Annotated in this window: 51 protein-coding genes and 1 tRNA gene (2 of these 52 cut by a window edge); 26 read left to right on the top strand and 26 right to left on the bottom strand. The window is 55.4% G+C overall.

The genetic code is table 11. The annotated features are described in order from the left end of the window. Window positions 1-1,060, bottom strand: partial view of an LptF/LptG family permease gene (locus HF931_RS13770; protein ID WP_273240531.1) — the 5' portion only. 83 nt of this gene lie to the left of the window's left edge; only the first 1,060 of its 1,143 coding nucleotides appear in the window; the start codon lies at window positions 1,058-1,060; the stop codon falls past the left edge of the window. A gap of 116 nt (window positions 1,061-1,176) precedes the next feature. On the opposite strand from HF931_RS13770, the gene HF931_RS13765 reads away from it, so the two are divergent. Then, window positions 1,177-2,643, top strand: a complete 1,467-nt coding sequence (locus HF931_RS13765) for a leucyl aminopeptidase (RefSeq protein ID WP_273240529.1) — start codon at window positions 1,177-1,179, stop codon at window positions 2,641-2,643. Window positions 2,644-2,646: 3 nt separating this feature from the next. After that, entirely contained in the window at window positions 2,647-3,120 is a 474-nt protein-coding gene (locus HF931_RS13760; protein ID WP_273240527.1) for a DNA polymerase III subunit chi, read from the top strand. Window positions 3,121-3,123: 3 nt separating this feature from the next. On the opposite strand, the gene HF931_RS13755 is transcribed toward HF931_RS13760, so the two are convergent. Beyond that, window positions 3,124-3,459: a zinc ribbon domain-containing protein YjdM gene (locus HF931_RS13755; RefSeq protein ID WP_273240525.1), complete on the bottom strand. Its 336-nt coding sequence runs from the start codon at window positions 3,457-3,459 to the stop codon at window positions 3,124-3,126. Window positions 3,460-3,604: 145 nt separating this feature from the next. Between HF931_RS13755 and ndk the strand changes: the two genes are divergently transcribed. Continuing rightward, complete coding sequence (gene ndk / locus HF931_RS13750; protein ID WP_027836247.1) at window positions 3,605-4,027, top strand: nucleoside-diphosphate kinase; 423 nt, start codon at window positions 3,605-3,607, stop codon at window positions 4,025-4,027. 131 nt (window positions 4,028-4,158) lie between these two features. Here ndk and HF931_RS13745 read toward each other — a convergent pair whose 3' ends face one another. The 3 genes from HF931_RS13745 to purM all read right to left on the bottom strand — a co-directional run bounded on the left by HF931_RS13745 (window position 4,159) and on the right by purM (window position 6,259). Further along, window positions 4,159-4,563, bottom strand: a complete 405-nt coding sequence (locus tag HF931_RS13745) for a hypothetical protein (RefSeq protein WP_273240523.1) — start codon at window positions 4,561-4,563, stop codon at window positions 4,159-4,161. A gap of 83 nt (window positions 4,564-4,646) precedes the next feature. After that, window positions 4,647-5,237: a phosphoribosylglycinamide formyltransferase gene (purN, locus tag HF931_RS13740; protein WP_273240521.1), complete on the bottom strand. Its 591-nt coding sequence runs from the start codon at window positions 5,235-5,237 to the stop codon at window positions 4,647-4,649. After that, entirely contained in the window at window positions 5,234-6,259 is a 1,026-nt protein-coding gene (gene purM, locus HF931_RS13735; RefSeq protein WP_273240519.1) for a phosphoribosylformylglycinamidine cyclo-ligase, read from the bottom strand. The genes purN and purM overlap by 4 nt, the downstream gene beginning before the upstream one ends. Window positions 6,260-6,364: 105 nt before the next feature. Between purM and HF931_RS13730 the strand changes: the two genes are divergently transcribed. From HF931_RS13730 to HF931_RS13715, 4 genes are read left to right on the top strand one after another with little or no spacing between them, the layout of a single operon-like run. Continuing rightward, window positions 6,365-7,384, top strand: a complete 1,020-nt coding sequence (locus tag HF931_RS13730; protein WP_273240518.1) for a hypothetical protein — start codon at window positions 6,365-6,367, stop codon at window positions 7,382-7,384. Next, the gene (locus tag HF931_RS13725) at window positions 7,381-8,112 is read left to right on the top strand and encodes a P-loop NTPase family protein (protein ID WP_035552238.1); all 732 of its coding nucleotides are present in this window, start codon (window positions 7,381-7,383) and stop codon (window positions 8,110-8,112) included. Before HF931_RS13730 ends, HF931_RS13725 begins: the two co-directional genes overlap by 4 nt. An 18-nt stretch (window positions 8,113-8,130) precedes the next feature. Further along, complete coding sequence (locus HF931_RS13720; protein ID WP_273240516.1) at window positions 8,131-10,305, top strand: RNA degradosome polyphosphate kinase; 2,175 nt, start codon at window positions 8,131-8,133, stop codon at window positions 10,303-10,305. Further along, a complete protein-coding gene (locus HF931_RS13715) occupies window positions 10,302-11,783 on the top strand; it encodes a Ppx/GppA family phosphatase (RefSeq protein ID WP_051602699.1) in 1,482 nt (493 codons plus the stop codon). The genes HF931_RS13720 and HF931_RS13715 overlap by 4 nt, the downstream gene beginning before the upstream one ends. Window positions 11,784-11,797: 14 nt before the next feature. On the opposite strand, the gene rnd is transcribed toward HF931_RS13715, so the two are convergent. Further along, a complete protein-coding gene (gene rnd, locus HF931_RS13710; RefSeq protein WP_035552232.1) occupies window positions 11,798-12,964 on the bottom strand; it encodes a ribonuclease D in 1,167 nt (388 codons plus the stop codon). Between the two features lie 97 nt (window positions 12,965-13,061). On the opposite strand from rnd, the gene aspS reads away from it, so the two are divergent. After that, window positions 13,062-14,894 (top strand): aspartate--tRNA ligase, encoded by a 1,833-nt coding sequence (gene aspS, locus HF931_RS13705; protein WP_035552229.1) that lies wholly within the window; start codon window positions 13,062-13,064, stop codon window positions 14,892-14,894. An 81-nt stretch (window positions 14,895-14,975) separates the two neighbouring features. Here aspS and HF931_RS13700 read toward each other — a convergent pair whose 3' ends face one another. Together HF931_RS13700 and HF931_RS13695 are read right to left on the bottom strand one after the other, a co-directional pair. Further along, window positions 14,976-15,707: a pentapeptide repeat-containing protein gene (locus tag HF931_RS13700; RefSeq protein WP_051602698.1), complete on the bottom strand. Its 732-nt coding sequence runs from the start codon at window positions 15,705-15,707 to the stop codon at window positions 14,976-14,978. Window positions 15,708-15,869: 162 nt separating this feature from the next. Beyond that, on the bottom strand, window positions 15,870-18,128 hold the full coding sequence (locus tag HF931_RS13695; RefSeq protein ID WP_273240512.1) for a TSCPD domain-containing protein: 2,259 nt from the start codon (window positions 18,126-18,128) through the stop codon (window positions 15,870-15,872). Window positions 18,129-18,325: 197 nt separating this feature from the next. On the opposite strand from HF931_RS13695, the gene HF931_RS13690 reads away from it, so the two are divergent. Genes HF931_RS13690 through HF931_RS13680 form a run of 3 tightly spaced genes read left to right on the top strand, consistent with a single transcriptional unit; the run spans window position 18,326 to window position 19,708 of the window. Then, window positions 18,326-18,718, top strand: a complete 393-nt coding sequence (locus tag HF931_RS13690) for an NADH:ubiquinone oxidoreductase subunit NDUFA12 (protein ID WP_035552224.1) — start codon at window positions 18,326-18,328, stop codon at window positions 18,716-18,718. Beyond that, window positions 18,711-19,232: an outer membrane lipid asymmetry maintenance protein MlaD gene (gene mlaD, locus HF931_RS13685; protein ID WP_273240510.1), complete on the top strand. Its 522-nt coding sequence runs from the start codon at window positions 18,711-18,713 to the stop codon at window positions 19,230-19,232. Before HF931_RS13690 ends, mlaD begins: the two co-directional genes overlap by 8 nt. Beyond that, window positions 19,229-19,708: a DUF2155 domain-containing protein gene (locus HF931_RS13680; protein ID WP_273240508.1), complete on the top strand. Its 480-nt coding sequence runs from the start codon at window positions 19,229-19,231 to the stop codon at window positions 19,706-19,708. The genes mlaD and HF931_RS13680 overlap by 4 nt, the downstream gene beginning before the upstream one ends. Here the strand turns inward: HF931_RS13680 and aat are convergent. The 4 genes from aat to HF931_RS13660 all read right to left on the bottom strand — a co-directional run bounded on the left by aat (window position 19,621) and on the right by HF931_RS13660 (window position 22,668). Further along, window positions 19,621-20,298: a leucyl/phenylalanyl-tRNA--protein transferase gene (gene aat / locus HF931_RS13675; protein WP_273240506.1), complete on the bottom strand. Its 678-nt coding sequence runs from the start codon at window positions 20,296-20,298 to the stop codon at window positions 19,621-19,623. The two genes, HF931_RS13680 and aat, sit on opposite strands and share 88 nt — an antisense overlap. Before the next feature lie 86 nt (window positions 20,299-20,384). Further along, window positions 20,385-21,746, bottom strand: a complete 1,362-nt coding sequence (gene accC, locus HF931_RS13670) for an acetyl-CoA carboxylase biotin carboxylase subunit (protein WP_272982070.1) — start codon at window positions 21,744-21,746, stop codon at window positions 20,385-20,387. Window position 21,747: 1 nt separating this feature from the next. Then, window positions 21,748-22,218, bottom strand: coding sequence for an acetyl-CoA carboxylase biotin carboxyl carrier protein (accB, locus tag HF931_RS13665; RefSeq protein WP_035552212.1), 471 nt, complete (start codon window positions 22,216-22,218; stop codon window positions 21,748-21,750). A 15-nt stretch (window positions 22,219-22,233) separates the two neighbouring features. Further along, the gene (locus tag HF931_RS13660) at window positions 22,234-22,668 is read right to left on the bottom strand and encodes a type II 3-dehydroquinate dehydratase (protein WP_035552210.1); all 435 of its coding nucleotides are present in this window, start codon (window positions 22,666-22,668) and stop codon (window positions 22,234-22,236) included. A 64-nt stretch (window positions 22,669-22,732) separates the two neighbouring features. Here HF931_RS13660 and thiS point away from each other — a divergent pair, with 64 nt between their 5' ends. Together thiS and HF931_RS13650 are read left to right on the top strand one after the other, a co-directional pair. After that, window positions 22,733-22,945, top strand: coding sequence for a sulfur carrier protein ThiS (gene thiS, locus HF931_RS13655; protein ID WP_273240505.1), 213 nt, complete (start codon window positions 22,733-22,735; stop codon window positions 22,943-22,945). A gap of 61 nt (window positions 22,946-23,006) precedes the next feature. Then, window positions 23,007-23,777 carry a thiazole synthase gene (locus HF931_RS13650; RefSeq protein ID WP_273240504.1) on the top strand — a complete coding sequence of 257 codons (771 nt, stop codon included), beginning with the start codon at window positions 23,007-23,009 and terminating at the stop codon, window positions 23,775-23,777. Here HF931_RS13650 and HF931_RS13645 read toward each other — a convergent pair whose 3' ends face one another. The 7 genes from HF931_RS13645 to HF931_RS13615 form a co-directional block, all read right to left on the bottom strand. Beyond that, the gene (locus HF931_RS13645; RefSeq protein ID WP_273240503.1) at window positions 23,778-25,148 is read right to left on the bottom strand and encodes a GntP family permease; all 1,371 of its coding nucleotides are present in this window, start codon (window positions 25,146-25,148) and stop codon (window positions 23,778-23,780) included. Next, window positions 25,139-26,161 (bottom strand): SMP-30/gluconolactonase/LRE family protein, encoded by a 1,023-nt coding sequence (locus HF931_RS13640; protein ID WP_273240502.1) that lies wholly within the window; start codon window positions 26,159-26,161, stop codon window positions 25,139-25,141. Before HF931_RS13640 ends, HF931_RS13645 begins: the two co-directional genes overlap by 10 nt. Further along, entirely contained in the window at window positions 26,158-28,524 is a 2,367-nt protein-coding gene (locus tag HF931_RS13635; protein ID WP_273240501.1) for a glycoside hydrolase family 3 N-terminal domain-containing protein, read from the bottom strand. The genes HF931_RS13640 and HF931_RS13635 overlap by 4 nt, the downstream gene beginning before the upstream one ends. Before the next feature lie 143 nt (window positions 28,525-28,667). Next, window positions 28,668-29,609: an isopenicillin N synthase family dioxygenase gene (locus HF931_RS13630; RefSeq protein ID WP_273240500.1), complete on the bottom strand. Its 942-nt coding sequence runs from the start codon at window positions 29,607-29,609 to the stop codon at window positions 28,668-28,670. 210 nt (window positions 29,610-29,819) lie between these two features. Further along, window positions 29,820-29,909, bottom strand: a tRNA-Ser gene (locus HF931_RS13625). A gap of 129 nt (window positions 29,910-30,038) precedes the next feature. Beyond that, window positions 30,039-32,348 (bottom strand): Tex family protein, encoded by a 2,310-nt coding sequence (locus HF931_RS13620; RefSeq protein ID WP_273240499.1) that lies wholly within the window; start codon window positions 32,346-32,348, stop codon window positions 30,039-30,041. Window positions 32,349-32,601: 253 nt separating this feature from the next. Continuing rightward, window positions 32,602-33,210 (bottom strand): TetR/AcrR family transcriptional regulator, encoded by a 609-nt coding sequence (locus HF931_RS13615; protein WP_273014065.1) that lies wholly within the window; start codon window positions 33,208-33,210, stop codon window positions 32,602-32,604. 188 nt (window positions 33,211-33,398) lie between these two features. Between HF931_RS13615 and HF931_RS13610 the strand changes: the two genes are divergently transcribed. Then, window positions 33,399-34,826: a D-arabinono-1,4-lactone oxidase gene (locus tag HF931_RS13610; RefSeq protein WP_273240498.1), complete on the top strand. Its 1,428-nt coding sequence runs from the start codon at window positions 33,399-33,401 to the stop codon at window positions 34,824-34,826. Next, a complete protein-coding gene (locus HF931_RS13605; RefSeq protein ID WP_035552191.1) occupies window positions 34,819-36,117 on the top strand; it encodes a DSD1 family PLP-dependent enzyme in 1,299 nt (432 codons plus the stop codon). Before HF931_RS13610 ends, HF931_RS13605 begins: the two co-directional genes overlap by 8 nt. On the opposite strand, the gene HF931_RS13600 is transcribed toward HF931_RS13605, so the two are convergent. From HF931_RS13600 to HF931_RS13585, 4 genes are read right to left on the bottom strand one after another with little or no spacing between them, the layout of a single operon-like run. Beyond that, the gene (locus tag HF931_RS13600; RefSeq protein WP_035552187.1) at window positions 36,118-37,053 is read right to left on the bottom strand and encodes an NAD(P)H-dependent flavin oxidoreductase; all 936 of its coding nucleotides are present in this window, start codon (window positions 37,051-37,053) and stop codon (window positions 36,118-36,120) included. A gap of 39 nt (window positions 37,054-37,092) precedes the next feature. Beyond that, window positions 37,093-38,328: an acetyl-CoA acetyltransferase gene (locus HF931_RS13595; RefSeq protein WP_035552184.1), complete on the bottom strand. Its 1,236-nt coding sequence runs from the start codon at window positions 38,326-38,328 to the stop codon at window positions 37,093-37,095. Between the two features lie 59 nt (window positions 38,329-38,387). Then, window positions 38,388-39,857 carry a carotenoid oxygenase family protein gene (locus HF931_RS13590; RefSeq protein WP_273240497.1) on the bottom strand — a complete coding sequence of 490 codons (1,470 nt, stop codon included), beginning with the start codon at window positions 39,855-39,857 and terminating at the stop codon, window positions 38,388-38,390. Between the two features lie 21 nt (window positions 39,858-39,878). After that, a complete protein-coding gene (locus tag HF931_RS13585; protein ID WP_035552178.1) occupies window positions 39,879-40,619 on the bottom strand; it encodes an SDR family oxidoreductase in 741 nt (246 codons plus the stop codon). Between the two features lie 174 nt (window positions 40,620-40,793). On the opposite strand from HF931_RS13585, the gene HF931_RS13580 reads away from it, so the two are divergent. Continuing rightward, on the top strand, window positions 40,794-42,593 hold the full coding sequence (locus tag HF931_RS13580; protein WP_273240496.1) for an AMP-binding protein: 1,800 nt from the start codon (window positions 40,794-40,796) through the stop codon (window positions 42,591-42,593). A 44-nt stretch (window positions 42,594-42,637) separates the two neighbouring features. On the opposite strand, the gene HF931_RS13575 is transcribed toward HF931_RS13580, so the two are convergent. Next, entirely contained in the window at window positions 42,638-43,438 is an 801-nt protein-coding gene (locus HF931_RS13575) for a DUF1295 domain-containing protein (RefSeq protein ID WP_035552557.1), read from the bottom strand. Between the two features lie 197 nt (window positions 43,439-43,635). Here HF931_RS13575 and HF931_RS13570 point away from each other — a divergent pair, with 197 nt between their 5' ends. The 9 genes from HF931_RS13570 to HF931_RS13530 all read left to right on the top strand — a co-directional run bounded on the left by HF931_RS13570 (window position 43,636) and on the right by HF931_RS13530 (window position 55,431). Beyond that, window positions 43,636-44,883: an acetyl-CoA C-acyltransferase gene (locus HF931_RS13570; protein ID WP_081806146.1), complete on the top strand. Its 1,248-nt coding sequence runs from the start codon at window positions 43,636-43,638 to the stop codon at window positions 44,881-44,883. A gap of 38 nt (window positions 44,884-44,921) precedes the next feature. Then, the gene (locus tag HF931_RS13565; protein ID WP_051602692.1) at window positions 44,922-45,818 is read left to right on the top strand and encodes an SDR family NAD(P)-dependent oxidoreductase; all 897 of its coding nucleotides are present in this window, start codon (window positions 44,922-44,924) and stop codon (window positions 45,816-45,818) included. Window positions 45,819-45,999: 181 nt separating this feature from the next. Then, the gene (locus HF931_RS13560; protein WP_035552553.1) at window positions 46,000-46,923 is read left to right on the top strand and encodes a winged helix-turn-helix transcriptional regulator; all 924 of its coding nucleotides are present in this window, start codon (window positions 46,000-46,002) and stop codon (window positions 46,921-46,923) included. Window positions 46,924-47,009: 86 nt separating this feature from the next. Next, a complete protein-coding gene (locus tag HF931_RS13555) occupies window positions 47,010-48,077 on the top strand; it encodes a hypothetical protein (protein WP_035552169.1) in 1,068 nt (355 codons plus the stop codon). A 91-nt stretch (window positions 48,078-48,168) separates the two neighbouring features. Beyond that, on the top strand, window positions 48,169-49,851 hold the full coding sequence (locus HF931_RS13550; protein WP_273240495.1) for a class I adenylate-forming enzyme family protein: 1,683 nt from the start codon (window positions 48,169-48,171) through the stop codon (window positions 49,849-49,851). Window positions 49,852-50,079: 228 nt separating this feature from the next. Then, complete coding sequence (locus HF931_RS13545; protein ID WP_273240494.1) at window positions 50,080-52,398, top strand: TonB-dependent receptor; 2,319 nt, start codon at window positions 50,080-50,082, stop codon at window positions 52,396-52,398. A gap of 134 nt (window positions 52,399-52,532) precedes the next feature. Next, a complete protein-coding gene (locus HF931_RS13540; RefSeq protein WP_273240493.1) occupies window positions 52,533-53,396 on the top strand; it encodes a nuclear transport factor 2 family protein in 864 nt (287 codons plus the stop codon). Between the two features lie 66 nt (window positions 53,397-53,462). Then, window positions 53,463-53,828, top strand: a complete 366-nt coding sequence (locus HF931_RS13535) for a nuclear transport factor 2 family protein (RefSeq protein WP_035552163.1) — start codon at window positions 53,463-53,465, stop codon at window positions 53,826-53,828. After that, complete coding sequence (locus HF931_RS13530; protein WP_081806144.1) at window positions 53,776-55,431, top strand: spinster family MFS transporter; 1,656 nt, start codon at window positions 53,776-53,778, stop codon at window positions 55,429-55,431. Before HF931_RS13535 ends, HF931_RS13530 begins: the two co-directional genes overlap by 53 nt. A gap of 97 nt (window positions 55,432-55,528) precedes the next feature. Here HF931_RS13530 and HF931_RS13525 read toward each other — a convergent pair whose 3' ends face one another. Continuing rightward, window positions 55,529-56,041: an EF-hand domain-containing protein gene (locus tag HF931_RS13525; protein ID WP_273240492.1), complete on the bottom strand. Its 513-nt coding sequence runs from the start codon at window positions 56,039-56,041 to the stop codon at window positions 55,529-55,531. 27 nt (window positions 56,042-56,068) lie between these two features. Further along, on the bottom strand, window positions 56,069-56,866 hold the full coding sequence (locus HF931_RS13520; RefSeq protein ID WP_273240491.1) for a DUF4198 domain-containing protein: 798 nt from the start codon (window positions 56,864-56,866) through the stop codon (window positions 56,069-56,071). Window positions 56,867-57,011: 145 nt separating this feature from the next. Here HF931_RS13520 and HF931_RS13515 point away from each other — a divergent pair, with 145 nt between their 5' ends. Further along, window positions 57,012-57,671, top strand: partial view of a DUF2271 domain-containing protein gene (locus HF931_RS13515; RefSeq protein ID WP_273240489.1) — the 5' portion only. It continues 828 nt past the right edge of the window; the window shows 660 of its 1,488 coding nt (coding positions 1-660); the start codon lies at window positions 57,012-57,014; the stop codon falls past the right edge of the window.

Raw genomic sequence — 57,671 nt, 5'->3', positions numbered from 1 at the left:
AGATGTAGCTGAGCAAGCCAATCACGCCGAGTGGGGCAAGCCATTGCAATGCATTCAGCGGCGGGTCATTGGCGGCGGCGGACTGCAGGACAAGCTGAACAATCAATACTCCGATCGCGCCTCCAGTCGCCCATCCAATACGCTTGCTGTATCCCTTGCGGCTGAAATCCCCGCCCAGCACAGCATATATGGCCAGCAGAGACATCACTATGTTCAAGAGTGGCGTTGTCAGACGACTATGGGCTTCAGCCAGGAGGGCGTCAGCTTCCTTGAGTTCAAAATAGTTCGTGCGGTCTACGAAAAACAGCTCGTGCAAATATTTGTCGGAGGCTTTCAGGACGAGGTCTGAATCCTCTTTCATGAATTCCGTCAAATCGAAGGGGTACTGTTCGAATTCAAGAATGGACAATTGATTGTTGGCGTCGAGTTGCTGGCTGATGGCATCCCTCAGCAGGAGGGTAGGGCTGCCTTCGTACTCGATCAGCGCGGCGCTTCGGGCGAGAATGTCTGTCGGGTTTTCCGGATCGGTCATGTCGGAAATCAGAACGCCGCGCAGTTCGCCGCCTGACTGCTCCCGCGCATAAAACGTGAGCCGTTCTCCATTGGAGGTGAATTGTCCGGGGCGGATCAGTGCAGCGGCCAGATCAGCACGCGCTTCAGCGACGGTTTCTCGCATGGCCCGCTGAGCCATCGGCTGGATCCAGAGGTTCACGGTGAGATGCGCGACAACGCAGAGTACAGCCAGTCGGAGTATGGGCGAGGCAACCTGCCAGCGCGTCATTCCTGTAGCCTGAGCGACGACAATCTCACTGTCCTTGTGGATCCGGTTCAGCGACCAGACGCTGGCCACGAACAGGGCCAGAGGCGTCAACAGGGCGATGATCTGTGGCGCGCCAAGCATGACAATATAGAAATATGTCAGAGCCGACTGCCGGTTTTCAAGGATCAGGTCAGTGCGGGAAAGCCCCTGAGCCAGCAAGGCGAGCATCGCCAGTCCGCCGATGATGATAACCACAGCTCGCAGCACTTCGAAAAAGAGGTATGTCTGGATCTTGGTCATAAGGCGAGCGGCGGGCTTTTCGCAGAATCCTTCAGAAAGGGGTGATATTTCCCTAGCTAACGAGTTGCGCAACGCGCGTCGACGTTTAGTTTCCGCTGCAAATGGAGAATCCTCACATGAAAATCACTTTTGCTGATAGCGCGAAGGCCAACATTGTTGCCTTTCTGGTAGATGAAGATGGCGACCTTTCCACCGCCGCCGCAGCTTTTGATGAAGCGGCAGACGGCCTATTGTCCGAAGCGGTGCAGGGTGGCCGTTTTACCGGTAAGAAAGACCAGCAGGCGCTTATCGTTTTGCCAAAAGGCAACGAATCCCGCCGGGCCGTACTGATCGGGGGTGGCAAGCCGGACAAGCGCGATGCCCGCGTTCTCGAGGGGCTCGGTGCAAACCTCTACAAAACCCACTCAGGCAGCGGTTTCAAATCTCTGGCCATTCATGCTGGTTCTGCCGAAGACGCCGCGCGAATGGCGCTGGGTGCCAAGCTCGCATCCTATCGGTTCGACACGTATTTCACGAAGCTGAAGGAAGAGCAGAAGCCGAGCGTCGACACCGTTACGTTTGTTGTTGACGATGTACCTGCGGCTGAAGCGGCGTTCCTGCCGCTTTCGGCAGGGGCAGATGGAACGTTCCTGGCCCGTGATCTGGTGAATATGCCACCGAATGACCTTTACCCAGCCAGCTTCGCAGAGAAATGCCGCGAACTCAGCCAGCATGGCGTTGAGGTCGAGGTTCTGGGCGAGGAGCAACTGGCCAAGCTTGGTATGAACTCCATGCTCGGCGTAGGTCAGGGCAGCGTGAAGGAAAGCCAGCTGGGCGTCATGAAGTGGATGGGCGGCGCAGAAGGGGATGATCCGGTCATCCTGATCGGCAAGGGTGTTTGCTTTGATACAGGCGGAATTTCGCTCAAGCCGGGCGCCGGAATGGAAGATATGCGCGGCGATATGGGCGGCGCGGCGGCAGTGACCGGAACGATCCGCGCGCTGGCCGAACGCAAGGCAAAGGTCAACGTCGTTGGGCTTGTCGGCCTCGTCGAGAACATGCCGGACGGCAATGCGATCCGTCCAGGTGACATCCTGAAATCTGCGTCTGGTCAGACGATTGAAGTTCAGAATACCGATGCTGAAGGCCGGCTCGTCCTGTGTGACGTGCTCTGGTACGCGCAAGAGCATTTCAAACCGAAAGCGATGGTCGACCTCGCTACGCTGACCGGGGCGATTGTCATCTCGCTCGGCCATCATCATGCGGGTCTGTTCACCGAGAGCGACGACATTGCTGGCGAACTGACACAAGCTGGCCTGACGGAAGGCGAGCGCGTGTGGCGCCTGCCGCTCGGCCCTGAATACGACTCGCTCCTCAAGTCGAAATTCGCCGACATGCGTAACATCGGTGGCCGTGCCGCTGGCTCGATTACCGCGGCGCAGTTCCTGAAGCGCTTCGTGAAGGATGGCGTGAAGTGGGCGCACATCGATATTGCCGGTGTGGCCTGGGTCGAAGGCGAAAAGGCTGCGCATGATGTCAGCTGGGCATCCGGCTTCGGTCCGCGCCTGCTGGACCGCTGGATCGCCGACAATTACGAGAACTAATTCATGTCAGAGGCGCCAAAGCCGGAATGGTGGTTCTACCATCTCTCCCGCACCACGCTGGAGCAGGCTGCGGCGCCGCTGATGCAGAAATGTCTGGATGTCGGCTGGCGTGTGCTGGCCGTCAGCCCGAGTGCGGATAGGTTGGCTGCGCTGGATTCCATCCTGTGGACCTTTGATGAGAAAACCTTTCTTCCGCATGGGCAGGCTGAAGCGCCGGGGCTGGATCCAGCACGCCAGCCAATCCTTCTGACCAGCAAGCCGAACAATCAGAACCGGGCCGAGGCCCTGTTCCTCATGGATGGGACCAAGGCACCGGTCGATGCGCCTTACACCCGTTGTATGGTCATGTTTGATGATGGCGACACCGATACGCGCAATCTGGCGCGCCAGCAGTTCAAGGCCGCCAAGGATGCGGGGCTGGTGACGCGCTATTTTCAGCAGACGCCGGGTGGCGGCTGGAAAGAGGCAGGGAAGTAGGCCTCACGCCTTCTTCACGAATTCCGATTTCAGGCCCATCTGGCCGATGCCGTCGATCCGGCAGTCAATGTCGTGATCGCCGTCGACGAGGCGGATGTTCTTGACCTTGGTGCCGCGTTTCACGACCGAGGAGGATCCCTTGATCTTCAGATCCTTGATTACAACGACGGTATCGCCATCGGCGAGCGGGTTGCCGTTCGAGTCGCGGATGATGCTTGCGTTGCCGTCGTCACTGGATGCGGCGCTCCATTCGTGGCCGCACTCCGGACAGATCAACAGCGCCCCGTCTTCATAGGTGTATTCGGAGTTGCAGTTCGGGCAGGGCGGCAGTGCACTCATGGGTGATTCCTGAATTTCGTTTCGGCGAGCCTGTTAGGCTCACGCAGGCGTCTGTACAAGAGCCGCCATCCAAGCTTGCCCCGCCGGGCCAGCGCCGCTATAGGCCGCGCGAGAACCCCTTTTCCCTTACAAGCAGGATGTCATCATGGCTGTTCAGCGTACTTTTTCCATCATCAAACCAGACGCGACCGAGCGTAACCTGACCGGCGCCGTCAATGCCGTTATCGAGCAGGCCGGCCTGCGCATCATCGGCCAACGCCGCATCCAGATGACCGAAGACCAGGCAAAGCGCTTCTACGCAGTTCACGCTGAGCGTCCTTTCTATGGCGAGCTGGTCGAGTTCATGACCTCCGGCCCGGTGGTTGTTCAAGTTCTTGAGGGCGAAAACGCTGTTGCAAAGTATCGCGAAGTGATGGGTGCAACGAACCCTGCTGAAGCCGCTGACGGCACGATCCGCAAGCTGTACGCAAAATCCATCGGCGAAAACTCCGTTCACGGTTCTGACTCTGAAGAGAATGCTGCGATCGAAATCGCGCAATTCTTCTCTGAAGCCGACATTGCTGGCTAAGGCCTCTGCCTTCGGGCAGCGAAGATTTAGAGAGGCCGTGCCGGAAGGTGCGGCCTTTTTCTTTGCCGCAGCACGAGCGGCCGGACTGGCGTTGCCATCCGGGTGAATTTGACTGCATTTTCCTGGGAAGGTCAGGTGTCCGGGAGGGGGAGCAGGGGAGAGTTACCGTATTCCCGGTGAAAGTCATTTTCTTGTGCGCCACGTTCGTGCGCGATGCCAAGAGATCCCAGCTTTCGCTGGCGAGTCGCATCGGGAATGAGGCCCCTGACTTCACCATAGGCCGCCTCACGAAAATGGCGCGAGGGTTCGAAATCGAACCCCGAACGAGGCGGCGTTCGGCCCGACAGATCATCCGACAGCAGATCGACCACGACGCGCCCATCCCGCGTCACGCCCCAGAGCATTTTTGAGCCTGGGCGGCCGTTCGCGCGAAACCAAGCCTTCAGGCGCAGTATGCGCCAGTAGATCAGAGGCCAGACTGGCCAAAGATAGAGAGGCAGGCCCGGCAGGGGCTGGAAGAGGGAGAAGGACGGCATCGTCCTTCCAGCCTATGGGAATGAGCTATCCGACGAATTCGGTTGGCATTGCCGCCGGGGCTGGGAGGGCGAATGGGGCTGGGCTAGTCCCGCGCCTTTATGGATTCGCAGGCCTTCGCGAGCGCTTCGGGATACAGTGCATGTTCAACCGGAAGGATGCGGTTTGCCAGTGCGTCAGCTGTGTCGCCCGGCAGGATGGGGACAGACGCTTGCTGGATGATCTCTCCATCATCGACGCCCGGGCTGACCCAATGGACGGTACAGCCAGCCTCGGCATCGCTCGCATCTATCGCGCGTTGATGCGTGTCGAGACCTTTATATTTCGGCAGGAGGGAGGGGTGGATATTGATCATCCGACCTTCCCACGTGTTTACGAACCAGGGTGTCAGGACGCGCATGAAGCCGGCCAGCGCGATGATTTCTACGCCGGCCGTTTCAAGGTGTTCATTCATAGCCCGCTCGAACGCTTCGCGGTCCTTGCCGAAGGTTTTGTGATCAATCGCGGCGGTTGGGATTCCCTCGTCGGCGGCTGTTTCCAGCCCCTTCGCATCCGGCCTGTTCGACAGGACCAGGACTGGTTTGGCCGGAAAAGACGGATCGCGCGCGGCTTCCAGCAGGGCTTTCATGTTAGAGCCCCGGCCGGAAATCAGGATCGCGAGCTTCAGGCGCGTCATGCGGGGACGAGATCCCCGAGGATAACCGGCTGTTCACCCACCACACGGAGCTGGTTCATGACGATCTCTGCCATGTCCGGGGCGACCGCGAAGATCATGCCGATGCCCATATTGAAGGTACGGTGCATCTCGTCCAGCTCTACGCCGCCAGCTTCCTGAAGCCATTGGAAGACCGGGCTCGGCGCCCAGGCCGACCGGTCAATGCGGGGGGCGAGATGGTCCGGGCACATGCGCGGGGTGTTCTCGGTAATGCCGCCACCGGTGATATGAGCGAGGCCTTTGATCAAGTCGCCTTTTATGAGGGGCAGGGCGGCTTGTGAGTAAAGCCGCGTCGGTGTGAGCAGGGCTTCGCCAAGCGTCCCGTCGGAGAACGGAGAGGGGGATTCGTAAGACAAGCTTTCCCGCTCGACGATGCGACGGATCAGGGAATAGCCATTGGAATGCGGGCCGGATGAGGCGATGCCGATCAGCACATCGCCCTCGGCCATGTCGCTCATGCGGGGAAGAACCTTTGCCCGGTCCACAGCGCCGACCACAAAGCCTGCAAGATCATAGTGACCGGGCGGGTACATGCCCGGCATTTCGGCGGTCTCCCCGCCCACCAGCGCGCAGCCAGACTGGCGGCAGCCTTCGGCAATGCCGGAAATGACGGCTTCGGCGATGCCGGCTTCGAGCTTTCCAGTTGCGAAATAGTCCAAGAAAAACAGGGGCTCCGCGCCCTGGGCGAGCACATCGTTGGCGCACATGGCGACGAGGTCTATGCCGACCGTGTTGTGAATGCCGGTCTCAAAAGCCAACATCAGCTTGGTGCCCACGCCATCGGTGCCGGAAACGAGGACCGGATCCTCATACCCAGACGCTTTCAGGTCAAACAGCGCGCCGAAGCCGCCGAGGCCGCCCATCACGCCCGCACGGGCTGTGGCTTTTGCCAGCGGGCCTATGGCCTCGACCAGCCTTTCTCCTGCCTCAATGTCGACACCGGCATCACGGTAGGAAAGGGGAGTTTTGGATGTATCGCTCATGATGACTCGCGCGTTAGCATGGGGAAAACGTCTCTGCCAGTGCCGCTTGCGGTTTCGGCTGTCGCATTGGCTTGCTACAACAGGTTCAAACGGAGGCCGTCGACCATGATTCGTATCCTTTTCGCGTCCCTTTTTGCTCTCGTCGCGATGGGAGCAAGCGCCTTTGCGGATACGCGGGACGTATACACCGTCTCGAATATCGAAGTGGATGAGACGGCGGGTTCGCTCATCGAAGCACGTGAACTGGCCATGGCGTCAGCGCGGGTTCAGGGCGCCCGCGTGCTGATTGACCGGATTACGCTGGCAGAGGATCGGCTGCAATCGGGCGGCCTTGTTGTGGATGCAGCGCTGGCAGATCGCCTGTCGGCTGCCGTGGATGTCCAGGAAGAGACTGCGGGTGCCGGGCGCTATAAAGGCACACTGGCCGTCGTCTACAATCCGCGCATGGTACGGGCTCATCTTGATGGCCTGTCAGTGCCATATGTCGACACACAGGCGCCGAAGGGATTGCTGGTGCCGCTTGCTGGATCTGCTGGGCTGGATGCAGCGTGGCGCGAAGCGCTCGGTACCGGGCGCGACGAAACACTCTCCCCCTTCGTGACGGCCAACAGCCCCGGTGACAGCGCATACAGCGACTGGCTTGAACTTTCTCCGGAAGCGGGCGCTCTTGGCGCGCGTCGGGGTATTCTGGCAGAATTATCGGGTGTGGATGGGGCCTGGCAGGTGACCGTGTCCACAGTCACTGCGGCGGGAACGGAACGTGTCGGCACGACGCCCTATGCGTCGTCGCTGGAGGTTGCGGTTGACCGCATGGTGGCGCTGCTGGACGAGAACTGGAAGGAAGTTTCGGTTATCCGCTCAGGAGAGCGCACCCCAGCAACCGCGAGCGTTCGCTACACGTCGCTGGCAGAATGGAACACGCTGCGTGGCGCTTTGGCGCGTTCGCCATTGATCTCGGAATTCCGGATTGAGGCCATCGCGCGCGATGGTGCACTGGTTGCGTTTTCCTATGCGGGGGATCCGCCACGATTGCAGAACGATCTGCTACAGCGTGGGGTGTCCCTGTCCGAGAATGAAATGGGCTGGATCGTCCGATCGGCTGTGTCTCCATCGGGGGAACCGTGAGCGCGGATAATACCAAGGGGCCGTCCCGGCCAAGCCAGCTCAGCCTAGGCTTTCCTGCAAAAGAACCCACGCTTGATGCGCTGCTCGTCACAGAGGCGAATGAAAGCGCAATGGCTGTCCTGCGCACGCCGCAAGCTTGGCCATTTCCGGTCATTTGCCTGTTGGGGCCGCCGCGCAGTGGCTTGTCCGTTCTGGCCAAAGCCTGGTGTCGTGAGTTCGATGGCAGCTTCTATGCAGCAAAAGAGTTCTCGCGTTTGAAAACACCCGGCCTGTCAGCGTTGGCAACGACAGCCGCGGTCGTCGATGACGCCGATCTCGTAAAGAAAAGCGAAAACCTGCTCACATTGATCGATTCAGCCGCAGCGGGGGGCGGGCGCGTGTTGCTCACCTCAAAGCGGCATCCAAGTCAGTGGCAGACATCTTCCGCTGATCTGAAATCGCGTTTCATGGCTCTGCCGGTCGTCGAAATTCGGGAGCCGGATGAGGAAATGCTGAAAGCGCGCCTTGAATCTACGGCGGCGCGTTTTTTCCTGAAGCTGGAACCTGATCTCATTAAATATGTAGTTCCGAGATTGGAGCTATCTTATACGGCTATCGAAATATTTATTGAGAAATTAAGTGATAAGGTGACCGAAACCGGCCGGGCACCCAGTGTGCCTCTGGCGCGGGATGTCGTGGAGGAACTCGGATGGGCCAATCCGGATTCCGCGGCATTTGAGGACGACTAAACACGCGGAGCAGGCACGATGGCCGATGGACAAACTGGAACAGTAGAACAGCTGATGGCCTCGCCAGACCGCTTCCTGAATCGGGAATTGTCGTGGCTCGAGTTCAATCAGCGTGTCCTCGAGGAATCTTCGAATATGGACCATCCGCTGTTGGAGCGGCTGCGTTTCCTGTCGATTTCCGCCAGCAATCTCGATGAGTTCGAAATGGTTCGCTATGCGGGCCTGCGCGAGCAGGTGCGAGCAGGCATCGTGAAATCCAGCCAGGACGGCCTGACCCCGGCGGAGCAAGTGGAGAAGATTGAGGCGGCGTCCCTGAACCTGATCGCCGAGCAGCAGGAACGCTGGCGCAGCCTGAAACAGGAGCTTCACGCCGAAGGCATAGACGTGTTGGGCGTGAAGGACCTCAACAAGCGTGATCGCGGTGAGCTGGACAAGTATTTTCGGTCAAACATTTTCCCGGTGCTTACGCCTCTGGCGGTGGACCCGGCGCACCCATTTCCATTCATTCCCAATTTGGGATTTTCGGTCGCGATCAATCTGATCTCAAAAGACAGTGGCGATGATCATGTCGGCATCATCCCATTGCCGGCATTCGTACGCCGCTTCATTCGTTTGCCAAACGGCACCAAGGGCAATCTCCGGTTCATTGCCCTTGAAGACGTCATAGGCATGTTCATCGATGATTTGTTTCCTGGCTTTGAGGAAAAGGATCGCTGTCTATTCCGGGTGATTCGCGATAGCGATATCGAGATTGAGGAAGAAGCAGAAGATCTGATCCGCGAGTTCGAAGTTCTGCTGAAGCAACGCCGCCGAGGCCGGATCGTCCGTATCCGGATGCAGTCAAGCGCGCCCGAAGATCTACGCAAATTGATCACGCATGAAATTGGCGCGGAAGAAGACGACATCGTTCTGTATGACGGCATATTGGGAATGGCCCAATTGTCGGAACTCATTGTAAAGGATCGTCCGGACCTACAATTCCCATCCTATGAAGCGCGCTATCCAGAGCGCATTCGCGAAATGGGTGGCGATTGCTTTGCGGCTATTCGGGCCAAGGATATCTTGGTGCACCACCCCTTCGAAACGTTCGATGTTGTCGTTGAGTTCGTGCGTCAGGCGGCAGCCGATCCGCAAGTCGTGGCGATCAAACAGACCTTGTACCGCACGACAGCGAACTCGCAGATCGTCGCGGCGCTGGTTGAAGCGGCAGAGGCCGGAAAGAATGTCACGGCGTTGGTTGAGATCAAGGCCCGCTTCGATGAAGAAGCCAATTTACGTCTGGCGCGCGATCTTGAGCGGGCCGGCGTTCAGGTCGTCTATGGGTTTATCGAATACAAGACCCACGCCAAAGTGTCTCTGGTCGTGCGCCGGGAAGGTGACGAGTTGCGCACCTATACGCATTTCGGTACCGGAAATTATCATCCGATCAATGCCCGTATCTATACGGACTTATCCTTGTTCACCGCGGATGCGTCACTTGGGCGAGATGCAAATCGTCTGTTCAATTTCGTCACAGCGTACCGTGAGCCACCCAAAGTCGGACCAGTGATGGAAAAGCTGTCCATGTCGCCATTGGACATGAAGCAACAATTAATTGACATGATCGAAGCCGAAGCCGATGCGGCGCGCAAGGGAGCCCCGTGTGGCATTTGGGCCAAGATGAACTCACTGGTCGATGGCGAGGTAATTGATGCGCTTTATGAGGCGAGCCAGGCAGGCGTGCCGATCATCCTGGTCGTGAGAGGGATTTGCTGTTTACGGCCAGGTGTGCCGGGACTGTCAGACAATATCTCGGTAAAGAGCATTGTCGGGCGTTTTCTTGAGCACTCGCGGATCGTCTGTTTCGCGAACGGCCAGACACTTCCGTCGCCGAAGGCAAAGGTGTTCATTTCATCTGCCGACTGGATGCCGCGGAACCTGAACCGTCGGGTCGAGGCACTCGTGCCGGTTGAAAATCCGACTGTGCATCGTCAGGTGTTGAATCAGATCATGGTGGCAAACCTGAACGATGAACAGCAGACATGGATCATGAGAGAAGATGGCTCGTATGAGCGGATGGACGTGGCTGAGACTGTAAAACCCTTCTCCGCACATACCTATTTCATGGATAATCCGAGCCTTTCAGGGCGTGGCAGTTCCTTGGAAGTCAGTCTTCCCCCACGGCTGAAACCGCGAGAGGGTGTCTCGGGGTGACGCTACCAAAAACAGAGCGCGCGGCCATCATCGACATCGGGTCCAACTCGGTTCGTCTGGTGATCTACAATGTGCTCGGTGCGTCGATCCTGCCGACCTTTAATGAAAAGGTCATGGCCGGATTGGGTGCGGGGCTTATGACGACCGGGCAGTTATCGCCTTCGGGCGTTGAGGCTGCGCTAAAGGCGCTCGGTCGGTATCGAGCGATCCTGAAGGCGTTGAATCTGAAGAGTTTTACGGCCGTTGCAACCGCGGCGGTCCGATCAGCGGACAATGGTGCCGAATTCATTAGCCAGGCATCAAATGCGCTGGGGCGGAAAATCCTGGTCCTCTCAGGCGAGGATGAGGCCCGGTTGTCGGCAGTGGGGGTCGAGGCAAGCTTTCATGAGCCACATGGGATGATCGGAGATCTTGGTGGCTCCAGTCTCGAGTTCAAGCAGATCGGACCGAAAGCAGGTGGCGGTGAAAGCCTGATGCTCGGACCGTTGTCGCTGGTGAATGGCGACATTGACCTCAAATCCCTACGCAAGACGATCCGGACAGAACTGAAGACATCTGCTGTCCTTGCCAAGGCTGAAGGGCGTTTTTATGCGGTGGGCGGAGCATGGCGGACGCTTGCCAAGTTGAACATGCATCTGGAGGGGTATTCGCTGCAGGTTTTGCAGGGTTATCAGATGACCAAGGCGCAGATTGACCGTGCAGCTAAGGTCTGTTTCGACAGCCTGACCAATTCAACAGCGCGCCTTACCCTCGAAGCCGTTGACAAGAAGCGAGCCCGCCATCTGCCAATTGCTGCCATTCTCGCGCAAGAAGTCCTGGAGATGAGCGAACTGGATGGTATGACAATATCATCCAGCGGTCTGCGCGAGGGTGTGCTGCGCAATGAGTTGGGGGCGTCAGACAATGATCCCTTGCTGGATGGTGCGATCGCCTTCGCACGACTCGATCGCAACCAGATTCTCTTCGGCGAAGCACTGCACGACTTCATTGCGCCGGCGCTTGCGCCTGAACCGGACCTGTTCGGTTCTCCGGCCGCCGACCAGCGGATTGAGCGGGCGGCCTGCATGATGTCTGACAGTGCAGGCAGGTTCCATCCGGACCACCGGGCCATAATGGCCTATGATCAGGCCTTGCGCGCGCCATACACGGCTGTGGCGCATCGCGAGCGGGCATTGATCGCATATGCCGTCGGGTGCCGCTACCAGAAAGACTTCAAGCGGCCGGACGAGTATACGACACTGACCACACCGGAGCAGGATGAGCGTGCCCGTCAAATCGGCAGTGCGATGCGGCTCGGTGCTGTATTCTCTGGCCGGTCAGGCCCGATCCTGAAGCGGGCACAGCTCGTTCGCACAGCAGAGACATTGCAATTGAGGGTGTCCAGATCGGATTCGGCTATGGTGTCGGATACGGTCGAGCGACGCCTCTCCCAGACTGCGAGCCAAGTGAGGCTGAAATCTGAAGTCGTGATCCGCTAATTGTCGCCGCTGTATCAGACGTCGAACAAGCGGACCTGACCTCCTTCGAATGACACGGCAAGTTTGCCGTTCAGCAATGCCTGAGCCTTGCGACCGAACATGTCGTAGCGCCACCCGGTCATGGCGGCGATCTCATCGCCGGTTTCGCCGCGTGCGATCCGGTCAATGTCGGCCGCATTCGCGATCAGGCGGGGGACCACGTCATTTTCTTCGCTGACATGCTTGAGTAGTACTTTCAGCAATTCCGGTGCGCCCGCTGGGATTTGCGCGTTTTGAACGCGCGGGCCGAGTTCCGGAGCATACTTCTCTGGATTATCAATCGCGTCCGCGACGGCTTCAGCGAGGCCCTGACCATACTTTGATCGGATAAAGCCGTTCGGCACGGCGCGCAGCTGACCGAAATCCTGCTCTGAGCGCGGTTTCTGGCTCGCAATCTCCTGGATTGCATCGTCTTTCAGAATGCGGCGACGTGGTTTGTCGAGCTCCTGGGCCAGCGTTTCGCGCCATGCGGCAACAGCAACCACAATGGCAGCATAGTCTTTCTTCGGCTTGCGCAGTTTAAGTCGCTGCCAGGCATTGGCGGGGTCCGTGTCATATTTCGCCGGGTCTTCCAAGTCGGCCATTTCCTCGCGGACCCAACAGAGACGGCCAAGGTTTTCCAACTCGTCCCGCATCTTGAGGTAGGCGTCTCTCAAATGCGTGACATCGCCGAGCGCGTAGACCAATTGTTTCTGGCTGAGCGGGCGGCGGGTCCAGTCGGTGAACTGGCTCGATTTGTCGATCTGGCGCTTCAGCACGCGCTGCACCAGATTGTCATAAGAGATCGAATCACCGAGGCCGAGAGCCATCGCTGCGACCTGCGTATCGAAGATCGGGCCGGGCGGATGTCCAATCAGGCGATTGAAGATTTCGAGGTCCTGACGGGCCGCGTGGAATACTTTCACGCGATTGTCTGCGGCGATCAGGTCGAGGAACGGGCCGATGTCCAGATCCTCTGCCAGCGGGTCGATCAGGCCTTCCACGCCGGGCGCAGAGGCCTGGACGAGGCAGAGCTCCGGCCAATAGGTCGTTTCCCGATGAAACTCGGTATCGACGCAGATAAAGTCGGATTCAGCGAGCTTTCCGCACAGGTCTTCCAGTGCCGACTGCTCAGTAATGGGAGTCAGGGTGTTGTCAGTCATCGCGCGCTTGCGTATCGCATCGCCTTGACAATTGCGAGAGGTTCCGTGCCTTTCGCGCTTTATTTCTGTTGGACCGTATTTCCGGAGAGAGTTTCCGATGCACGCCTATCGCACCCACACCTGCGGGGAACTTCGCAAATCCCATGTCGGTGAAACCGTAAAACTGTCAGGCTGGCTGCACCGCCGCCGCGATCATGGCGGGGTGATGTTCATCGACCTGCGGGATCATTACGGCCTGACCCAAGTCGTGTTCAATCCCGGCTCCCCCGGATTTGGCACGGTCGAGCGCCTTCGCGCAGAAAGCGTAATCACGCTGGAAGGCAAGGTCGTCGCGCGCGATGAGAGCCTCGTGAACCCGAACCTGGCCACAGGCGAGATCGAAGTCGTGGCTGGCGAAGTCAGCGTTCAGTCAGAGGCGGCTGAGCTGCCGCTGCCAGTGTTTGGCGAGCCGGAATATCCGGAAGATATTCGCCTGAAGCACCGTTATCTGGATCTTCGCCGGGAAACACTCCACAAGAATATGGTGCTGCGTAGCCAGGTGATCGCCAGCTTGCGCCGCCGTATGATCGAACAGGGCTTCACCGAGTACCAGACCCCGATTTTGACCGCCTCCAGCCCGGAAGGCGCTCGTGACTTCCTGGTGCCGAGCCGCCTGCATCCAGGTGAGTTCTACGCGCTGCCGCAAGCGCCACAGCAGTTCAAGCAGTTGCTGATGGTGTCCGGCTTTGACCGCTACTTCCAGATTGCGCCATGTTTCCGTGACGAGGATGCCCGCGCAGACCGGTCGCCGGGTGAGTTCTACCAGCTTGATATTGAAATGAGCTTCGTGACCCAGGAAGACGTGTTCAGCGCCATTGAACCTGTCATGGCGGGCGTGTTCAGCGAGTTTGCGGATTGGGAAGGCAAGGGCCGCACCGTGCCGGAAGGCGCGTTTCCGCGCATTCCATATGCCGAAGCAATGGCGAAGTATGGCTCCGACAAGCCGGATCTGCGCAACCCGATCGAACTGGCTGATGTATCCGAATTTTTCGAAGACGACAGCAAGACCGGATTTGGCATCTTCGCCAAGATCATCGCTGGCGGTGGCCGCGTTATTGCCATTCCGGCTCCGAAAGCAGCAGCCGAAAAGTCGCGTAAATTCTTCGATGAGCTCGACAAATGGGCGAAGAAGGAAATGCAGGCACCAGGCCTCGGTTATGCGCGCCTCAAGGAAGCTGATGGCGGCGGGGTCGATAGCCAGGATCCGGTCCTGAAGAATTTCGAACCTGCGCTTCTGGCAACTCTGCTTGAGAAGCTTGGTCTCTCTGCAGGCGACGGCATCTTCTTCTCAGCTGGGAAGAAGGGCGAGGCTTACAAGCTCGCCGGCGCCGCGCGCACGAAGGTTGGTGAGGAACTTGGCTTGATCGAAGAGGGGGTATTCCGCCTCTGCTGGATCGTTGACTTCCCGATGTACGAATATGACGAAGACAACAAGAAAGTCGATTTCAGCCACAACCCGTTCTCAATGCCTCAAGGTGGGATGGACGCCTTGTTGGAAGCCGATACGGAAGAAAAGCAGCTCGACCTGAAGGCTTATCAGTACGACATCGTGTGTAACGGCGTGGAGCTATCATCCGGTGCGATCCGGAACCATAGTCCGGAACTGATGCTGAAGGCATTTGAGCTGGCTGGGTATGGTCCGGATGTCGTCGAGGCAGAGTTTGGCGGCATGCTCAACGCGTTCCGTTATGGCGCGCCTCCACACGGTGGAATCGCACCGGGCGTGGACAGAATCGTGATGCTGCTCGCCGATGCCGAGAATATCCGCGACGTTACGCTGTTCCCGATGAACCAGCAGGCGCGCGACCTGATGATGCAGGCACCGAGCCCAGTTGACGACAAACAGCTCAAAGAACTGAACATCCGGCTGGCGCCGCAGGTCAAATCCTGACGCACTAAAGGATATTAGCGAAAGAAAAGGCGGAGGGCCCAGCTCTCCGCCTTTTTCGTTTTGGGCTATTCGAAAATTGGCTCAGTTGCTGGCAACTGTAGTCGTTACGTCGCAAAGCGGGAGGTTCAGGCTGTCCGGCAAGATCGTGCTCAAAGACGCGCAAGCCCCATCAAAATCTGCGAGTTCGCTACCCTCAAGTTCAGAAAGGTCAGCATCGATGAAGCGGACATCCCGGAAGGATGCGTTTGCGACCTGCGCCCTCCTTAAATTCGCGCCGGTCATGTTCGCGCCATTGAACACCGCTCCTGAAAGGATGGCTTCGTTCAGCCATCCGCCTGTCAGGTTCGCGCCAGAAAGGTCGGCCGCCTCCATGAACGAACCTGTCAGATCGGCCGAGGCAAAATTGGCGCCCACGAGCAGGGCGCCCTGCAAATTGCTGCCCTGTGCTTTTGTGCTGCGAAAATCTGCGCCGCTTGCCTGTATGCCCTGAAGGCGGGCGCCAGATAGCGTAGCGCCGGAAAAGCGGGCAGATGTCAGGATGGCGCCGCGCATATCGGCGCTATTGGCTTCTGCATTCTCAAAATTGGCTCCGCCAGCTTGGACACCCCGCATGAAGGCATAGTCCAGGCGGGCCTTGGAATAGTTGCCACCGGTCAGCGTCCAGCCAGTCAGATTCTTGCCAGACAGGTCACATTCACCGCATGCCCCCACATAGCCGGGAGACCAGGCCACGGGCTGGCTTTGTGCCATCGCGGGTAACGCGGCAAGAGAAAAGGCCGAAGCGCCAAGAATTGCGTAAGCCAAACGTGTCATAACTTATGGATAACGCCTGATTTTGTTGCTCCAAACTGAACAAACAGTAAGGACTCACCAAAACGTCACAAGTGTTGCAAATTCGCCATGCCTCGGAACGCTCCGATTGCATCGTCAAGCAACCTCTTTGGAGCTGGGCTTCGGCCTACTGGCAAGGCCTGATCAGGAGGGGACTTCAGTGAAGTCCTGCAATTCCTGTCCGCAAGTATCGCACTCTGCCTCACCATCTTCGCTGATCTGAAACAGCGTGAAGCTGCCGCAATTTGGGCAGGCTTCGCTGAGATAATCTGGGGCGTTGAGTGCTTCGGTTTCCGTGTCTTCTTCAGCTTGTTTTTCTTCGCGTTTCTTGTCGAAGATGACGATGTTGTCTGGCAACTGGCCTCTGGAAAATCCGCGGGAGATCAACTGAGCGGCTTCTTCCGTGAATTCTGCCGGTTCACGTGTGGCATCGCCAGCGCCGCGGCCAAGGCCGTCATGAGTCACATCCACTTCTGCGAGGTCGTCGCGGCCCAGATAGGACACGGCAAGCTCCCGGAATATGTAGTCGAGGATGGACGTCGCCTTTGTGATTCGGTCGTTGCCGGTCACGGCGCCAGCCGGCTCGAAGCGTGTGAAGACAAAGGCATCAACGAACTCTTCCAGCGGCACGCCATATTGGAGGCCAATGGACGTGGCGATGGCAAAATTGTTCATGAGACTGCGAAACGCTGCGCCTTCCTTGTGCATGTCGATGAAGATCTCACCCAGCGCGCCATCTTCGAATTCTCCTGTGTGGAGATAGACCTTGTGGCCGCCGACAGATGCTTTCTGGATATAACCTTTGCGACGATCTGGCAGGCGCGTTCGAGCGCTCTGCCCGTGGCCGTCTGAAACGCTGGTGTTTTCGTCAGCCGCAAAAGATGCGCCAGATTCTATGGCGAGCTCGTCTGCGAGTGCAAGAATCTGTTCCATGCGATCTGCGACATCGTCGTTGGCGGGGGCTCGTATTCCAACCAGCAAGGTGGATAGGCCAGCTGCGATGGCCGCGTCAGCCATGTCTAGTCCGTTGCGACCGGTGACGCGAATAGCCGTGTTGCCGCCAAGCGCTTCTGCACAGGCGGATGCGAAGGCCAGCTCTGCTTCTGCGCTGACATGTAGCTCAAGACCACATTGGCGAAACTCTGCCGCTGCGATGTCTTCTGCCGTTCCATCCACAGCCGCTTCGGCTTTCGCGATGTCCTTGCGCGAGAACCCCATCGCAGAAAGCAGGGCCAGACCATCGGAATCGAATTTCTCGGGAGCCAGTTTCAGATCATCGCTGATAATCTCATCTCCCAGCACCCAGCGAGAGAAAGCTGCGTTAAGGGGAAGACCATCGCTCATAGCGCGGGACACTCGGTCTAGCGCCGCATCGGAAAAGCCACGATCCTTAAGCCGATCGGCTCCCAACGCTGCTTCAAGATCTTCACCGCCACAATTGGCGACACGTTCAAGAATTGTCGGTAGGCTTTCCGGTGCGGTACGGGAAATAGCGAGACGGGCGCAGCGGGCAAGTGTTGGCCCTTCATCTGAATAGGTCAGCACGGTGCAAACAGGCGCAGCCCCTTCGCTTTCGCAGTCTGGCATCAGATCGGCGAAGTCAGATATGGGCAGTATGGCGACGTTGCATGATTTGCGCGATGATGCGCGACGCGCTTCCAGGCCCAGCACACCGGCATGCGCTGCTGAAAGTGATGCGCCCGTCGCAAAAGATTTCACTACGGCGCACAGGGCCGCCGCCACTGCTCGTCCTTCGTCGCTATCATATGGTAGCCCGAGCGAAAGTACCGCCGCGCCTAGGCCGTTAATCAGCAGAACACCGTCCCCCAGAGATCTGCCTGCAGCTTCCGCAACGGTGCAAAGCAGATCAGATTCGAGGCCGTCTGGGCTAATCGCCAGCGAGACATCGAGCAAACGAGAGGCTTGTCTGGCGGGGGCGACATCCTCTTGAGCCAGGAATATCTCCGCGCCTTCCTTCAGTGCGGCAAGAAGGAGAGGATCAAACTCGGAATTGGCGGAATTAGCACTGAAAACAGCGGTGGGGGGTGGCTGAACGTTGGCGGCTGCAATTCTCAGGGCGTCGGCTGTGCGCGAAAACCCGTCAGGCTGGCGTAGCGCTTCCTCGAGAATGTCTTGTGGGAGACCGGAGGCTATGGCTTCCGCAAGCTCTGCATTGCGTGGCGCATCGCCAAGCCGTTCCAGCATTTCGGCGGTTGCGATCTGCGATGCGCCCAGCAGTCCTGCCGAGGCGTAGGCCGAGGCGACATTTCGGAGAGATTCCTCTGTCATGGGACGACGATGGCGCCCGGCGGCCCGGAATGCGGCACCGAATTCGATCTCGGGTGAAAGCAGGCCATCAGCTTCGGCGGCTTCCAGAACGGACTCTATCTCGGCAGCTTTCATAATACCCTCCCGCGAATCATCAGCGAATCACTCAGGAAAGCGTGACGGTTCCGGAATGTGGTATCAAGCTTTCAAGCCGCAAAAGTGGTTGCGCTGATCATATTATTGTGCGGCGCATTGCCTGCGGCTGCCGTATGGATTACTTGCCCGGATAGCGCCATATTGCGGCCAACAAGACAGGTCAGGACATCCTCACGATGCTGAAACAGATTTTCACTTGGTGGAGCGGCAACACGCTCGGAGCGGCTTTCGATATCAAGCGGCGGTCGGGTTATGTTGGTACCGACGAGTATGGCAATCGCTATTTCGAGGAGCGCAAACCGTCTCTCGAAGGGCGCAAGCGCCGGTATGTTATGTACAAGGGACTGGCGGAGCCATCGAAAGTTCCCGCCGATTGGCATGGCTGGTTGCACCACACGATCGATGAGCCGCCAACCAAGTCTCCTTTGACCCGGCGTGACTGGGAGACCGATCACAAGCCGAACATGACTGGCACGCCATACGCGACCAAGCCAAAAGGAAGCCTTTCCACCGGCATGGCGCGACAGAAGGCGACAGGCGATTACGAGGCATGGACACCGGATGCGTGAATCACTCTTTGAAACCCTGATCGGCGCTGCAGTTGTTGGTGTAGCCGGTACGTTTCTCTGGTTTGCCCTTGATCGCGGCGGCGACGCTCAAGCGCAGGGCGATCAATATGAGGTGGCCGCGCGCTTCAACAATGTTTCGGGCATTTCGCGCGGCACCGACGTTCGCATTGCCGGCGTAAAAGCCGGTATCGTCAAAAGCGTCGAGGGCGACCCGGAACGTTTTGAGGCGGTTGTTCGCATGAGCCTTGACGAGAAATGGGCGTTGCCAGAGGACACGGACGCTCGTGTTTCCACGGACGGCTTGCTGGGCGGCGCCTATGTTGCGCTCGAGCCGGGCGGCAGTTTTGACAACATTCCGCAAGATGGCTCAGGCGAGATCAAATACACGCGTGGCAGCGTCGACTTGCTGACCTTGTTTGCATCTTTCGCTTCAGGAAGCGGTGATGGAGGCTCAGAAGAGTCTGAGCCATCAGCAGATGCTGACGATCCCTATCCTGCGGGAGATTTCGAATGATGCGGCACGTGCTGGCGGCCTCGGCGATCGCCGGATTGATACTTGGTGCGGCGCACGCGGCTACATTTGTCCAGAAGGATACGGCCACCCTGAGGGCGCTCGACAAGATTACCGGACGTTCGACAGACATTGACGTGAAAGTTGGCGAACCGGTCGTATTCGGATCTCTCAAGGTCGAGCTGCAGGTTTGCTATCAGACGCCGCCAGAAGAGGCGCCGGAGAGTGCTGCATTCCTGAAGATTGCGTCTACACAGCCTGTTGCGGTCGAAACCATGGAAGCTGCGGTTGACGCTGAAGATGTGGAGACAGTCAGCGAAGAGAACCCAGAGCTGTTCTCGGGCTGGATGTACGCGTCTTCTCCCGGCCTCAGCGCGTTGGAGCACCCGGTTTACGATGTTTGGGTGATCCGCTGTGCTGCACCTGAGCCGGTAAAGCTCGAGCCGCGCTCCGCTGAGGATGATGCAGACTTCGAATAGAATGTCGCGTCAATTGTCAGGGCTTCTCTCAGCAGTTTCTTGAAGTCCTGTCTCGGGATTTCGACCAATCCGAATTGTTCCAGGTGGGGATTGTGAAACTGCGCGTCGAGCAGCACAAAACCATCTTCAAGGAGGTGGGCGACGAGATGCACGAGTGCGATTTTCGACGCGTCAGTCGCGCGCGAGAACATGCTCTCACCGAAGAAAGCGCCGCCGAGCGCCACGCCGTAAAGCCCGCCTACTAGGTCCTCTCCATCCCAGCACTCAATGGAATGAGCGTGCCCTTCGTGATGGAGGGAGCTGTAGAGGTTCAGGATAGGAGAGTTGATCCAGGTGCTTTCCCGGCCCTTGGCGCTTTCCGCGCACATTTCTATAACGCGTGTAAAAGCTTGGTCGACTGTGACTTTGAAAGGCTGCTTCTTTACCGTTCTCAGCAACCGCTTTGGGATGTGGAATTCATCCAGGGGAATGATCCCACGCATGTCCGGATCAACAAGGAACAGATTCGGATCGTTGCGTGCATCGCCCATTGGGAAAATTCCCCGGCGATAGCAGGCTAGCAGGTCCGTGGTACTGAATCGTTGAGACATGTTCGCAATATGAGCCCGCACGAACAGCGATGTCTACCCACTGACGAGACTTCCGAAACGTCAAAAGAGAAAAATGCTAGTGTTCGTTACGTTTTCTGATTTTCCAGAAACTTCTCAAGCCAGTGGATGTTGTACTCACCTGCCAGAACATCGTCATTTTCGACCAGTTTCCGATGCAGATCCAACGTCGTGAACACGCCTCCGACAACCATTTCCTGAAGGGCGCGACGAAGACGCATGATGCACTCGCGGCGGGTCCGACCGTGGACGATTAGCTTGCCGATAAGCGAGTCGTAATGCGGCGGAATCCGGTAGCCGGAATAAGCTGCACTATCCAAACGAACATCTGGACCACCTGGGGCATGAAAGTCTGTGATCAGTCCGGGTGACGGGATGAAGGTTTCCGGATGTTCAGCATTGATGCGGCACTCGATGGCGTGCCCGACGAGCATCACGTCTTCCTGGCTGAAAGAAAGTTTCTTGCCTTCAGCAATTCGGATCTGTTCGCGCACCAAGTCGATTCCCGTGATCATCTCGGTGACCGGATGTTCGACCTGAAGCCGCGTATTCATTTCGATGAAATAGAATTTGCCATCTTCGTACAAGAACTCGATCGTCCCCGCGCCACGATAGCCCAGCTTTTCCATCGCCCGAGCGCAGATACCGCCAATTTCTTCACGCTGAGCCTGGTTCAGTTCCGGAGAAGGGGCTTCTTCAAAGACTTTCTGGTTGCGACGCTGCAGGGAGCAGTCGCGTTCCCATAGATGTGCGACATTCCCGTGTGTGTCAGCAATGATCTGCACTTCGATGTGGCGCGGCCCTTGAAGATACTTTTCCAGATACACTGCGTCGTCGCCAAAGGCCGCCTTCGCCTCTGTTTTCGCCGTACGGACAGCGTTTTCCAGATCTGCTTCGGTCTTCGCGAGCTTCATGCCGCGTCCGCCGCCACCAGCAGAAGCTTTGACGAGAACCGGGAAGCCGATCTTCTTGGCCGCCTTTTTGGCTTCGGCAATCGAAGAAACCGCGCCATCCGAGCCGGGCACGCATGGAACGCCAGCGTCAATCATCGCCTGTTTGGCGGCAATCTTGTCGCCCATGATACGAATGTGTTCGGCAGTCGGGCCGATGAAGGCGAGCCCATGTGCTTCGACCATTTCCGCGAATTGCGCGTTCTCAGACAGGAAGCCATAGCCCGGGTGAATCGCATCAGCGCCGGTAATCTCCGCCGCCGCCAAAATCTGAGATTTCTTCAAATAGCTTTCGGATGATGGGGCGGGACCGATACAAACACTTTCATCAGCGAGGCGAACAGCCATCGCGTCACTGTCTGCTTCGGAATGGACCACCACTGTGGACAGTCCCATTTCCTTGCAAGCGCGGTGAATCCGCAGCGCAATCTCACCGCGATTGGCGATGAGAACCTTATTGATAGCAGGTTGGTCGGCCATATTACTCAATCAGAATAAGAGCTTCGCCATATTCGACAGGCTGGGCATCGCTAACGTAAATTTCCTTCACAGTGCCAGCCTTGTCGGCTTCGACCGGGTTGAAGGTCTTCATCGCTTCGACGAGCAGCAGCGTGTCGCCCTTTTTGACTTTGTCGCCAACGGCGACGAACTGTTTCGCGCCAGGTTCTGGCGACAGGTATACCGTGCCGACCATTGGTGATTTGATTGCGTTGTCCGAAGCGGCAGGTGCAGCAGCTGGTGCATCGGCGGCTGCGGGAGCCGCCGCCGGTGCAGGTGCAGCAACCGGTGCAGGTGCGGCAACGGCGGCCTGAACTACCGGGGCTGCTGGCTTGCTGACACGAATGCGAAGGCCTTCGTGTTCGACTTCAACTTCGCCAAGGTCTGCTTCCCGCAAAATGGCCGCGAGTTCCCGGACGAGGCCGGTATCCAGCTTGTTCTTCGTAGTGCTCATGGGATGTCAGGTCTCTTATTGGCCCGTAAGGGTCTTTGCCGCCTTAAGCGCCAGCTCATAACCATAGGCACCGAGGCCTGCAATCGTGGCCTTCACGGCGGGGGAAACATAATTCACCTGCCGAAATGCTTCTCGCGCGGCAGGATTTGACAAATGGACTTCAATTACAGGGACTTTGCATGCCTTGAGCGCGTCGTGAAGCGCAATAGAGGTATGCGTATATGCCGCTGCATTCAGAATAATAGCCGATCCTTTTTCGGAACCTTCCTGAATCCAGTCCACCAGTTCGCCCTCGTGATTCGTCTGGCGTAGAATCAATGCCGTACCTTCAGCTTGCGCTTCCAGCCGCGCATGGATGTCCGCGAGCGTATCACGCCCGTAGATTTCCGGCTCTCGTGAACCGAGCAGGTTGAGGTTGGGACCTCCGAGGACATATACGGGCTTCGACATAGTCTTCCGTCTTGCGCTGGAATGCCTAGCAAGGCAAGGGGGGCGATGAACGGAGAAAACGCGAATGCTCATTACAGTCAATGGCGAGTCACGAGAAGTCGAGGCTGGGACGACTCTAGCGATGTTGGTACTTCAACTGTCAGGCGAGTCAGGGCGCGACCCGCGCGGGATTGCGATTGAACGTAATCTTGAAATCGTTCCTAAATCGGAGCACGCCACAACTGTCATCGAAGCTGATGACCGTATAGAAGTCGTACAATTCGTTGGCGGCGGCTGAGGCATCAACTCGCATCGGCTATGCTCACCGTTTCAGTAACTTCTCAAACAAGGCCAGACCTTTGACAGATTCACTCACGATTGCCGGCAAAACCTACAATTCCCGCCTGATTGTCGGCACGGGCAAGTATGCGTCCTATCAGCAGAATGCCGATGCCGCGCGAGCTGCTGGCGCAGAGATCGTTACCGTTGCTCTGCGGCGGGTGAATTTGTCGAACCCGAATGAAGAGCGCTTAACGGACTTCGTGAAGCCGGATGAGTTCACGTATCTGCCGAACACGGCTGGCTGCTATACAGCGGATGAAGCAGTGCGCACGCTGCGCCTGGCGCGCGAGGCGGGCGGATGGAATCTCGTGAAGCTGGAAGTGCTGGCGGATCAGAAAACACTCTATCCCAACATGCCGGAGACGCTTGAGGCCGCAAAGGCGCTCATTGCCGATGGCTTTGAAGTAATGGTCTACTGCTCGGACGATCCTGTTTATGCCAAGATGCTGGAACATGCAGGATGCTGCGCGATCATGCCGCTTGGCAGTCTGATTGGGTCCGGACTGGGAATCATGAACCCAGTCAATATCCGACTGATCGTTGAACAAACACGTGTGCCGGTGATCGTTGATGCAGGAGTAGGTACTGCATCTGACGCAGCATTTGCGATGGAACTGGGCTGCGATGGCGTTTTGATGAACACTGCTATCGCGGCTGCCAAGGACCCTATCCGCATGGCAAGCGCGATGAAGCATGCGGTGATCGCAGGCCGTGATGCGTATCTAGCCGGCCGCATGCCGAAGAAAATGTACGCTGATCCCAGTTCGCCACTTGCTGGGTTGATCTGATCAAAAGAGCGATAGGCTCGCGTATAGTATAATGCACATGAGAAAACCCACCACGCTTATCAATGTGGTGGAGACCGTCCATGTGCGGAGCGTTTCGCCAGGCGTTATTCCAAAAACACGACCCACGAGCCAAAAGCCGCTATCGTTGACATGGCTTCCAGTCGTAGCGCCTGCGGCGATCGCGATGGCTACGAGCCCCAATTGCGGGGCCGTGAGGTCTGCCATTGCAACAATCGGCGCAGTAAGGCCAGCGGATGTGATCATCGCAACGGTTGAGCTGCCTTGAGCGAGCCTCAGGATGACAGCCAGAACGTAACCCGCAAGTAGCGGTCCAAATCCAACACCGAGGGCTGCATTTGCGATTTGTTCACCAGCGCCAGTGTCAACAAGAACTTGTTTGAAAGCTCCGCCAGCACCCGTCACCAGAATGACGGCTCCAGTTGGCTCAAAAGAGCGCGCCAAAGCGTCGGACAATAGTTTTCGGCCTTGCGGAGTTTTTGGGTGAAGCAACCACCAGGAAGCTCCGCAGGCGATCAAGAGTGCGCTGAATGGATGCCCGATAATTTCGAGTAGATATTTCAATAGACCATCTTGGAGTACATCCGCGAGTGTGCCCAGCAGGATCAGGACCAAGGGAAGAGTTATCAGTATGATAGCTCTGCCAGGCTTCGGCTTTTCTTCTTCAGAATGATCTGTACTTGTCTCGAAATCAAATGCTGGGGCACCTATCGGCATCCGGCTGCGCCGGTCGAGATAAGCAGTAAAGAGCGGGCCTGATACCGCCAGCGCTATTCCGCCGACAATCGCACCGAAAAGGATCACCCAACCCAATTCAGCGCCGATGAGTTCCGCGATTGCGATTGGACCTGGTGTCGGGGGTAGGAAGGCGTGTCCGACGGCAAGTCCTGCCATTAGGGGTAAGCCCAATGACATGGCCGGCTTAAGTCGGTCGTGCGCCATGGTTAGAATGAGTGGTGCAAGGATGATCAGGGCAACATCAAAGAAGACAGGCGTAGATGCAAGCAAGCCGATGCCCGCGATCTTCCATTGATTGGACTTGAAACTGGATTGGCTTGAGAGTTTTGACGCCAGCGCGTCAAGTGCGCCAGAGGCTTGGAGAATTGCGCCGAACAGAGCCCCGAGCCCGATTACGGTTGCAATGAAGCCAAGCGTGCCTCCCATACCCTTGGACAAAGTCTCAAACGCATCATTCGGGGCCATGCCAGCCGCAAGCGCGCTGAAAATGCTGACGAGCAGGAGGGCTGCGAAAGCGTTCATTCTGGCCCGCAAAATCAGCGCGAGCAGGGCGGCGATTCCGAACCCGGTGGCAAGTACTGGCCGGTAGGCGAAAAGGGCTTCTGTCAGCTCCATGGAAGGCCGACTGATTTTGTTCTGATCCGCATCAAAGTGTCGTGCGCTGTCATATACAGTGTCTGCCCGTCGCGGCCACCGAAGCAGCAGTTCGCTGTTGCCTTACCGGTCTTTATCCGTGCGAGCGGCTTTCCCTCTGGGGATAGCACAAACACTCCACCGGGGCCGGTGGTAAAAATGTGGCCGGTCTTCGTCACGGCCATACCATCGGGCAAGCCAGGAGCCGTGTCTGACATGTAGGGACTGGCGTCAAATAATACGGCAGCATTTGATCCGTCGGGCGACATGCGCATCAAGATTGGAGCGTCTGGGTCAGACTGGCTCACGTAAAGCGTACTACCATCTGGAGACAGCGCGATTCCGTTTGGAAAGGTCATTGTTTCGATTAAGCGCGTAACACGTCCATCCGGTTGCAGATGGTATACCCCATTGAAATTTTGCTCCTTTAGGGGGGAGGCGTCGAGGCCTTCAAGGCCATAGGGCGGATCTGTAAAGTACAAGCTTCCATCATCCGCTTCTACAATATCATTGGGGCTGTTAAAGGCTTTGTTGTTGTACGTTCGGGCGAGGATTGTGCGGTGACCTGTTTCCAGACTCATTTTCTCGATGGCGCGCTTGCCATGATTGCAGATCAGCAGGCTGCCATCTTTTGATATTGCCAATCCATTTGCACCTGGTTCCCGGAATCCAGTGGCCGCATCGCGAGCAACACCAGACGGATCTAGGAGTTTGGTTGCACCGTCCGCTTCGGACCATCGCCATGCAATATTGCCGGGGACGTCCGTAAAATAAAGACAGTCGCGTTGGCGGTCCCAGACGGGGCCTTCGCCCCAGCCATATCCTGTTGTAAGCGACTCCAAAGGCGCGTTTGCATCAATGAGGTCCAGTGCGGCCGGGTCAAAAACTTCGATATGTTCAAATGTACGCACCACTCGGTTTGACATTGTTCCGCAGGCAGAGAGAAGAGCGGTGGCTGCTGCAGTTCCTAGAAAGGTGCGACGTGACTGGATCATTTGATGCGGATTCCTGTTTCGATGGCGCTTGCTGGAATTCCAGTCGAGCGATCATGTGTGAGCGTGACGCTGGTCTTGCTACGGATATCTTCGGCGGATGCGCCAATCATGAAATCAATCTGGCCGGGTTCGACCACCCAGCCTGAGCCAACACGATAGAGCGCGGTTTGATCTGGTGAGATTGTGAAGGAGACCTGACGGTTCTCGCCAGCAGGAATGGAGACGCGCGTGAATCCTCGCAGTTCGCGTTTGGGTCTCGCGATGGTTGCTAATGGGTCACGCATGTAGAGTTGTACAACTTCGTCTGCGTCGACATCGCCGATGTTCGTGATCGTAGTGCTTAACTCGATCTGTCCATCCTCGAAAACGGAACTCTGGAGATCGCTATAGTCGAAACTGGAATAGCTGAGACCGTGACCAAACGGGAATAGTGGTGTGATTGGAATATCCATGAATCGGTTGGTGTCTTTCGACAGATCAGGGTCCGCTGGCCGTCCACCTGGATACTCCGAATATGTGTGAGGCACTGCACCGGTTCTGCGTGGGAACTCGATCGGCAGCCTTCCAGCGGGTGAAGTGCTGCCCCAAACAACATCAGCCAACGCATTGCCAGCTTCGACTCCCAGCATCCAAGTGTTCAGAACGGCGTCTGCAGCTGCCACTTCATCTTCAATCGCCAATGGACGCCCCGTCACCAGGATGACTGTCACGGGCTTTCCTGTTGCGAATATGGCCTGAGCCAATTCCGACTGACTGGGTGGAAGCGCAATATCGGACCGACTGCGCGCTTCGCCAGAAAGATCAAAGTCTTCCCCAATGACCAAGAGTACCTGATCAGCATCCATCGCCGTATCGACTGCTTGTTGGATCGCTCCAGGGCTTTCGGACGAAGGATGCGTGCCGGCCGCATAGGTGACAGTCGTGCCGCTCGGCGCATTTCGTTGCAGGCCTTCCAGCAATGAAACCACGTCATCCGTCTTGCCTTGCGCACGCCATGAACCGAGCTGAGTCAATTTGTCTTCGGCCAACCCGCCAATCACAGCGATAGTTTGAGGTGAGCTGGAGAGGGGCAGGGTCTGCTTCTCATTCTTCAGGAGCACCATGGATTTGACGGCAGCATGGCGGGCGGCACGCCGGAATTCGTCTTTCAACAGAGTCGTCTTTTCACGTTCCGGGTTGTGATAGGCCATCGGCGTATCAAAAAGGCCAAGCCGCTCTTTTGTGGTAAGGATGCGCGCCACGGCGGCATCAAGATCATGCGCCAGACACGCATCAGACTGAACCGCAGCTTTGATTTTCGTTGGCAGGACCATGCTGGTCATGTCCATGTCTACGCCTGCCTGAAGTGCAAGCGTGCCAGCCTGCTCCTCTGTTTCGGCAACTCCATGATTGATCAATTCTGCTACAGCATTCCAGTCGGACACGATCATCCCATCGAAACCCCACTCTGCGCGCAACACGTCATCAATCAGGTATTCATTCGCCGTGGATGGGACGCCGGCGATGTCGTTGAATGCGGTCATCATTGAGCCAGTGCCAGCCTTCGTCGCGGCATAGAAAGGGGGAAGATAGACTTCCATCAGGCTCTGTTCGCTTATGTCGGCCGATCCGTAGTCCCGCCCACCAGTTGGGGCACCGTAGGCGCCGAAATGTTTCGTTGCGGCAAGAATGGTCGTTGAATCGGAAAGGTCCTCACCCTGATATCCTTGGACCTGAGCAACTGCCATTCGGGATCCCAGATATGGGTCGGCGCCTGCACCTTCCACGATGCGCCCCCAACGCGGGTCTCTGGAGATGTCGACCATCGGTGCAAACGTCCAATGAAGACCAGAGGCTGATGCTTCATCCGCTGAAATTCGGGCGGCTTCTTCCCAAAGCTCAGGATCCCAACTAGCCGCCATCGCAAGCGGCACGGGAAACACGGTCCGATAACCGTGCACAACGTCCATTGCAAACAAGAGGGGGATGCCGAGCCGGCTCTCTTCGACAGCGACTTTTTGAAGCTCTCCAAGAGGCTCTGCGCCGGCGACATGGAGATAGGACCCAATTTCACCCCGGCGCACCTTTTCGAGTTCGTCCGACGTAAGTTTTGAATTGAGAGATTTGCTGCGCCCACCGGCAGCTTGGTTCAGCTGACCCAGTTTCTCGTCCAATGTCATCTGCGACACGAGCGATTGCACCCTCTGAGACGCATTCGTCAGACTTGGGTTTGGCGCGCACTTGGACTGAGATTCCTCCTCGATTGACGTTGACGCGGCCTGCGACGGCGCAATCGAAGATGAAGCGCAAGCTGACGCAACAAGGGTGCCTGAGAGTAGAGCAATCAATAGCTTTGGGCGCGAGCCCGCTGACGCCTCGGTCATATATTCCTCCCCAGAATCTTCGCGTTTGCCGCGATTAAGTTAGCGCAATCATTGGGGGAGGCGCGAACGATGTCAACGTTAACATTTGCGTGGTGAGCTGGTTGAGCGCGAGTAACGCCAAAGAGCTCAGGAGCAGTCGATCACTATGCTTTGACCAGTCCGATCTCGCGAAGACGTTCCAAAAGGTAATCCTGCGCTGTGATCGCGGGCTGAGCCTTGCCACCTTCTGCGACGCACCCAGGCAGAGCCTCAATCAAATAGTCCTGATTGAAATGAAGGAAGAAGGGGGTGGAGTATCGCGGGAATTTCGCGCGCTCGGGTGAGGGATTCAGCACGCGATGGGTCGTGGATGGCAAGACGCCGCCCGTTAGTCTCTGCAGCATGTCTCCGCAATTGATAACCAGAGCTCCAGCGGGTGGGTTCACGTCGAGCCATTCGCCAGACCGGTGTAGTGCCTGAAGTCCGGCCTCCTCAGCACCCAGTAACAATGTGATGACGTTGATGTCTTCGTGAGCCCCTGCGCGGACCGTGCCTTCTGGTGGTGGGGTCTGCTGTGGTGGATAGTGGAGCAGGCGCAGGATTGAGTTACCAAAATTGACCTTGTCGTCGAACCAGTTCTCCGCGAGGCCAAGGTGCAGCGCAACACCCTCCAGAATCTCCCGCCCCATCTCGTCCAGTGCTGCGAAGAGTGCGCGGGTCGCGTCGTCGAATTCTGGAATTTCAGATACGCTCGGCGTGTCGGCCATCGTGTCGCGATAGGGGCTGTCATCCGGCAGGTCGCGCCCTGTATGCCAGAATTCCTTCAGGTCCGCGTGAGCATTGCCCTTGGCGTTCTCAGTTCCGAAAGCGGTGTATCCACGCTGGCCACCGCCTGCGCGGCCGTCATAGGCCAGTTTGGTGGCGTCTGGCAGGGCAAAGAACGCCTTGGTGGCGTCCAGATTACGGTCGATAATGCCTTGGTCGACAGTGTGGCCGGACACGACGGCAAACCCTGTCTCGCGGAAAGACTGGCAAAGCGCATCGCCGAAGGCCTTTTTGTCGGTCTTGAATAGCTCGAACGGAATGGGTTTGAAATATTCGGTCATTGGATCAGGCACTTGCTGGAACTTGGCAGCGCAGACTACCACACCTCAAGATGCTCGCCATAGGTATCGACACCTGGAGCCGACCGAAGTGCACTCGCGCTAAGGCTCGGAACTCAGAAACAGTGCCAACAATCCTCCACGAAATCAGAAGGTTTCAGCCGAGAGATGGGTTCAATTCGACGGTCTGCTTTATGGGTTGAGCAAGACGGGTGGCGGAGAGGAAGGGATTCGAACCCTCGATACGCGTTAACGTATACGCCCTTAGCAGGGGCGCGCCTTCAGCCACTCGGCCACCTCTCCAGCGCGGAATACGGGGTCTAGAGAAACCCCAACATGATCGCAAGCCCCTGAGTTCGGTTGAGCGGTCAAATTCTTCGAGACTACGGTCGAATGAGGCATCGAACAGGCCCGTCTCAAGCGTTTCGAGCCTCAGCGCTTCAGCGATTTCAGTACATCGAATGGACTGCTGGCCTCACGCGACTTGTTGGCATGTGGTTCGTCTTTATTGCGTGCGAGTTCCTTTGGACGGCTGGACGTTTTTTGAGCCGCCTCTGTCGATGACTTCATGCTCAGGCTAATGCGCTTCTGGTCGATATCGATGTCCAGAACTCGCACGCGAACAATGTCGCCAGCTTTCACCACGTCTCGAGGGTTTTCGACGAAGGAATCCGAAAGCTGGGATATGTGGACGAGACCGTCCTGGTGGACGCCGATATCCACGAAGGCGCCAAAGGCTGTCACATTGGTAACCACACCTTCGAGCTGCATTCCCTGGGACAGATCTTTGATTTCATTGACGCCGTCTTTGAAAGTTGCCGTTTGAAAATCCGGACGTGGGTCGCGTCCTGGCTTTTCGAGTTCGGCGATGACGTCTCGGACTGTGGGAACTCCGAAAGTTTCGTCTGCAAAATCTGCCGGGTTTATTTGCGAGAGGACGGATGCGTTGCCGATCAGTGACTTGATCGAGTTGCCAGTTGCTTTCGCGATACGCTCCACAAGCGGATAGGATTCGGGGTGGACCGCAGAGCCATCAAGCGGGTCCGTGCCGCCGACAATCCGAAGAAAGCCAGCCGATTGCTCAAAGCTCTTTGCGCCCATCCGCGGAACCTTTTTCAATTGTTTCCGCGTCTTGAACGGACCGTTCTCGTTGCGAAATGCCACAATGTTTCCAGCAAGCGTTGCATTGAGCCCTGATACATGGGTGAGCAGGGGTGCAGAGGCGGTGTTCACGTCAACGCCGACCGCATTCACGCAGTCCTCCACGACAGCCCCCAGTGAGCGGGTGAGCGCGCTCTGATCGACATCATGCTGGTATTGACCCACACCAATGGCCTTTGGCTCGATCTTGACCAATTCTGCGAGTGGGTCCTGTAGGCGGCGGGCGATGGAGACTGCTCCGCGCAAGCTGACATCAAGCTGCGGGAACTCGTCTGCCGCGAGCTGGGACGCGGAGTAGACTGATGCGCCGGCTTCCGAAACCATCAGGCTCGCAAGTTTTAGGTCTGGTGTAGACTTTGCGAGATCACTGACCAGTGCGTCGGTCTCGCGCCCCGCCGTGCCATTTCCAACTCCAACCAGGTCTACGCGGTGGCGAGCTGCCAACTCCCTGAGAGTCTTGAGCGCGCCTTCGCTATCATTTCGTGGGGCATGAGGGTAGATCGTGGCCGTTTCGAGCAGTTTGCCCGTCGCATCGATAACGGCGATTTTGCATCCTGTTCGAATGCCGGGGTCAATGCCCATAACGGTTTTCTCGCCAGCGGGTGCCGCGAGAAGCAGATCTCTGAGATTGCTGGAAAAAACTTGAATGGCTTCGGCTTCAGCTCTGGATTTCAAACGGGCGAGGGAGTCTGACGCGCCCGATTTTGCGAGTTTGGTTGACCAGGCTTTTTCAGCTGTCTCCTGCAACCATTTGGCGCCAGCACTGCCGGACGCATTAATCCCGAACTCCTTGCAGATTCGGGTGATAACTTCGCGAGGCGTTTCTGCTTTTCGCGACTGGATACCGACACCAACTTTGAGAATACCTTCCTTTTCGCCGCGCAGCATGGCGAGCGCGCGATGGGATGGCATTTTTTCAAGCGGCTCAGCAAAGTCGGCATAGTCTCGAAACTTGTCCGCTTCTTTGCCTTTCACCAATCGGGAGCTCAGTTCGCCTGCTTTCCAAACCGATTCTCGAGCGTGTCGCGCGAGGTTCGGTGTTTCCGCCATGCGTTCAATCAGAATGTCACGCGCGCCTTCCAGTGCTGCAGCGCTTGAGATGACCTCTTTTGCTGGATCTACAAACGACGCAGCGAGGCGCTCTGGATTTCCCGCGCCGGCCAGGAGTTTTTCAGCGAGTGGCTCGAGCCCTTGTTCACGGGCGATTGTTGCTTTGGTTCGCCGTTTCGGTTTGTAGGGACGGTAGAGGTCTTCCAACTCCACTTTGGTTTCCGCGGACAAAAGCGCTCGCTCAAGCGCGGGCGTCAGTTTACCTTGATCCGAGATTGACGTGAGGATCGTTTCCCGGCGCGCTTGTAGCTCTGTGAGGTACTCATAGCGTTCAGCGAGTTTCCGCAATTGCGTATCGTCGAGACCACCGGTGCGCTCCTTGCGATATCTCGCAATGAACGGGATAGTCGCGCCTTCTTCGATCAGGGTAATTGTTGACTCAACCTGCGCCTCTCGCACGCCGAGATCACGCGCAATGATTTGGGCCAGCGGGAACGTGACGAAGGAGACTGATTGCTTGGCAGCTGGCATAAATGTTCGGCCTTTGCAGAGTTCGAAATTCGGGGAAGCGCATGATGTCTGAACACCAATTCGAAGTGTGCATCTTGAAGATCAAGGTTAATCAAATGTTGCCGAGAGTCGTCATGCCTCACATTCTCCGAGTGGGTGATCTCAACAACCCTAGACTTGCTGACCGATCGTGAGATGTGGCCAGGGCGGTCAGTTTTTGCGGATATCTCCAACCGGCGATGGCTTTATGATTCAAGCCAATCAGCGACTGTAATTACAGTCCAAGCGCGGCAGTGCATGCAGCGGTTGTGCGCTCCACGACTTCCTTGCGATTTTCCAGACTGGTTTCGAAAACCAGCTCAATTGCTGCATAGCCGAGTTCCACAACAAGCCGGCACCTGGTTTCGACCGCCTCTTTGGATGGAGCGAGACCGACTTCGACCATACGTGTGGCCAGGGCATTCGTGATCGCTTCGTGGGACTTTAGCCGAATATCGCTAAGCGAAGGGATGGCGCGCATACACACCATTATCGCATGACTGCCCACAAATGACGCGCTCACCTCGACAGATTCGTCTAGTGAGCGCCGAATAGTTTCGGCAATGGTTGTATTGCCCATGTCAAACGCTTTCAGATGTTGTTGCGTAACCACATTCTGCGCGTGCATGAAACGAGACGCCAATTCCTCCAGAATTGCGTACTTGTTTGGAAACCATCGATAAAAGGCGGGCGGTGTCATGCCAGCTCGTTCGACAATGGCGTTTGAATTGAATCCCTCAATTCCGGATTCAGTCAGCAATTCCTGGGAGGCCGCCAGAATCTTCTCGTAAGTTTCTTTTGAGCGCGCTTGCTTTGGAACAGGCTTGTCGGAATTTGTTGGCACGGAACAATCTACTCTTGGTGATAACTTCGGAGTTACTTAGACTCTTCTGGGGGTTCGGCGAATTTTCAAGAGGATATCGCATTCTAGCGCCTCGATGCGCCTTTGAAGCAAGGATTTAAGCAGGTCGGTACAAGCAGCCAAATTGACTCAGAATAAGAGTAGCATAGGCTACCGTTTGGAGGAGCGTCATGAGATTATCAAGAAGATCCCTGCTGGTCGGCGGCGGCGTGGCAGCGGCAGCTGTTGGCGTACCGGCAGCGCAAAAACTGCATTGGAATGGGAAGAACTTCGTACAAGAGGGGTATGATCCGTCGCTACCTGTCGCGCCGGATGGGCGCGTTGGCTGGATGAATTGGTCGGGCGCACAAAAAGCGACACCGCGCGACCTGGTGCTGCCTGTAAACGAAAACGAGCTTGCCGCGTTTGTCCGCGACAGCCCGCACCGCGTCAGACCCGCAGGCAGCGGGCATTCTTTCACGGCTTTGGCTCCAACGGATGGCTACATCCTGCAGACCAATTATCTGAGTGGCCTCAAGGCATTCGACGATCAGACAGGGGAGGCGACGTTCGGTTCTGGCACGCTTATCTTTGAGGCTTGCCAAGCTTTGGCCGAGAGAGGCCGGGCTTTCGACAATCTGCCAGATGTGGATGTGCAGACGCTTGCAGGCGCATTTTCAACGGCGACGCACGGAACCGGCGAAAACTTGTCGGCGCTCCATGACAACATCACCGCATTTCGCATTGTGTCGCCGAATGGCGACGTTCTGAATGTTTCAAGAGAAACGAACCCTGAGCTTTTTGAGGCGGGGAAGGTGTCCCTCGGCGCACTCGGCGTGATCACCGAGTACAAGCTGCGAACTGTCCCGGCTTTCAAGTTGCGTCGCCAGGCATTTGTCGAAAAAATTGATGATCTGCTCGACACTATTGAAGAACGCGCAGCACGCCATCGGAATTTCGAGTTCTTCTATCTGCCTGGTACCGGTTTGGCGCTGTCGATCACGCACGACGAAACCGACAAGCCGGTGACGGAAGCTGCGGAGAGCGATGATGACGAGACGATGGACGCGTTGAAACAATTGAGGGACCAACTGGGTTGGGCGCCTTGGCTCAGGAAGCGGATTGCCCAAGCAAACCTGCCCACAGGACTCATTGAGGATTATGTTGGATGGTCACACGAATTGTTGGCGACCACTCGGCCGATCCGGTTCAACGAAATGGAGTTCCATCTTCCGCGTCAGGAAGGCCCCCGTACTGTAAAGGACGTCGTTCGAATGCTGGATCGAAAAGGCGAGGCTTATTGGCCGGTTGAGTATCGTCACATCGCCTCCGACAGCGCATGGCTCAGCCCTTTTCAAGGAGGTCCCCGGGCGTCGATTGCCATTCATGCTGCTGCGGACGAACGCTACGGCTATTTTTTCAAAGACTTTCAACCCTTGTATCTGGCCCGTGGCGGGCGGCCGCATTGGGGCAAGCATCATTCCCTGGGATATGAAGATTTTGCGAGCCTGTATCCGGCCTTTGAACAGTTCAGAGCCTTGAGAAGAGAGCTCGATCCCAATGGAAAGTTCTTGAACCCGCATCTAGCGAATATCTTTGGGGAACAGTTTGATGCCTGAAGGTGAAAGACGTTTCTCTGTCAGCAGACGTCAGCTGATAATTGCAGGTGTGGGTGTAGTAGGGGTGGCAGGTATGACACAGCGACCAAGGGACAAGAGTGGGCGCCGAGAAAAATACTTCCTCGATATGCAGGATGCTTTGGCAAGGGAAGGCATTGGCACGCCCACACTGGTCATAGATCTGGAGCGGCTTGATGCGAATATCGATACGTTGCTGACTCATCTCCCCAATGGGATGGGATACCGAATAGTCGCAAAGTCACTGCCATCACTTGATCTGTTATCGCACATTTGCAATCGAACTGGGACTGACCGGCTGATGACATTTAATCAGCCAATGCTGAACGCTTTGAGTGCACATATGCCGGATGCGGATCAGCTGCTCGGTAAGCCGCTGCCCATAGCGGCGGTTAGGACATATTTCTCCGAACTCCCGCCGGAGAATGGGGCTGCAGCTGATCAGGTGCAATGGCTTATAGATACTCCAGTTCGTCTGGAGCAGTATCGCGAGCTTGCAAGCGGACTAGATCGTACCTTTCGGATCAATCTTGAAATAGATGTCGGGTTGCACAGAGGCGGCTTTACGCCAGGCGAGGAGTTACGCCGAACTTTGGAGGTGCTAAAGGCCGATCCAAGTTTGAGTTTCTCAGGATTCATGGGCTACGAACCGCATCTACCGTCTTTGCCCACTACTTTGGGCTGGCGAGATCGTGCTAAGCGAGCCGCATGGGAGACATATAGCAACTGTCTCAGCTTGGCGGCTGAAGTATTTTCGGGTGATGAGTTGGCAGCGATTACTCGAAACGCCGCTGGCAGCCCTACCTACCGCTATTATCAGGACACGTCCCTGGCGAATGAAGTGTCTGCAGGGTCGTGTTTGGTGAAGCCAACGCACTTTGACACGGATTTGCTTGAGCCGCATTTGCCGGCAAGTTTTATTGCGACACCCGTTGTGAAATCACTCGATCGGACTGTGCTGCCGGGTCTGGAGTTTGCTGAAGGTATCCAGCGTTCGTGGAACCCGAATAGTGCCAAAACAGTGTTCATTTATGGCGGCCACTGGTTGGCTGATCCGGTCGACCCGCCGGGACTGGAATATAATTCGACTTTCGGCCGATCCTCTAATCAGGAAATGTTGAATGGTGGATCAGATTTGGAAATTTCACCGGACGAATTTGTGTTTTTCAGGCCTCATCAGAGCGAGGCGGTATTTTTGCAGTTTGGAGATATCGCGGTCTATTCGAATGGTAAAATTGTCGAGCGATGGCCGGTTTTCGAAGCATCTGCCTGATCAGACAGAACCGGCCGCTTCGTATTCTGATTTCAATCGGGCAATGATCTTTGCAGCAGGTTCAATTTGACGGACGCTGCCAACACCATGGCCCGCTGACCAAACATCGCGCCAAGCCTTGATCTTGCTGTCTGAGTTCGACAAATCCATTGATGCCGCTTTGGCGGGACCACCGTAGTTCACGCCCATCTTATCCAGGCTTTGCTTTAAATAGTTCGCATACGCGCCGGTCAGTGAATTGCTCAATACCAGATCATTGTAGGTCGCAGCGACGAGCATTTCCCGGTATTCTGGTGTAGCTAGACTTTCCTCGGCCGCAATGAAGCTCGTGCCAATGTAGCAAAGGTCAACTCCCAGAACTTCTGCTGCTCGGATTGCGCGCCCGGTCCCGATTGAACCGGCCAGTATGACGATGCCGTCGAAGAACTCACGGACGGCTGGCACAAAGGCAAAACCGGCCATTGCCCCGGTGTGCCCGCCAGCACCCGCGGAAACCAATGCCATGCCATCCACGCCTTTCTCGGCGGCTTTGCGGGCATGGTCGAGGCTGTTGACGTCGGCGATGACAAGTCCGCCATATTCATGGACCACATCCAAAACAGGGTCTGGTCCCCCCAAGGCGGTGATGACGATCTTGGGTTTATGGTTTCGGATCAGGTCAATTTCGTCGGCGAGACGATCATATGACCGGTGGGTTGTCAGGTTGACGGCATATGGCGCCGCTTCCTCTCCCAGTGTGCGTCCAAGATTATCCAGCCACTCGTCAAGTGTTGCGATCGTGCGCGCATTGGGAAACGGAAACGCCCCGATAACGCCATTGTTGCAGGTTTCCTTGACTAGGTCAGGACCGGACACCAAAAACATGGGTGCCGAAATCGCGGGAATAGTCAGCTTGCTGGTTATGCCCGCAAGGGTCTCCGATGCTGGTCGCACCATCACTTTCACCTCTTTTGTGCTGCCGAAAGTAGAGCGGAGTTATTCGGCGGTACCGATGACAAAGGAGCAGTTCGTGGTTCCTGAACCACCCACGTTGAAGGTTGCCATTGTCCGTGCTCCCTCAACCTGATTGTCGCCCGCTTGATCTGTTACCTGGCGGTATGAATCCAGCATCATCCGTACACCTGTCGCTCCCACGGGGTGGCCGAGCCCGATGAGGCCGCCGGATGGATTGACGGGGATCGACCCGTCCATGGCAATTCGGCCATCTTCAATGGCTTTCCAGGCTTCGCCGGGCGCTGTAATTCCAAAATGTTCGATAGCCATGTACTCGGTGATCGAGAAGCAATCATGCGTTTCAATTGCGTCGACTTCTTCAACCCCGGAAATGCCAGCTCGTGCGTAAGCGTCGGTAATTGCTTTTCGTGTCCAAGGTAGAACGTAGTCCTGATCGCGGCTTTCTTCGAGTTTCGTTTCCATCATGAGCGGCGCGGTCGTATGACCCCATCCTCGTATTACGGCAAGCTCCTCAATATCAATATCGCGTTCTTTTGCGTACTGTTGAGCGCGTTCTTCCGAAGCGAGGAAAACGACTGCGGCGCCGTCTGTGACCTGACCGCAGTCCTGCCGGCGCATCCAGCCGTCAATAACTGGATTGGCCTCATCGTCAGCTGTGAAGCTTTTGTCCGTGAACTTCCAGTTCCGTGCTTGCGAGTTTGGATTGCGACGGCCGTTCTCGAAATTGATTTTCGAAATGCCCATCAAGTGGTCATAGTTCAGTCCGTAGCGACGCTCATATTCGTCGCAAAGGTCAGAAAACATCGCTGGCCACACATATTTGCGGCCTTGTGCCTCACGGCCGACCCAGGCAGCCGCGCCCAAATTCTTCGCAGCTTGATCACCATGAACGTTTCGCATCATCTCAATACCGGCAACACAAGCGAGACCGTAGCGGCCGCTTTGAATGTCTGACATGGCCGCAAGAATTGCGAGCGATCCCGATGCGCAAGCCCCTTCATGACGTGAGGCAGGCATGCCCGAGAAATCGGGATGTACGTGGCCGAAATACCCGCCCAGCATGCCTTGGCCGGTAAACAGTTCGGCTACGAAGTTCCCGACATGTCCAACATCCACGTCTTTTGGGTCCAGTCCTGTTTTCTCGAGAGCTTTCAGTACTGTATCAGAAAACAGATCGAACAGGCTCTTGTTGTCGCGGGTCCAATTTAGCGAGAAGTCGCTTTGAGTGCCGCCGAGAATGTAGACTGGTGCCGTCATGGTGCGTTTCCTTTGGTGTCGTGTCAGTGAAAGGCTGACCTGTCCCTTATAATTACGTTTTATACTGTAACGAGTTCGTCGCGATTTGCCCACGTCGCATGCGTGCCGCTTGAGATGCGGTGCGGTAGTATAATGCGACAGACGGGTCCTGCTGATACGTTCTGCGCATCCACAAGAATGCACTCCGACCTGTCATTGACCGTATCGATGATGAACGAGATCAGATAGCCGTCATCTTCAGACTTTGCGTTGATGCGCGGTACAAACGGAGACTCGCTTGCGTAGCGTCCGTCTTCCAGCATGTAGGCGTCGGAATCTCCCGTTTCCATGTCATGTTTCACCAATCCATTGAAAAGGAACCAGCCTGGCTTTGTCGTGGTGGAATAGAGATAGCGCGATTTGATGCCCGCATAGTTCTGGTTGAACGAGCCGAACTCCAGAATGCGATCATCGAGACGTTCTTCAGTCGTCTTGCCCGTATCGAGATTAAATCGCCAACGGTGAAGTTTCGGTTTGAAAGAGTGCTCGTCTATGTTTGCGAGCAATTTACCGAATTTCTTGTCCAGACCCGGAACGTCCAGAGGGGCGGGGTCTGGATCATCCTGGAAGTATCCGTCCAGCACAATCTCATTTCCCTCTTCCCACGCATTCATCCAGTGAAGCACATAAGTGGGAGCGGCTTCGAACCACCGAATCTCGCTGGGATTTCCAAACCGAGGTACAATCGCAAATCGGGTCGGTAATTCAGGATAATACTGATTGGCGTGAATGCCTTTCTTTAGCAGGTCGGGGTTCCAGAACAGCGGCAGATCCACCAGGATCGAATAGTTCTTGGTGAAGGCCATGTCGTGCGGAAGGCGCGCGCCGGGCAACTCGATGGGAATATAGTGCTTCAGCTTCTGGTCTGCTCCGACCACGCCGTAATGCATGTAAGGCGCCTCTTTTCCGTAGTTGAAAAAGAGCAGGTCTCCAGTTGCGAGGTCGACTTTTGGGTGGGCTGAAATTCCTCCCTCGGGAACCCAGTCGGCGGTGCCTGTCGTTTCTAGCGATTCCGGATCCAGAATGTAGCCATCGCCGCACATATAGAATGTCGACAATATGTTCCCACCATGAACCACAACATCTGTGGATGATGAGTCTTTCATTCGCCCCCGAGCGCCCCATCCTTCGCGTGCGGATTTCGCAGGATTGCCCGCGATTCCTGTCCATAGGGCGTGGCCTGCTTCCTGTTCAGCCTTTAGACCTTTGGTCTGCACGAGCCTGTTCGAGTACTTGGCCTGTCCATTATGGAAAGACATGGCATGGATCATGCCATCGCCGTCAAACGGATGGTAAATGCCGATGGCATCACGGACAGGGTTCTCCGTGTTGCGGACATAGATCCCGGAAATATCTTTTGGAATTTCTCCGATGACTTCCATGTCCACCGCATCCACTTCCTCGCGGCAGGGGGACCATGCGCCGTTGAGGTAAGGATGCTCGTTCGGTGAAATTTTGAATTCAATATTGTTTTTGTAAAGAATAGTCATCGTTGATGTCCGCTATTGGGCTTATTGAGCTACGCGCTGCGCCATGGACTCCGCGAGTCCGTGAGGGTCGCGGGCAAGAAATGCGCGTACAGATACCGCGTGTGGATCGGTGTCATGCTCGTTGATGTTGTTCTCGACGGCTATAATCCCAGCCTTGCCAATATCTCGCGGCAGGGCCTGTTTCATATTCTTGATATGAGCTGCCATGCGCGTTTTTACGGAGCCAACAATCAAAGCGGCTACGTGGATGTTTTTTGAGCGAAGTTCTGCGCGCATGCAGTCCGAAGCAGCCCGCATGGCGAACTTGGACGGACTGTATCCTCCCATATTCGGCACTGCGACAATGCCGCCCGCGGATAGAACGTTTACAATCGCACCACCACCATTGCTCTCAATGATTGGAGCGAATGCTCTGCACATGGACATCGTACCAAAGAAATTCACTTCCATTTCGGAGCGCATGTCATCCATGGTCGGGGCGGTCATGAGTGTGGTCATGTGAAACACACCGGCATTGTTCACAAGTAATGTCACGTCCTGAGCCTTCTCAGCGGCCGCCGCAACGTGTTCTGGATCGCTTATGTCAAGTTGGATGATCTCGACCTTGTCGCCGTAATCGGCATACGACTCTGGAATATCGGCCGGATTTCGCGAACCGACATATACCTTTCTTGCGCCCGCATCGATGAGTTCTTCGACGAACCCTTGCCCGATGCCGCGGTTTCCGCCGGTGACCAATGCCGTGCAGCCTTCGACTTTCATTGTGTTTCCTTTCCTGTCTCGTCAATGCGGCCCTTTTGATGCTCTGCATTAACGAGTGCCTGACACTTCTGGTGAAGAGCGGCCTTGTTCCCTGTTGACTTTGATTGGATCAGACCGTCCTGTTGTAGTCAATTGTAAAAACATACCCAGTGTAGATATTCAAGCGGAGGACCCATGTTGACCAAGAGTAAACCGGCTAAGCCGGCGTTCAGAAAAGTGAAGTTTCCTGCGGTCGATCTAGACATCGAGACCCGCGCCGACGGAACGATGCTCATGTCGACAAAGGACGAATTGGAGCTGATTGCGCCGAATGTGGCTGTCGGGTTGATGGCGTCTGTACAGAAATGGTCAGACCGAATTGCGATGGCTGAGCGCGATTCGTCCGGTGAGTGGGCTACCAAGACTTACGCAGAGTTTGTTGGTAACGTCCGATCCTGCGCTCAATGGTTGCTGGATTCCGGAGCGACGGCGGAAACGCCGCTCATGATTGTTTCTGGAAACTCAGTGGCGCATGCAACCATGAGATTTGCCGCGCTGTTCGCGGGAATACCAATTGCGCCTGTCAGCGAGAACTATGCCCTGCTTGGCGCCAGTACTGATTTTGCACGCATGAGGCATGCGGCAAACATCGTACAGCCAGAGTTTGTGTTTGCGGAGGGATCACCACATGTCGCGGCCGCGCGTGCGTGTCTGCCGAACGCTCAGATTGTTACTTGCGATCCGGCAGCTATTGAGGACGGCGCAGTAGATTTCGCGGAATTGTGCGCAGGACAGTCCACGCATGCAGTTGATGAAGCGATTGAGAAAATCACGCCTGAAACGCATGCCGCGTACATGCTGACGTCCGGATCCACTGGGATGCCAAAGGCCGTGGTTCAGACTCATGAAATGATGATGGTGTGCGTGTCGCAGAGTTGGTGGGCAATGAAAGATACGGGCACCTGGGACCGCACCATTCTTGAATGGTTGCCCTGGAGCCATGTGTCCGGTCTTTATGTGTCAATCGCCTCGGCGCTTGTCGGCGGATCCTATTATGTTGACGAAGGGCGCCCAATGCCGGGGCGGTTTGAGGCAACGCTTCGGAACATCCGCGACCTGGAGCTCACCACGTTTACAAGCGTGCCAGTTGGCTACGCGATGCTCGTGGAAGAGTTGGAGAACGATTCCGACCTTCGCGACCACTTCTTTTCGAAGATGCAGGTTTTGGTCTTCGGGGGCGCGGGGTTGCCCCAGCCCGTCCATGACCGGCTTCAGGCGCTCGCTGTAGAAGCAACGGGTCATCGTATTCTCATCTCATCAGGATACGGTGCAACGGAGACTACGTCCGGGTGTATGTTTATTTACTTCGAGACGGACCAAGTCGGTATAGGCCTGCCATTGTCAGGCGTGACATTGAAACTTGTTCCGATGGGTGATCGCTATGAGCTGCGGATGAAAGGCCCTTGCGTGATGTCTGGCTACTTGCGGCAACCGGATGCCGCGGCGAGGTCATTTGACGAAGAGGGATTTTATAGCATCGGAGATGCTGCCGAGTTTGCTGACCCAAACGACCCTACGCGAGGTTTGTTGTTCGGTGGCCGATTGTCAGAGGATTTCAAATTGAGTACCGGAACGTGGGTCACGGGTGGATCTCTGCGTGCCGCTCTGGTTCGTGATCTCGCGCCATACGTTGCGGATGCATTGGTGTGCGGTGAGGGATATGATCGGATCGGAATTCTTGCCTGGCCAACGCCGGCAGGCCTTTCGGCCACTCAGCAAGATCTCGTTGAGGCGATTGAGCGGTTCAACAAGTCGGCGAAGGGGTCAAGTGAACGTGTTTGCCGATTTGCTTTCTTGAGCGAGCCGCCGGACATGGGAGCTGGAGAAGTGTCAGATAAGGGATCAATCAATCAGGCGCTGGCGATACGTCGGAGAAAGGAAACGGTTGAGTGGTTGTATTCTGACCCTGTTCCTTCCGACGTGTTGAGCTTTTAAGACATCCAGAGGCGGCGGCTCAGAATGCCGCCGCCTCCGCTGAGTTATCGTGCAGGCGGTCGAGGTAGAAAGCCGCTGACTCTGCGGCGGTAATCTTCGTAATCTGGATAGCGCCGAGACATCGATCGTTCCAGCAGGGCTTTTCCCGACAAATTGTACAGAAAATGGATCATCAGCAGTGGGCTTAGTATTGTCAGGAAGCCCCACTGGCTTTCAAGAGCGACTAACGTCAGACCAGTCCAGACTGCGGCATCTCCAAAGTAATTCGGGTGGCGGGTCCATGACCACAAGCCGCGATCCATCAGCTTGCCTTTGTTCTCTGGATTCTTTTTGAACTGTCTGAGTTGATGGTCGCCTACAGCTTCAAACAACAGGCCGATGACGAAGATCGTAATTCCGAGATAGGCAATGATGCCGAGCTCGCCCTCCGGGAACAGTAGCCACTCGGAGAATCCAAACTGACCTATCTGTACGGGGAGGGACACAAAGAATGAGATGCAGCACTGCAAAACGAAAACGTGCGTTAGGCTGCGCATGACGAAGGGGCCGTCACCGCCGGCTTTCTCGCGCATCCTGACGTATCTGAAGTCTTCTCCGTGGCCGACATTGCGGATGCCGAGGTACAGTCCCAGTCGAAGTCCCCAGATCAATACAAGTGTCGTGATCAAAGTGGCGCGCAATGAGTGCGATTCGGTTTGCAGCCATGTTGTGGCAGCAGGAAGCGCGCAGGCGGGCCCCCAGAAAATGTCAACAATGCTTGCATTTTTAATTTTTACACTGATGGCCCAAAGCGCAACGAATGCTGTGAGTGATATGCCAAAATTGACTAGAATGATCTGTAGCAAGGACGTTCCCCCTCCGAATAATTTGTTCTGTTCGTTATCCGCATTTTCACCCATTTCTATGTGAGTGAAAAGAAGCTTGCAATATAAAACCTATTCTTGGTGGTGGTATTGGTTCTCTCATGTTCACTGCTGGTGACGCTAAGGAAGCAGTTGAAGTAGGCCGTTGAATTGCGCTAACGGTATGGATACGCAAGTCAATGCTGAGGGGAGGTGAGAATTTCTTCCCGGAGGGATACATGGAAGACGTCTACATATTCGAAGCGCTTCGTACGCCGCGCGGTCGAGGTCGCCCAGATGGAGGTTTGCACTCTGTCACTCCGGAAGCGTTAATCGCGGTATTGGTCGACGAACTTGTGAGCCGTACCTCCCCAGACATGCGTGCAAGTGTGTCCAGATTGGTCTTGGGTTGTGTGGGGCAGGTTGGCGCGCAAGGTGGGCATATCGCGCATCTTGCAAAAGCCGAGTCTGGGCTTCTGGGGAATGTTGTTACCCGAACCGTGAACAATTACTGCGTATCAGGATTGTCCGCCATTGGGGATACGTTTCTTGCGGCCAGGGCTGGCGAAAATGGTCTCATGTTGGCTGGAGGTGTGGAAATGCTCTCAAAGGTGCCATTTCTAGCCGATAATGCCCCTGTGTATGCCGATGCTGCGCGATCTGAGGCGCTGGGGTGGCTGGCTCCGATCCTTGGTGCGGAGTTACTTGCAAGTCAAAAGGGGTATTCGAAAAGAGAATTGGACGAAGTCACTTTACGGTCTCACAATCGCGCGGCAGCCGCATGGGACAGTGGGCGCTATAACAAAAGCGTGGTTCCGGTCAGAGGCTCAAATGGCGAAGTTCTTTGTGCTCGTGACGAGTGGATAAATGGCGAACTGACTATGGAGCATTTGGAGCAACGCAAGCCAGCGTTCGCCTCGCTCGGTAGGGGTTTGGCGCAGACGATGATGCTGAAACAGCATCCGGAACTCTCTGAAATCAGCTATGTGCACTCGGTCGCGAATACGCCGGGACTCTCTGACGGAGCGGCGCTCGCGCTGATGGGCGGGACTGAGGCAAAGCAAAAGAGTGGCCTGACCCCTAAAGCCCGCATTCTGTCCTTTGCAGAAGTGACTTGTCATCCGATTGATCAATTCGATGCCGGTCCAATGGCTATGGAAAAAGCCTTGGCGAATGCTGGCCTCCAACTCAACGACCTGGATCTGATTGAGTACATGGAGGCTTTTGCTGCGCCGCCTTTGGCATTTGAGCGCGAGTACAATCCGGACATGGACAAGGTGAATGTTAATGGGGGACATCTCGCGATGGGCCACCCGATGGGAGCAACAGGCGCCATCCTAACAGCAAATCTGTTACATGAATTAGTTCGTCGTGATGATGAACTTGGAATGGTTGTCGCCCTTGCCGGCGGTGGAATCGGAAGTGCGCTGATCATTGAGCGCGTGTGATCCTGCATTGATCTGAACTCGTTCCACAGGAGGAAAACGTGGCCGAAAAACGTGTTGTCTTGATAACCGGCGGCGGCAAAGGATTGGGAAGAGCTTTTGCGTTGGATCTGGCGAAGCGTGGTGCAAGGGTCGTAGTGAACAATCGTGTTCGCGAGGGGCAGCCGGATTCTGCCGCGCACGTCGTGCAAGAGATTGCGGCAGCCGGGGGCAATGGGATCGTCGAGACTAGCGACGTGACGGATGATGGTGCTGCCGAACGCATGGTGGAGCGCGCGCTGCAAACCTATGGGCGTCTTGATGGTATTATCTTCAACGCGGGCATCACAGGTGACGCTAAACGTTTCGTGGATATGGACGCGGCGAATTTTGACCTGGTGATGGCGACCAACTTCGCGTCCGTGGTTCGGTTGACCCGGCACGCGCTTCCGACCCTCAGAAAATCTCCTTCGGCTCGGCTCGTTTATGTTTCTTCGAGTGCAGGCCTGTACGGTGTTCGAGGTCGTTCGCCGTATGCATCATCCAAGGGGGCTTTGCAGGCCTTTGCTTTGAACATGGCGATAGAAGAGGCGCGCAACGGTTGTCGAACCAACATCGTATTGCCTTATGCGCTGACACAAATGACCCGAGGGACCGAGGCGTCAGAGGGTGATCATGCGTTGAGTGCAGACAAGGTTGCGCCTTTTGTCAGCTGGCTGGCGAGCGAAGATTGCCATTTGAATGGAACCGTTTGGACCGCCGGTGCTGGACTGGTGAGACAGGTGCGCACTCTGGAAACCGTAGGAGCAATGCTGCCAAGCGACGGAGATATTAAGTCTTGGTACTTGGAAAACCGGGAAAAGTTGGATGAACTCGATGCATCGTCTCCCCGCACCAAACATGCCGAGCACGCTTTTGAGCAATTCATGCAAGCAGCAGCAGCGAAAACTCATCAGTGATTAAGGTATTGATATGATAGTCACTAGCGCCTAGGTCTGACTTGTTGTCCGCTCGTTATTGTTCGTAATTGTTCGCGTTCTGGGCACTAAGTTTACTCTTGGGCCGGTCTGTTCCGGCCGGAAAGGCGCCAGCGACTGAGGCATGATTGCTGAAGGTTCCAAGTCTGATAACTCGAGGCCCATGATCCGGACCTGCTCGATCTGGCGGGCTTTGGAAGTCGTTGGGGATACTCCGACACTGCTTATTCTTGAGGCGATCTGGTTCGGTCAGAGGCGTTTTGACGCCATTCGGAAAAATTCCGGCCTGCAGAAGGCACTAATTTCGAACCGGTTGAAGAAATTGACTGAGGCAAACCTACTACGAAAGCAGGCCTACACGGATTCGCCGCCGAGGTTTAACTACGTACTTACCGACAAGGGGTTGGCGCTCTACTGGACCTCTTTGATGCTCCTGCGCTGGGAGCAACGCTGGGCGACGCAGGAAAAGGCGGTCGTTCCGAAACTAACACATAGCAAATGTGGGCATGTCACCACGCCTGAGCCTCTTTGCGGGCATTGCCAGCAGGTTATCAATGCGCGTGATGTGAACTGGGAGCAGGGGCCGGGCGTGGGGCTTATGGCGCCAATCTACAGTCGTCGCCGGCAACGCCGCGATGCCGATCAACCCGCGAGAGAGTCGCTACTTTTTACAGCATCGGCCGAATTGATGGGAGACAGGTGGGCTGGGCTCATCCTCCGGTCTATCTTCACGCACCTTCGAAAGTTCGATGAGATCCTGAAAGACACGGCGATTGCGTCAAACATACTATCTGATCGGTTGAGCTGGTTGGAGGAAACCGGCATCATCATTCCTCATAAGTACCAGGATAATCCTGAACGTTTTGAATACCTTCTCACCGAGAAGGGCTTGGATTATTACCCTGTGCTGGTGATGCTGCAGAAGTGGGGCGATACGTATTATGCCTCTCCTGAAGGGGCTCCGGTTATTCTTCGCCACAAACTCTGCGGTAATCCTCTTGATGCCTATGTCGGTTGTTCAGACTGTCTGGAGCCGATGTTGCCTCATGAGGTGACGTATGAATTGGTCGAGAAAAACAATTCCTGAGTAAATCGTACTATAGACTTTCATAACAAAACCCACCATTGTGGCTCTGAAGTATCCAGATCGGATCAAGAGAAGGGTGACGGATTATGAATGGTGGGTCCAGGCAGTACAAAGTCATTCAATGGGCTACGGGCGCGATGGGAAAGTCGTGCCTGCGTGCCATCATTGACCGGCCCGATCTGCATCTGGTCGGTTTGTATGTGTACAGTCCGAAGAAGTCCGGTTCCGATGCCGGCAAGATTGCAAATCGTCCTGAAACTGGAATTCTGGCTTCAAATGACATTGAGGATATTGTCGCGCTGGATGCGGATCTTGTGGTTCACGCTGCGCGTCTAGGTGCTACGCATGACAGTCACGATGATGACATTGTGAGACTGCTAAAGTCAGGAAAAAATGTACTTAGTATCAATGGAAACACGTTCTATCCGAATTGGTCGAAAGCGCGGCGAGACAAACTCCAAGCAGCTTGCGAGGAGGGTGGCGTCAGTTTTGCAGGAACAGGATTGAATCCAGGCTTCGCAGCTGAGCGCTTACTCGTTACCGCAACGAGCGTTTGCTCCGCCGTATCGTCGGTGTCCCTCAGCGAAGTGGTTCTAACCGACGAAATCGCGAGCCCTGAATACGTTTTTGATTTGCTGGGTTTCGGAAAAGAAGTCGGTTCGGTGGACATGAACAGCGACGAATGGGCGCCGGCGCAAACACTGAATGCAATGTTCGAGGATGTTGTCGCGTCGGTTGCACACTCCTTGGGCTGGCAACTGGACGAGATAAAGAGAAAACATCGTATGCTGCCTTCTGGTCGTGATCTCGAAGTTCGTGCTGGTAAAATCCGCAAGGGGACTGCCAGTCATATAGATTGGCGCTGGAGAGGCATGATTGGCGGAGAAGAGAAAGTCTTGTTGTCCATTGCGTGGGCGATGAATGATGAGCATGTCAACGGTGGTGACAAAGACTTGTGGAAGCTCGAGGTTAAGGGAATCCCCAACGTAGCGATTTCATTTGGGGTCGAGCGCCCTGAAGGTATCCCGGGCCGCACAAGCGCGGAACAGATGGCCGTTGCGGGTACTGTGGTCAACGCTATTCCAACGCTCATAGAGGCACCTGCTGGTCTCGTGTCATTGCCTTTAGCGACGCCATTTGAGGTGCTTGGTTGAAAGGAACTCTCGAGGTGCGAAAAACACGCGCTGAGCCCATCTATTTATAAACGTACACGGCAGTTGTGCGAGCTATCGGGGAGAAGAAAATATGCAAATCACACCACAGGCGCGTCTGGATGAATACAGATCAAGAGGATGGTGGCGTAAGCGGACAATCGACGATCTGTTAAAGGAAGCGGTATCTAGCTGCGGCGATCAGTTGGCGTTGGTAGACCCTTCCAATAGGGTCCTTTTGCTGGGAGACGAGCCACAGCGTTTAACATTTCACGAAGTGGATCAGAGTGTTGATGCGATGGCCAAGGCTTTTGTGTCCGCTGGTGTTGGTCGTGATGATGTCGTGCTCACCCAATTGCCCAACATTGTTGAGGGTGTTCTCGCTTTTCTCGCATGTGCGCGAATTGGTGCAATACTCAGTCCGGTTGCGATGGCATTTCGAAAACATGAATTGACGTCGGTGATCAAGCAACTGGAGCCATCTTTGGTTTTGACCGTGAGAGACTTTCACGGATGCGATCACGCCAAACAGATGAAAGAGCTTTCAGATCAAGGAGTATATGACGGCCCTGTTATTTGTGTTGGGGAAGGCGAGATTTTTCAGTCCCTGGAAAGTGCACAATCGGCGGCTGTAAATGTTCAGCTGGCGGATCCAGAATTGCATTCGGGAGAAGTTGCGACGATTTGCTGGACGTCCGGGACAGAAGCGGACCCAAAGGGCGTGCCGCGGCATCATGCGCATTGGGTATTTAATGGTGAGTGCATGGTTGAAGCAGCCATGTTGGGCGAGGGGGATCGAATTCTAAACCCCTTTCCGCTTATCAACATCGCGGCGTTTGGAGGAATGGTTGTCCCTTGGTTGCTTTGCCGTGGTTGTCTGGTGCAACACCATCCATTCGATTTGGCGATCTTTCTGCAACAGTTTCAAGCGGAAGGGATTAACTACACGGTCGCGCCCCCTGCGATTTTGACGATGTTGTTGAAGAAACCGGAATTGCTGAACGGCATTGATTTCGGACAAGTCAAATGTATTGCCTCCGGATCAGCGCCGCTACCTCCCTTCATGGTGAAAGCGTGGCAGGAGCAGTACAGCGTGTCTATCATGAACGTATTCGGATCGAACGAGGGATGTTCTCTTATTTCAACGCCCGTTGTTGTGGGTGATCCTGAGATGCGCGCGGCTCTGTTTCCAAGGTTTGGCGTGCCCGGGCTGGAGTGGGAGATGGACTTTCCAAAACGCATAAGAACACGCTTGGTAGACTTGGAGACCGGAGAAGACATCAGCGGGCCCGGCATGCCTGGAGAGTTGCGTATTGATGGGGCGATGGTGTTTGATGGATACTGGAACAATGCTGAGCTGACAGCGCAGGCATTCGATGATCAGGGCTATTTCAAGACTGGCGATTTGTTCGAAATTTCGACAGCAGAGGGTGGCCGTTTCTATCAATTCGTTGGCAGGTCCAAGGAAATCATCATCCGGGGCGGGGTGAACATTTCTCCGGCTGAACTGGATAGTCTTATCGAGAGCCACCCCGCCGTGAAGGAAGCTGCCTGCGCAGCTTATCCGGACGATCGGCTGGGGGAGCGCGTCTGCGCTGTGGTGGTTACCCAGCCAGATGCGGATATCGACTTGGAGATCCTGGTGGATTTTTTGAAGTCAAAAGAAATCTCCGTGTACAAGTTACCAGAGAAGCTGATTGTTGTTCCGAGTTTGCCGCGCAACCCACTAGGAAAAGTTCTGCGCCGGGATCTATCTGAAATAGCATCCCGCGACTGATTATCATCAAAATTCTGCTTTTAGGTTTCGTTTAGCAATTTAAGCGAGCCGTTCGCTTCTGACATAATTAAGCGAATATACTTGCGATATCGAAAAACTAGTAACTTGCATTGACAAACCCACTGGTGCTGTTTAGCAATTTCGTATGGCTAGAACCGGTCACCTAGACACCGGTCAAACCAGAACTGAACGGTCTCGTTTAGAAGACTTACAATGGGAGGAAGAGCGATGCGTCGCTTTGGATTGATGCGAACAAGCGCGATGGCGCTTGCGATAGTTGCTTTCAGTAACACAGCTTATGCTCAGGATGCTGATGTAGATAGTGTCGAAGAAGCGGGCTCAGCGGGGTCTCGTACTCTTGATACGGTAGTGATCACGTCACAAAGGCGAGAGTCGACTTTGCAAGATGCTGCGGTAGCTGTATCCGCGGTTACCGGCGAGTCGCTTCAAAAGGATCGGGTGCTGAGTTATTCAGATTTGGCGCGTAACATTAGCTCGTTGAGTTACACTGAAAACTCACCCTTGGACCAGGAATTCAATATTCGGGGTATCACGAATACGAGACTGGATTCACCTTCCGCCGACCAATCAATCGGTATCTTCATCGATGATGTATATGTCGGTCGTTCGGGCCTTCTGAACTCGGACTTTTTTGATGTCGAGCGAGTTGAAGTAGTTCGTGGCCCACAGGGCGTGCTGTTGGGACGAAACGTTGTTGGTGGAGCGATCTCCATTTATACGGCCAAACCGGAAGAAGACTTCGGGGGAGCGTTCACAGCGGAGTTCGGAAATTATGACAGTCAGTTGTTCAACGGTCATGTGACCGGAACGATTGCGGAGAATTTAACCGGCCGTCTTTCGTTTCAATCCCGCAAGCATGACGGATACAACAAAGACCTCACGCTCAAACGTGACCTCGACAATCTAGATTCCTTTCAGGCGCGAGCGCAATTGATGTGGGAGCCCGACGGGGCTGACCTGACTATCCGCGGCATTGTTGATTATTCAGATGATTCGTCGAACGGAATTCATCGTGTAGCAATTGACGATCCGAATGCGGCGGGTCAGGGGCCATGGAGCACGACCCGGGATGCCATCTCCGCGCTGTTGCCCGGCGGTCTCGACATTCGCGAGAGCCTTCCACAAAGTTATCGGTATACGGGTGATAATTCAGATCAATCCCAAGTCCTTCGTCGCGAAGCGATCGGCGTCACGCTGGATATTGAAAAGGGATTTGGAGATATTGCCACGTTCCGGTCGATCACAGGATATCGAACTGCCGAAGCCTATAGCATGTATGACCAAACGGGCATCGGCTACCGAAACGGTTTTGGAGTAACTCCTACACCGTTGGCATTTTCGTTCCCCGTTTTGGAAGACGAAGAGATTACGCAGATTACCCAGGAGTTTCGTCTTCTATCGAATGGTGATGGTCCTCTGAATTGGCTCGTTGGAGCGTATATTCAGGAAGATGACGTTGACAAGTTCGACAAGTATCTCGCTGAAGTTCCATTGACTGTTCTTGGAACGCTGTCAGGAGAATCCCACTGGGTCAATAACGGCGAGACGAGCAGTCGCGCAGTATTTGGGCAGGTTGGATATGAGTTTGCGGACCAGCTGCGTGGTACCGTTGGTGTGCGTTGGTCGCAGGATGAAAAGACCGGAACGGTTTCTGGGCTCCAGATTCAGACCGGCGACAGATACAATCCAACGGACACAGTTCCGTTGTCTCCACTCATCACGCCGTTTACCGATGTGGCTTATTCACAAACAACGGAAGAAGTAACACCTCAGGCCACACTTGAGTGGGAGCCGAATGATTCTATCCTGACGTACCTGACGTATTCACACGGCTACAAGGGCGGTGGATTTGAAGATACGCCAGCGAACCCAGCAGCTGCAACAACCCCATACAATCCAGAAACCGTTGAGAACATTGAGTTGGGGCTGAAACTTGACCTGCTTGATGGCCGGGCTCGTCTGAACACTGCTCTCTTCTCTATGAAGTATAAGGATCTTCAGGTCACTCAAACTGACGATGGATGTCTGTGCAACATTACTGACAATGCGGCTGATGCGAACATCATGGGCATTGAGACGGAGATGCAATGGGTCGTGAACGACGACTTGTTCCTGTTCGGGGCGGTGACATTGCTCGACACAGAATATGAAGACTTCGTAGACTCGAATGGTCTGGATAATTCGGGGAACGAATTGCAGCGCACACCGAATTACCAGTTCAACATCGGAGGAGAGTACACGGCAGATTTCCTTGGAAATCCTGACGCGCTCACGCTTCGATTGAGTTATGCGGCGCAGGGTGAGCTTTACTGGCTACCTGACAATTTTCAAAAAGAAGAGGCATACGGACTGATAGATGGGCGTGTCACGTACGCACCGCAAGACGCTGATTGGTCCGTTTCGCTCTGGGGCAAAAATCTCGCTGATGAGCTCTATCGAACAAATATCATTGCCTTTTTGGGGGATGAAGTTTCTACGCTCGGCGCGCCGCGCACATATGGAATTTCATTCGGTTATCAATTTTAGCGCACTTGTTCGAGTGCCCCTTTTGCTCGAGCAAGACCGGCCCGCACCTAACAGGAGCGGGCCGGCCTCCTATCTCTCAACCCATCAGGAATGAATCGATGAAACTCATTTCAAAACTGGCTGTAGCGAGCGCGATGCTCGTGACCGCCTGTCAGACTGCCCCTCAAAATATGGAGACTGAATTGGCCGTGGAAAGCACATTGGAAGCAGAAAGCATTGCCGTTGCAAAAGACATGGTTGCCGCCTGGAATGATCTGGACGTCGATAGAATTGCAAACTTGTTTTCTGAGGATGCCGTTTTGCATTCAATGATGATTGAGCCAATTCATGGTCGCGAAACCTTGCGGGAGCACCTCGGCGCATTGCTGAAGAATGCTACTCGCTTGGAGCTGCAACTCAAGACAGTTTCCGCGACCGGCAACACTGTATTCCTGGAGCGCGTTGATGACTTCGACGTCAACGGCAAGCATGGGGCTGTTCCGGTTACTGGTGTGCTGGTTATTGAGGAGGGCAAGGTTACAGAATGGCGCGAATACTATGACCGAAACGAGCTCCTTACAGAAATGGGCGTCATTCAGCCTGAGCCGGATCATCTCGCTACCGTTAACCAGATTATGAATTCCTGGAAAGCTGGAAACATCGATGGCGTCTTGGCGCATGTCGCGCCTGATGTAACCTATTACTATCGCGTTGGGTCAGAGCCATTGAACGGTCCTGATGAAATTCGCGCATTCCTTGAAAAGTTTGGCGCCGGGATGAGTAATATCCAGTGGCGTATCAATCGTCACGCGCAAGATGGTGATATTTTGATGGTTGAGGGTGCAGACGATTTCGTTGATGCAAAAGGCAATCGGATTCAGATCCCATATATGGGTATGTTCGAGTTCGAGAATGGAAAGATCCGTTTGTGGAGGGACTACTTCAATCCCGCAATCGGAGACTTGACCCGCAAAGGAGAGCCGGTGCCGGATCACGTGCAGGTTCTGCTGGACGAATAAGGAATCTTTATTGCCGCGCCCCATCTCAACGGGGCGCTCCATTCAAACTACATCAGGACTTTTCCCATGAGTGCATTGGACCTAGCCGAAAAATTCAAGAGCCGCCTGGAAGCGGGTGACGAGCCCGGCGCTCGCGCATGCTTCAAACCCGACGCCGGTATCTGGCACAATTATGACCGCAAGACGCAAACCGTTGACCAAAACATGGCAACGTTCAAGAACATCATTTCGAAGACCAAATCGCGCACGTATGACATCCAGAGGATGGTCGAGATTCCGGGTGGTTGGCTTCAGCAGCATATTCTGCGAGTTGTGACGCTAGATGACAAAACCATAGAAGCTGATGCGATCGCAGTTGTGCTTGTAGAAGACGGAAAGATTGCTCGGATTGAAGAGTATCTCGATCCAACCCCTCTGGCTGCACTACGCTAGCATTATTGTGGATCAGTCAGTCGCCGCCCCCGTGAAGGAAAGCCGAGGATACGCCAATGGTGTACTGGTAATCCTTTTTCTCGTTTACGTTCTGAACTTTCTGGATCGCCAGATATTGGCGATACTGGCCGAAGACATCAAAGCGGATCTCCAAATATCGGATGCCGATTTAGGGTTTCTGTACGGAACAGCATTCGCTGTATTTTACGCGACTTTTGGCATTCCGCTTGGTCGATTGGCCGATGCTTGGAATCGAACTCATTTGATCTCCCTAGGATTGGGTTTCTGGAGTTTGATGACGGCCTTGTCTGGCACCGCAAAGGGGTTTGCTTCTCTGGCAACCTACAGGTTCGGCGTCGGAATTGGAGAGTCGAGCGCGTCGCCAGCTGCCTTGTCGCTGTTGTACGACTACTACCCTCCCCATTTGAGGACTACGGTCGTCGCTTTGTATGCGGGCGGTGTGTATATCGGCCTTGGCTGTGGATTGTTCTTGGGCGGGTCAATTCTTGATGCCTGGGCCGCGACGTACCCTGATACGTCACTCGCTCCGTTTGGTTTGAAAGGGTGGCAAGTGGCGTTCATGGCCGTTGGATTGCCTGGGCTGCTGTTGTCGCTTGTTGTCGCCAAGATTCGCGAGCCTGAACGAGGTCGTTACGATGGCGGCGCCAAGCCTATTGCCGGCTCGCCTTTGAAGGAAGTAGCCGTGTCGCTTGGCAGTATGGTTCCTGTCCTCAACCTTTTCATGTTGGCGCGCGGCGGCGCGAAACCTTCACTCATCGTCGTGAACGTTGTGACCATTGCTTTGCTGGCGGTCTTGGCTTGGGGGCTCATTCTGCTTACTGGAGATGTTACCCAATGGGTAGCGCTTGCAATTGGCGTCTTTGCAGCGTTTTCATGGAGCCAGTCATTTCTGTTGAGAGACCCGGACGTGTTTCATTTGTTGTTCAGGTCACGTGCGATGATTTGCTTGACTATATCGGCCGCGGGCGTGGTTTTCGTCGGTGTAGCATTCGCATTCTGGAGTGTTCCTCTTATTCAGAGAACCTATGAAGTCGCCAATAGTCAGGTAGGAATGGTCGTGGGGCTGTCGAGCGCAGTATCCGGGTTTTGCGGAATTACTTTTGGGGGGATTCTTGCTGATCGGCTTCGCCAGAAATTTGTACATGGGAAATTGGTAGTTTATCTCGCCGCTACAGTTGGGGCGATAATCATGTCCTCGGCCTTTCTCTTCTCGACGACGCTGATTTCAGCCTATGCCTGTCTTGCTGTCTTGTTCTTCTTTACGGCGATGGCAACTGGGCCAGCGATGGCCACGATCAACGATCTGAATGTTCCACGCGGCAGGGCGACGTCCTACGCGTTCTTTACCATGGTTACGACGCTGATCGGAACCGCGATTGGCCCTTACCTCATAGGTCAGGTCAGTGATGTTTACACTGCAGGCGGAGCATCGCCCGCTGAGGCACTTCGGTTGGCGATGATATGGTGCCTGGCCTTACCAGTCGGAGGCTTGTTGTTTGGCATAATTGCATTCCGTGCATTGCCCGCCGATGAGGCGCGCGTGCGGGAACAAAGCGAACGCGAGCTGTTGTCGGTGGGGTAGTTGGGCAGCATCCACGTGGTACGAGGAAAAGGAAAAGCTGCGGCCCCTCGGAGGAGCCGCAGCTTGTTTCGTTCAATAAGAGACGATTGGTTCTGATTCAGTAATTCTCTGCGTCGTCTAGTTCATCAACGATCCCGTCTTCATTCGTGTCCAGAGCGGAGAACATACGAGAGCCGGATGCGTGGAATTCATCCAGTGACAGATTTCCGTCTTCATTCTTGTCCAATACGGTAAACCTGAAGTCGGCTTGGTCGATCTGGCGCGTGCGTTGGTCTTCCATTTGCTTCAAAAGACGGACTTCATACTCGGATACATATTCTTCTGCATGGACCTGCCCGTCGCCATTTGCATCCCTGCGACGATAGCCATCCTCGCGTTCGCCCATGAACTCGGCTTCTGAAACCTTGCCATCTCCGTTGATGTCATATTTGTCGAAGAAGGCCGACTTGCTATGGCCGCGTGCGCTGCTTATCGGCCGGTCGGTCTGCTCTGCGGTTTCAGATGTTGTGGTGGCAATTTCCGATCCAGTAGTTGTGATGGCTTCTTGAGTTGTGCAAGCGGTGAGCGGACCCAAAGCCAGGATGGCTAGGGCGGGCATGGCGTATTTCATGTTGTATATCCGTATTAGTTCAGAATGTTATTTTGCGACTTCGAATGTGAGAGAAGTGGTGTGACTATGCTCGTCGACTTCAGCTCCTTCAGGAGCAGGCGAGGCATGGCGAGTCATGATCAGGTATTTTCCCGCTCGATCGAAAGAGAGCGACAGAATTCCGTTTTCGTCGGTTTCGATGTGTTGCTCAAACTTGGCATCCTCATATGCCCCGCCTTCGCGTTTGACTTCGACAGACTGGTTCGCCAATGGTTTGCCGTCGAACAAGATTTCAAATTCAGCACCATCTTCCAAATAGATTTCGTTCGGGTGAGACATTGGCCTCAGGACCAGGCGGCCAAGCCCCAGGTTGACAGGTTCCCACGTTGAGGCCCCCTTTGTGACATATGCATCTGCGACGGTTACAGTCTGGCTACTGATGACTTCAGTGGCATTCTCAGGGACTTGTGCATCGGGGCCAAATACCGGGACCCATTTTCCATCAACAAGCGCTTTTTGGCTTTTCCGACCATAACGTACACCAGTTGTGAGACGGTATGTGCCTTCATCGCGAAGAGATTCTTCAAGAATCACTACTTGGTGCAGAGGCGTGATGACGTCGAAATCGTCTCTTACGCCATCGGGCAAGACAACGTGGAAATCGTCCGACGCCACAGCGATTTCGGGAACGAATGGGTCTTCGGTGAAAGCGGATTGAGCCGTCACATATTGACCTTCGCTTGTCACAAAGATGTTCGGCACGACGTATGATGTGTGGGCATGTGCGGACCCGCTGAAGGCAATAATGGCAGTGAGCGCCGACGCGCAGGTTTTCAGTCCGTTCATGAAAGGCCCCTAGGTTGAGAATGTATCAGTATTTGGCTTGCACAATATGCAAATGAGATTTAGTTGCAAGTAAGAATTCTGCTCCATCGCATCCGCCTCTCGGGTTTCGACGTGATGTGACTGGAGCTTGGCAATTGGAGACCTCATGCTCAAATATACGCTCATCGGATTGGCGGTCGTGTGCGGACTGACCGTCGCCAATCGTGAATTTGCTCATGCTGATACGTTCAAGAGTCATCACGACTACGTGCTGGGAACGTCTTTTGATCTGGTGGTAGTGGCGCCGACGCAAAGTGAGGCAACTCGAGTCGAGACAGCGATACTTGAAGAAATCGAACGACTTAATTCCGTGTTCAGTTTGCGCCAGGAATCCGAATTACGGCGACTGAACGCGACACATGAACAACGTGTTTCGACGGACCTCTTGGAAGTTTGGAATAGCTGTGAAGCTTATCGGGTGGAGACAGATCAGGCTCTGAGTTGTCGTGTCGGCGAATTGGTCAATGAATGGTCAATTGCTGCGAAGAGTCAGACGCTTCCGCAGCGACCCGAACTGCGAACTAAAGCGGGCGAAATACGGCGAGCGGATGTAGAGATTGACGAGGGTCGAGCGACTATCCAGCGTCCCGACATTGTTCAATTCAACATGGATGCATTGGCCAAGGGATACATATTGGATTCAGCTGTTGAAGTTGGTCGAGCGGCTGCGCCAAGCGCAGAAGGCCTACTTCTCAATATTGGAGGCGACATACGCGTTTGGGGCAAGGGTTCTGACGATGGAGGGCAATGGAAAGTCGCTGTAACG

Source organism: Hyphomonas atlantica corrig. (assembly GCF_017795365.1).
Lineage (GTDB): Bacteria > Pseudomonadota > Alphaproteobacteria > Caulobacterales > Hyphomonadaceae > Hyphomonas > Hyphomonas atlantica.
Note: the sequence above shows the minus strand (reverse complement) of the source record. Positions and strands in the feature narration are given on the sequence as shown.

Excerpts from the sequence above, each read along its gene's own strand:
- HF931_RS13765 (WP_273240529.1), top strand. The coding sequence starts at position 1,177 with ATGAAAATCACTTTTGCTGATAGCGCGAAGGCCAACATTGTTGCCTTT.
- HF931_RS13760 (WP_273240527.1), top strand. The coding sequence starts at position 2,647 with ATGTCAGAGGCGCCAAAGCCGGAATGGTGGTTCTACCATCTCTCCCGC.
- HF931_RS13755 (WP_273240525.1), bottom strand. The coding sequence starts at position 3,459 with ATGAGTGCACTGCCGCCCTGCCCGAACTGCAACTCCGAATACACCTAT.
- ndk (WP_027836247.1), top strand. The coding sequence starts at position 3,605 with ATGGCTGTTCAGCGTACTTTTTCCATCATCAAACCAGACGCGACCGAG.
- HF931_RS13745 (WP_273240523.1), bottom strand. The coding sequence starts at position 4,563 with ATGCCGTCCTTCTCCCTCTTCCAGCCCCTGCCGGGCCTGCCTCTCTAT.
- purN (WP_273240521.1), bottom strand. The coding sequence starts at position 5,237 with ATGACGCGCCTGAAGCTCGCGATCCTGATTTCCGGCCGGGGCTCTAAC.
- purM (WP_273240519.1), bottom strand. The coding sequence starts at position 6,259 with ATGAGCGATACATCCAAAACTCCCCTTTCCTACCGTGATGCCGGTGTC.
- HF931_RS13730 (WP_273240518.1), top strand. The coding sequence starts at position 6,365 with ATGATTCGTATCCTTTTCGCGTCCCTTTTTGCTCTCGTCGCGATGGGA.
- HF931_RS13720 (WP_273240516.1), top strand. The coding sequence starts at position 8,131 with ATGGCCGATGGACAAACTGGAACAGTAGAACAGCTGATGGCCTCGCCA.
- rnd (WP_035552232.1), bottom strand. The coding sequence starts at position 12,964 with ATGACTGACAACACCCTGACTCCCATTACTGAGCAGTCGGCACTGGAA.
- aspS (WP_035552229.1), top strand. The coding sequence starts at position 13,062 with ATGCACGCCTATCGCACCCACACCTGCGGGGAACTTCGCAAATCCCAT.
- HF931_RS13700 (WP_051602698.1), bottom strand. The coding sequence starts at position 15,707 with ATGACACGTTTGGCTTACGCAATTCTTGGCGCTTCGGCCTTTTCTCTT.
- HF931_RS13695 (WP_273240512.1), bottom strand. The coding sequence starts at position 18,128 with ATGAAAGCTGCCGAGATAGAGTCCGTTCTGGAAGCCGCCGAAGCTGAT.
- HF931_RS13690 (WP_035552224.1), top strand. The coding sequence starts at position 18,326 with ATGCTGAAACAGATTTTCACTTGGTGGAGCGGCAACACGCTCGGAGCG.
- mlaD (WP_273240510.1), top strand. The coding sequence starts at position 18,711 with ATGCGTGAATCACTCTTTGAAACCCTGATCGGCGCTGCAGTTGTTGGT.
- HF931_RS13680 (WP_273240508.1), top strand. The coding sequence starts at position 19,229 with ATGATGCGGCACGTGCTGGCGGCCTCGGCGATCGCCGGATTGATACTT.
- aat (WP_273240506.1), bottom strand. The coding sequence starts at position 20,298 with ATGTCTCAACGATTCAGTACCACGGACCTGCTAGCCTGCTATCGCCGG.
- accC (WP_272982070.1), bottom strand. The coding sequence starts at position 21,746 with ATGGCCGACCAACCTGCTATCAATAAGGTTCTCATCGCCAATCGCGGT.
- accB (WP_035552212.1), bottom strand. The coding sequence starts at position 22,218 with ATGAGCACTACGAAGAACAAGCTGGATACCGGCCTCGTCCGGGAACTC.
- HF931_RS13660 (WP_035552210.1), bottom strand. The coding sequence starts at position 22,668 with ATGTCGAAGCCCGTATATGTCCTCGGAGGTCCCAACCTCAACCTGCTC.
- thiS (WP_273240505.1), top strand. The coding sequence starts at position 22,733 with ATGCTCATTACAGTCAATGGCGAGTCACGAGAAGTCGAGGCTGGGACG.
- HF931_RS13645 (WP_273240503.1), bottom strand. The coding sequence starts at position 25,148 with ATGGAGCTGACAGAAGCCCTTTTCGCCTACCGGCCAGTACTTGCCACC.
- HF931_RS13640 (WP_273240502.1), bottom strand. The coding sequence starts at position 26,161 with ATGATCCAGTCACGTCGCACCTTTCTAGGAACTGCAGCAGCCACCGCT.
- HF931_RS13635 (WP_273240501.1), bottom strand. The coding sequence starts at position 28,524 with ATGACCGAGGCGTCAGCGGGCTCGCGCCCAAAGCTATTGATTGCTCTA.
- HF931_RS13630 (WP_273240500.1), bottom strand. The coding sequence starts at position 29,609 with ATGACCGAATATTTCAAACCCATTCCGTTCGAGCTATTCAAGACCGAC.
- HF931_RS13620 (WP_273240499.1), bottom strand. The coding sequence starts at position 32,348 with ATGCCAGCTGCCAAGCAATCAGTCTCCTTCGTCACGTTCCCGCTGGCC.
- HF931_RS13610 (WP_273240498.1), top strand. The coding sequence starts at position 33,399 with ATGAGATTATCAAGAAGATCCCTGCTGGTCGGCGGCGGCGTGGCAGCG.
- HF931_RS13605 (WP_035552191.1), top strand. The coding sequence starts at position 34,819 with ATGCCTGAAGGTGAAAGACGTTTCTCTGTCAGCAGACGTCAGCTGATA.
- HF931_RS13600 (WP_035552187.1), bottom strand. The coding sequence starts at position 37,053 with ATGGTGCGACCAGCATCGGAGACCCTTGCGGGCATAACCAGCAAGCTG.
- HF931_RS13595 (WP_035552184.1), bottom strand. The coding sequence starts at position 38,328 with ATGACGGCACCAGTCTACATTCTCGGCGGCACTCAAAGCGACTTCTCG.
- HF931_RS13590 (WP_273240497.1), bottom strand. The coding sequence starts at position 39,857 with ATGACTATTCTTTACAAAAACAATATTGAATTCAAAATTTCACCGAAC.
- HF931_RS13585 (WP_035552178.1), bottom strand. The coding sequence starts at position 40,619 with ATGAAAGTCGAAGGCTGCACGGCATTGGTCACCGGCGGAAACCGCGGC.
- HF931_RS13580 (WP_273240496.1), top strand. The coding sequence starts at position 40,794 with ATGTTGACCAAGAGTAAACCGGCTAAGCCGGCGTTCAGAAAAGTGAAG.
- HF931_RS13570 (WP_081806146.1), top strand. The coding sequence starts at position 43,636 with ATGCTGAGGGGAGGTGAGAATTTCTTCCCGGAGGGATACATGGAAGAC.
- HF931_RS13560 (WP_035552553.1), top strand. The coding sequence starts at position 46,000 with ATGATCCGGACCTGCTCGATCTGGCGGGCTTTGGAAGTCGTTGGGGAT.
- HF931_RS13555 (WP_035552169.1), top strand. The coding sequence starts at position 47,010 with ATGAATGGTGGGTCCAGGCAGTACAAAGTCATTCAATGGGCTACGGGC.
- HF931_RS13550 (WP_273240495.1), top strand. The coding sequence starts at position 48,169 with ATGCAAATCACACCACAGGCGCGTCTGGATGAATACAGATCAAGAGGA.
- HF931_RS13545 (WP_273240494.1), top strand. The coding sequence starts at position 50,080 with ATGCGTCGCTTTGGATTGATGCGAACAAGCGCGATGGCGCTTGCGATA.
- HF931_RS13540 (WP_273240493.1), top strand. The coding sequence starts at position 52,533 with ATGCTCGTGACCGCCTGTCAGACTGCCCCTCAAAATATGGAGACTGAA.
- HF931_RS13535 (WP_035552163.1), top strand. The coding sequence starts at position 53,463 with ATGAGTGCATTGGACCTAGCCGAAAAATTCAAGAGCCGCCTGGAAGCG.
- HF931_RS13525 (WP_273240492.1), bottom strand. The coding sequence starts at position 56,041 with ATGAAATACGCCATGCCCGCCCTAGCCATCCTGGCTTTGGGTCCGCTC.
- HF931_RS13520 (WP_273240491.1), bottom strand. The coding sequence starts at position 56,866 with ATGAACGGACTGAAAACCTGCGCGTCGGCGCTCACTGCCATTATTGCC.